General features: G+C 36.3%; 57 protein-coding genes (2 of these 57 running past the window's edge). 24 read left to right on the forward strand and 33 right to left on the reverse strand.

The window, feature by feature from the left end; translation table 11 throughout:
• A protein-coding gene (locus MP477_RS04830; protein ID WP_257189388.1) for a Crp/Fnr family transcriptional regulator crosses the window boundary here: on the forward strand, positions 1-482 show its 3' portion. 115 nt of this gene lie to the left of the window's left edge; the window shows 482 of its 597 coding nt (coding positions 116-597); its start codon lies beyond the left edge, outside the window; the stop codon is at positions 480-482.
• A gap of 43 nt (positions 483-525) precedes the next feature.
• On the opposite strand, the gene MP477_RS04835 is transcribed toward MP477_RS04830, so the two are convergent.
• Positions 526-1,122 carry a Crp/Fnr family transcriptional regulator gene (locus tag MP477_RS04835; RefSeq protein WP_257189389.1) on the reverse strand — a complete coding sequence of 199 codons (597 nt, stop codon included), beginning with the start codon at positions 1,120-1,122 and terminating at the stop codon, positions 526-528.
• Between the two features lie 635 nt (positions 1,123-1,757).
• On the opposite strand from MP477_RS04835, the gene MP477_RS04840 reads away from it, so the two are divergent.
• Complete coding sequence (locus tag MP477_RS04840; protein WP_257189390.1) at positions 1,758-2,351, forward strand: Crp/Fnr family transcriptional regulator; 594 nt, start codon at positions 1,758-1,760, stop codon at positions 2,349-2,351.
• Positions 2,352-2,353: 2 nt separating this feature from the next.
• Here MP477_RS04840 and MP477_RS04845 read toward each other — a convergent pair whose 3' ends face one another.
• Positions 2,354-2,635: a hypothetical protein gene (locus tag MP477_RS04845; RefSeq protein WP_257189391.1), complete on the reverse strand. Its 282-nt coding sequence runs from the start codon at positions 2,633-2,635 to the stop codon at positions 2,354-2,356.
• 43 nt (positions 2,636-2,678) lie between these two features.
• On the opposite strand from MP477_RS04845, the gene MP477_RS04850 reads away from it, so the two are divergent.
• Positions 2,679-3,173, forward strand: coding sequence for a DUF421 domain-containing protein (locus MP477_RS04850; RefSeq protein ID WP_257189392.1), 495 nt, complete (start codon positions 2,679-2,681; stop codon positions 3,171-3,173).
• Positions 3,174-3,234: 61 nt separating this feature from the next.
• Here MP477_RS04850 and MP477_RS04855 read toward each other — a convergent pair whose 3' ends face one another.
• Positions 3,235-3,723: a DinB family protein gene (locus MP477_RS04855; protein WP_257189393.1), complete on the reverse strand. Its 489-nt coding sequence runs from the start codon at positions 3,721-3,723 to the stop codon at positions 3,235-3,237.
• A 213-nt stretch (positions 3,724-3,936) separates the two neighbouring features.
• Complete coding sequence (locus MP477_RS04860) at positions 3,937-4,530, reverse strand: Crp/Fnr family transcriptional regulator (RefSeq protein ID WP_257189394.1); 594 nt, start codon at positions 4,528-4,530, stop codon at positions 3,937-3,939.
• Between the two features lie 674 nt (positions 4,531-5,204).
• Here MP477_RS04860 and MP477_RS04865 point away from each other — a divergent pair.
• The 4 genes from MP477_RS04865 (at position 5,205) to MP477_RS04880 (ending at position 10,527) form a co-directional block, all read left to right on the forward strand.
• Complete coding sequence (locus MP477_RS04865; RefSeq protein WP_257189395.1) at positions 5,205-6,287, forward strand: pentapeptide repeat-containing protein; 1,083 nt, start codon at positions 5,205-5,207, stop codon at positions 6,285-6,287.
• Positions 6,288-6,296: 9 nt separating this feature from the next.
• Positions 6,297-7,049, forward strand: a complete 753-nt coding sequence (locus MP477_RS04870) for an ABC transporter ATP-binding protein (protein ID WP_306552712.1) — start codon at positions 6,297-6,299, stop codon at positions 7,047-7,049.
• 53 nt (positions 7,050-7,102) lie between these two features.
• Positions 7,103-7,828, forward strand: coding sequence for an ABC transporter permease (locus tag MP477_RS04875; RefSeq protein ID WP_257189451.1), 726 nt, complete (start codon positions 7,103-7,105; stop codon positions 7,826-7,828).
• A 296-nt stretch (positions 7,829-8,124) separates the two neighbouring features.
• Positions 8,125-10,527 (forward strand): hypothetical protein, encoded by a 2,403-nt coding sequence (locus MP477_RS04880; protein WP_257189396.1) that lies wholly within the window; start codon positions 8,125-8,127, stop codon positions 10,525-10,527.
• A gap of 77 nt (positions 10,528-10,604) precedes the next feature.
• Here MP477_RS04880 and MP477_RS04885 read toward each other — a convergent pair whose 3' ends face one another.
• Entirely contained in the window at positions 10,605-10,829 is a 225-nt protein-coding gene (locus MP477_RS04885) for a hypothetical protein (RefSeq protein WP_257189397.1), read from the reverse strand.
• A gap of 371 nt (positions 10,830-11,200) precedes the next feature.
• Between MP477_RS04885 and MP477_RS04890 the strand changes: the two genes are divergently transcribed.
• Positions 11,201-11,878, forward strand: coding sequence for a type 1 glutamine amidotransferase domain-containing protein (locus MP477_RS04890; protein WP_257189398.1), 678 nt, complete (start codon positions 11,201-11,203; stop codon positions 11,876-11,878).
• 140 nt (positions 11,879-12,018) lie between these two features.
• Here the strand turns inward: MP477_RS04890 and MP477_RS04895 are convergent, their stop codons facing one another.
• From MP477_RS04895 to MP477_RS04905, 3 genes are all read right to left on the reverse strand, one after another.
• On the reverse strand, positions 12,019-12,429 hold the full coding sequence (locus MP477_RS04895; RefSeq protein ID WP_257189399.1) for a 5-fold beta-flower protein: 411 nt from the start codon (positions 12,427-12,429) through the stop codon (positions 12,019-12,021).
• A 153-nt stretch (positions 12,430-12,582) separates the two neighbouring features.
• Positions 12,583-16,065 carry a T9SS type A sorting domain-containing protein gene (locus MP477_RS04900; RefSeq protein ID WP_257189400.1) on the reverse strand — a complete coding sequence of 1,161 codons (3,483 nt, stop codon included), beginning with the start codon at positions 16,063-16,065 and terminating at the stop codon, positions 12,583-12,585.
• Positions 16,066-16,084: 19 nt separating this feature from the next.
• On the reverse strand, positions 16,085-17,263 hold the full coding sequence (locus MP477_RS04905; RefSeq protein ID WP_257189401.1) for a hypothetical protein: 1,179 nt from the start codon (positions 17,261-17,263) through the stop codon (positions 16,085-16,087).
• A gap of 748 nt (positions 17,264-18,011) precedes the next feature.
• Between MP477_RS04905 and MP477_RS04910 the strand changes: the two genes are divergently transcribed.
• A complete protein-coding gene (locus tag MP477_RS04910) occupies positions 18,012-18,476 on the forward strand; it encodes a hypothetical protein (RefSeq protein ID WP_257189402.1) in 465 nt (154 codons plus the stop codon).
• A gap of 139 nt (positions 18,477-18,615) precedes the next feature.
• Here the strand turns inward: MP477_RS04910 and MP477_RS04915 are convergent, their stop codons facing one another.
• Together MP477_RS04915 and MP477_RS04920 are read right to left on the reverse strand one after the other, a co-directional pair.
• A complete protein-coding gene (locus tag MP477_RS04915; RefSeq protein WP_257189403.1) occupies positions 18,616-19,335 on the reverse strand; it encodes a hypothetical protein in 720 nt (239 codons plus the stop codon).
• Between the two features lie 211 nt (positions 19,336-19,546).
• Positions 19,547-20,110, reverse strand: coding sequence for a transposase (locus tag MP477_RS04920; RefSeq protein WP_230035866.1), 564 nt, complete (start codon positions 20,108-20,110; stop codon positions 19,547-19,549).
• A 250-nt stretch (positions 20,111-20,360) separates the two neighbouring features.
• Here MP477_RS04920 and MP477_RS04925 point away from each other — a divergent pair, with 250 nt between their 5' ends.
• Positions 20,361-20,837 (forward strand): GNAT family N-acetyltransferase, encoded by a 477-nt coding sequence (locus MP477_RS04925; RefSeq protein WP_230035863.1) that lies wholly within the window; start codon positions 20,361-20,363, stop codon positions 20,835-20,837.
• Between the two features lie 212 nt (positions 20,838-21,049).
• Positions 21,050-21,538, forward strand: coding sequence for a hypothetical protein (locus MP477_RS04930; RefSeq protein ID WP_257189404.1), 489 nt, complete (start codon positions 21,050-21,052; stop codon positions 21,536-21,538).
• 233 nt (positions 21,539-21,771) lie between these two features.
• Here the strand turns inward: MP477_RS04930 and MP477_RS04935 are convergent, their stop codons facing one another.
• The 5 genes from MP477_RS04935 to MP477_RS04955 form a co-directional block, all read right to left on the reverse strand.
• On the reverse strand, positions 21,772-22,929 hold the full coding sequence (locus MP477_RS04935) for a serine hydrolase (protein WP_257189405.1): 1,158 nt from the start codon (positions 22,927-22,929) through the stop codon (positions 21,772-21,774).
• A 72-nt stretch (positions 22,930-23,001) separates the two neighbouring features.
• Positions 23,002-23,484 carry a hypothetical protein gene (locus MP477_RS04940; protein WP_257189406.1) on the reverse strand — a complete coding sequence of 161 codons (483 nt, stop codon included), beginning with the start codon at positions 23,482-23,484 and terminating at the stop codon, positions 23,002-23,004.
• A gap of 525 nt (positions 23,485-24,009) precedes the next feature.
• Complete coding sequence (locus MP477_RS04945; RefSeq protein ID WP_257189407.1) at positions 24,010-24,468, reverse strand: MaoC family dehydratase; 459 nt, start codon at positions 24,466-24,468, stop codon at positions 24,010-24,012.
• A gap of 333 nt (positions 24,469-24,801) precedes the next feature.
• Positions 24,802-24,996, reverse strand: a complete 195-nt coding sequence (locus MP477_RS04950; RefSeq protein WP_047486471.1) for a cold-shock protein — start codon at positions 24,994-24,996, stop codon at positions 24,802-24,804.
• 76 nt (positions 24,997-25,072) lie between these two features.
• A complete protein-coding gene (locus MP477_RS04955; protein ID WP_257189408.1) occupies positions 25,073-25,780 on the reverse strand; it encodes a DEAD/DEAH box helicase in 708 nt (235 codons plus the stop codon).
• 448 nt (positions 25,781-26,228) lie between these two features.
• Here MP477_RS04955 and MP477_RS04960 point away from each other — a divergent pair, with 448 nt between their 5' ends.
• Complete coding sequence (locus tag MP477_RS04960) at positions 26,229-27,176, forward strand: beta-1,6-N-acetylglucosaminyltransferase (protein WP_257189409.1); 948 nt, start codon at positions 26,229-26,231, stop codon at positions 27,174-27,176.
• Positions 27,177-27,270: 94 nt separating this feature from the next.
• Here the strand turns inward: MP477_RS04960 and MP477_RS04965 are convergent, their stop codons facing one another.
• Together MP477_RS04965 and MP477_RS04970 are read right to left on the reverse strand one after the other, a co-directional pair.
• A complete protein-coding gene (locus MP477_RS04965) occupies positions 27,271-28,791 on the reverse strand; it encodes an adenosine kinase (RefSeq protein WP_257189410.1) in 1,521 nt (506 codons plus the stop codon).
• Positions 28,792-29,172: 381 nt separating this feature from the next.
• Positions 29,173-30,510, reverse strand: coding sequence for a retropepsin-like aspartic protease (locus MP477_RS04970; RefSeq protein ID WP_257189411.1), 1,338 nt, complete (start codon positions 30,508-30,510; stop codon positions 29,173-29,175).
• Between the two features lie 198 nt (positions 30,511-30,708).
• Between MP477_RS04970 and MP477_RS04975 the strand changes: the two genes are divergently transcribed.
• A complete protein-coding gene (locus MP477_RS04975; RefSeq protein WP_257189412.1) occupies positions 30,709-31,704 on the forward strand; it encodes an SDR family NAD(P)-dependent oxidoreductase in 996 nt (331 codons plus the stop codon).
• Between the two features lie 58 nt (positions 31,705-31,762).
• Positions 31,763-32,578, forward strand: coding sequence for an AraC family transcriptional regulator (locus MP477_RS04980; protein ID WP_257189413.1), 816 nt, complete (start codon positions 31,763-31,765; stop codon positions 32,576-32,578).
• 109 nt (positions 32,579-32,687) lie between these two features.
• On the opposite strand, the gene MP477_RS04985 is transcribed toward MP477_RS04980, so the two are convergent.
• Positions 32,688-33,806 carry an acyltransferase gene (locus MP477_RS04985; protein ID WP_257189414.1) on the reverse strand — a complete coding sequence of 373 codons (1,119 nt, stop codon included), beginning with the start codon at positions 33,804-33,806 and terminating at the stop codon, positions 32,688-32,690.
• A 183-nt stretch (positions 33,807-33,989) separates the two neighbouring features.
• On the opposite strand from MP477_RS04985, the gene MP477_RS04990 reads away from it, so the two are divergent.
• The 5 genes from MP477_RS04990 to MP477_RS05010 all read left to right on the forward strand — a co-directional run bounded on the left by MP477_RS04990 (position 33,990) and on the right by MP477_RS05010 (position 38,789).
• Positions 33,990-35,048, forward strand: a complete 1,059-nt coding sequence (locus MP477_RS04990; protein WP_257189415.1) for a sensor histidine kinase — start codon at positions 33,990-33,992, stop codon at positions 35,046-35,048.
• Entirely contained in the window at positions 35,041-35,736 is a 696-nt protein-coding gene (locus MP477_RS04995) for a LytTR family DNA-binding domain-containing protein (RefSeq protein ID WP_230035826.1), read from the forward strand. Before MP477_RS04990 ends, MP477_RS04995 begins: the two co-directional genes overlap by 8 nt.
• 384 nt (positions 35,737-36,120) lie before the next feature.
• On the forward strand, positions 36,121-36,675 hold the full coding sequence (locus MP477_RS05000) for a hypothetical protein (protein ID WP_230035824.1): 555 nt from the start codon (positions 36,121-36,123) through the stop codon (positions 36,673-36,675).
• Positions 36,676-36,755: 80 nt separating this feature from the next.
• A complete protein-coding gene (locus tag MP477_RS05005; RefSeq protein WP_230035822.1) occupies positions 36,756-37,460 on the forward strand; it encodes an ABC transporter ATP-binding protein in 705 nt (234 codons plus the stop codon).
• An 888-nt stretch (positions 37,461-38,348) separates the two neighbouring features.
• Positions 38,349-38,789 carry a hypothetical protein gene (locus MP477_RS05010; RefSeq protein WP_257189416.1) on the forward strand — a complete coding sequence of 147 codons (441 nt, stop codon included), beginning with the start codon at positions 38,349-38,351 and terminating at the stop codon, positions 38,787-38,789.
• Between the two features lie 92 nt (positions 38,790-38,881).
• On the opposite strand, the gene MP477_RS05015 is transcribed toward MP477_RS05010, so the two are convergent.
• The 4 genes from MP477_RS05015 to MP477_RS05030 all read right to left on the reverse strand — a co-directional run bounded on the left by MP477_RS05015 (position 38,882) and on the right by MP477_RS05030 (position 43,827).
• Positions 38,882-39,682, reverse strand: coding sequence for a patatin-like phospholipase family protein (locus tag MP477_RS05015; RefSeq protein ID WP_230035818.1), 801 nt, complete (start codon positions 39,680-39,682; stop codon positions 38,882-38,884).
• A 226-nt stretch (positions 39,683-39,908) separates the two neighbouring features.
• The gene (locus MP477_RS05020; protein WP_257189417.1) at positions 39,909-41,852 is read right to left on the reverse strand and encodes an alpha/beta fold hydrolase; all 1,944 of its coding nucleotides are present in this window, start codon (positions 41,850-41,852) and stop codon (positions 39,909-39,911) included.
• 96 nt (positions 41,853-41,948) lie between these two features.
• A complete protein-coding gene (gene lpdA / locus MP477_RS05025; RefSeq protein ID WP_257189418.1) occupies positions 41,949-43,337 on the reverse strand; it encodes a dihydrolipoyl dehydrogenase in 1,389 nt (462 codons plus the stop codon).
• A 226-nt stretch (positions 43,338-43,563) separates the two neighbouring features.
• Positions 43,564-43,827 carry a hypothetical protein gene (locus MP477_RS05030; RefSeq protein WP_230035811.1) on the reverse strand — a complete coding sequence of 88 codons (264 nt, stop codon included), beginning with the start codon at positions 43,825-43,827 and terminating at the stop codon, positions 43,564-43,566.
• A gap of 484 nt (positions 43,828-44,311) precedes the next feature.
• Here MP477_RS05030 and MP477_RS05035 point away from each other — a divergent pair, with 484 nt between their 5' ends.
• The gene (locus tag MP477_RS05035) at positions 44,312-45,193 is read left to right on the forward strand and encodes a hypothetical protein (RefSeq protein ID WP_257189419.1); all 882 of its coding nucleotides are present in this window, start codon (positions 44,312-44,314) and stop codon (positions 45,191-45,193) included.
• A 58-nt stretch (positions 45,194-45,251) separates the two neighbouring features.
• Here MP477_RS05035 and MP477_RS05040 read toward each other — a convergent pair whose 3' ends face one another.
• From MP477_RS05040 to MP477_RS05080, 9 genes are all read right to left on the reverse strand, one after another.
• Entirely contained in the window at positions 45,252-46,700 is a 1,449-nt protein-coding gene (locus MP477_RS05040; protein ID WP_257189420.1) for an alpha-L-fucosidase, read from the reverse strand.
• A gap of 48 nt (positions 46,701-46,748) precedes the next feature.
• Positions 46,749-47,648, reverse strand: coding sequence for a TIGR01777 family oxidoreductase (locus MP477_RS05045; RefSeq protein ID WP_257189421.1), 900 nt, complete (start codon positions 47,646-47,648; stop codon positions 46,749-46,751).
• Positions 47,649-47,687: 39 nt separating this feature from the next.
• Entirely contained in the window at positions 47,688-48,392 is a 705-nt protein-coding gene (locus MP477_RS05050) for a YqjF family protein (protein WP_257189422.1), read from the reverse strand.
• A 44-nt stretch (positions 48,393-48,436) separates the two neighbouring features.
• Positions 48,437-48,922 (reverse strand): SRPBCC family protein, encoded by a 486-nt coding sequence (locus tag MP477_RS05055; RefSeq protein WP_257189423.1) that lies wholly within the window; start codon positions 48,920-48,922, stop codon positions 48,437-48,439.
• A 2-nt stretch (positions 48,923-48,924) separates the two neighbouring features.
• Positions 48,925-49,707 (reverse strand): fatty acid desaturase, encoded by a 783-nt coding sequence (locus tag MP477_RS05060; protein ID WP_257189424.1) that lies wholly within the window; start codon positions 49,705-49,707, stop codon positions 48,925-48,927.
• A gap of 10 nt (positions 49,708-49,717) precedes the next feature.
• Positions 49,718-50,527 carry a DUF393 domain-containing protein gene (locus MP477_RS05065; RefSeq protein ID WP_257189425.1) on the reverse strand — a complete coding sequence of 270 codons (810 nt, stop codon included), beginning with the start codon at positions 50,525-50,527 and terminating at the stop codon, positions 49,718-49,720.
• Between the two features lie 5 nt (positions 50,528-50,532).
• Positions 50,533-50,886 (reverse strand): hypothetical protein, encoded by a 354-nt coding sequence (locus MP477_RS05070; protein WP_257189426.1) that lies wholly within the window; start codon positions 50,884-50,886, stop codon positions 50,533-50,535.
• Positions 50,887-51,035: 149 nt separating this feature from the next.
• On the reverse strand, positions 51,036-51,539 hold the full coding sequence (locus MP477_RS05075; RefSeq protein ID WP_230035794.1) for a GbsR/MarR family transcriptional regulator: 504 nt from the start codon (positions 51,537-51,539) through the stop codon (positions 51,036-51,038).
• A gap of 216 nt (positions 51,540-51,755) precedes the next feature.
• The gene (locus MP477_RS05080) at positions 51,756-52,004 is read right to left on the reverse strand and encodes an RNA polymerase sigma factor (protein ID WP_257189427.1); all 249 of its coding nucleotides are present in this window, start codon (positions 52,002-52,004) and stop codon (positions 51,756-51,758) included.
• Between the two features lie 587 nt (positions 52,005-52,591).
• Between MP477_RS05080 and MP477_RS05085 the strand changes: the two genes are divergently transcribed.
• Complete coding sequence (locus MP477_RS05085) at positions 52,592-53,794, forward strand: aminopeptidase C (protein WP_230035790.1); 1,203 nt, start codon at positions 52,592-52,594, stop codon at positions 53,792-53,794.
• 416 nt (positions 53,795-54,210) lie between these two features.
• Here the strand turns inward: MP477_RS05085 and MP477_RS05090 are convergent, their stop codons facing one another.
• Positions 54,211-55,272 (reverse strand): NADH:flavin oxidoreductase, encoded by a 1,062-nt coding sequence (locus MP477_RS05090; protein WP_257189428.1) that lies wholly within the window; start codon positions 55,270-55,272, stop codon positions 54,211-54,213.
• A gap of 164 nt (positions 55,273-55,436) precedes the next feature.
• Between MP477_RS05090 and MP477_RS05095 the strand changes: the two genes are divergently transcribed.
• The 3 genes from MP477_RS05095 to MP477_RS05105 all read left to right on the forward strand — a co-directional run bounded on the left by MP477_RS05095 (position 55,437) and on the right by MP477_RS05105 (position 57,055).
• On the forward strand, positions 55,437-55,820 hold the full coding sequence (locus tag MP477_RS05095; protein WP_230035786.1) for a helix-turn-helix domain-containing protein: 384 nt from the start codon (positions 55,437-55,439) through the stop codon (positions 55,818-55,820).
• Positions 55,821-55,920: 100 nt separating this feature from the next.
• Positions 55,921-56,529, forward strand: coding sequence for a hypothetical protein (locus tag MP477_RS05100; protein ID WP_257189429.1), 609 nt, complete (start codon positions 55,921-55,923; stop codon positions 56,527-56,529).
• Between the two features lie 109 nt (positions 56,530-56,638).
• Complete coding sequence (locus MP477_RS05105) at positions 56,639-57,055, forward strand: carboxymuconolactone decarboxylase family protein (protein WP_230035782.1); 417 nt, start codon at positions 56,639-56,641, stop codon at positions 57,053-57,055.
• A gap of 83 nt (positions 57,056-57,138) precedes the next feature.
• Here the strand turns inward: MP477_RS05105 and MP477_RS05110 are convergent, their stop codons facing one another.
• On the reverse strand, positions 57,139-57,671 hold the 3' portion of the coding sequence (locus tag MP477_RS05110) for a thiamine pyrophosphate-dependent enzyme (protein WP_257189430.1). Its footprint extends 1,900 nt past the window's final position; only the last 533 of its 2,433 coding nucleotides appear in the window; its start codon lies beyond the right edge, outside the window; its stop codon occupies positions 57,139-57,141.

The following is a 57,671-nucleotide window of genomic DNA, read 5'->3' on the forward strand; positions in this document are numbered from 1 at the left end:
CCGGCTCCGTAAAGCTGAGCCATACTAACGAAGAAGGTAAAGAACTCATTCAAAGCATCTTATCTGATGGACAAAGTGTCTGCGAGCTGTTATCTTTCATTAAAGAAACATATCCGGTAAACGCCATAGCCATTTCGGAATGCAGCATTATAATGGTTCCTAAAACTGATTTTCTGCAGCTTTTAGATGATCATCATCAGGCTGCATTAGATGTCCGGCAGTTTATTGCGGAGCGGCTTTATCAAAAGTTTATTCTGATGCAGAACAATGCCTCTAAATATTCCAATGTAAGAATTAAGGGTATTCTAGCCTATTTTAAGAGTTTGAGTGAAAATCAGAGCCCCTATTCTTATGAGCTTCCTCTCACCAGAAAACAGTTAGCATCCATAACCGGGCTGCGAATTGAAACAGTGATAAGAACTGTAAAAAAAATGGAAGCAGACAAAGTGCTGAAAATTAAAAACCGCAAGATCTACTTTTAATTTCCAGTTGACATTATACAACAATCAGCTATATATCAATGTATTAATAGAATATTTTTCCATTCTTTATCACAAGGTTTTCATTTTTCTCCATTCTCTTTATTACCCTGATTGTGGTTTCCAGAGAAAGCCCTGTAAGTGAAGCCAGCTGCTGCCTGGTGTAGGGGATCTCAAACGAATATTTATCTTTATTTTCTTTGGCTTCTTTCATTTGGTTCATCAGCTCCACTAACCTCTCTTCAGCATTTTGACCTGAAATCTTCTGCATCAACACCAGTTTTTCAGAGGTTCTTTCCGATAGAGTCGTATACATATCCAGAAAAATAGCAGGATTATCCTGCAGCAGCCGAAAGAACTGATCTCTTCCTATTTTGAGGACACTGCACTTTGTAAGCGCAACCGCATTTACAGTATATGGCTTTCCCAGAATAAGCATTGATTCTCCGAAGCACGAATTATCTGAAAGAATTTCCTGTATAAATTCTTTTCCGTCTTCCTTATAGCTGTTAAGCTTCACTTCACCCGTCACAATTTGATAATAAAACTGCGGTATAGCCTCTTCACGAAATATATAATCACCAGCAGTATACTGCTCTTCAATTGCCTGTACTGAATGCAAAAGACTTTTTTGGATAGACATAATGTAATTTTTAATGTTTGCTTTGTTGTGCGTTATTGCAGTAGAAGACTGATAAGGTATTTAAAGTCCTGAATTTATTTTCCTCTTAGTTTTCAAACGTATTATAGTATGAACAAACGCTTGTTTTTTTGAGACTCAAAAACAAAAATCTTCCTTCAATCCGCCATTGCATATGGCTAAAGATCTACAAGATGCTTGCTTTATAAGGAAATTTCAAATTCAAAACTGTAGATTTCACAACTTGCCCAAGTATTGCATTCATATTTTTCTTAAATGATATATTTCAAAGGTAACCTATAAGCAAAGCATATATTATGACATAGGTCATATTTTAAAACCTTTTAAAAACATAGGATTCTTACAATGCTATTACAAGCTATCACCTGGCTTTCAACAATTTAAAGGTACATATAAAAAAACTAGTAATCATTAGCAGCTTATTACCCGAAAAACAGATGATCATTATACTGATCCGCTACCACTATTTCAGCAATTCTATAAAGCATAAAAAGCGTACATGAAAAGTAATTTAAAAGCCTTTTTTGATCTGAATCACATTCAGAGAAATATTAAATTAATATATTTGTGATAAGTATTCACAATTAAGCTATGTGAAAGCTGTTTAATTAGGAGTTATGGTCATACAAGAAGACTTGCTCATTACTTTTGGAGCAGACATTATTCAATTACAAAAATCTCAGCTGCTCTTTGAAGAGGATAATACTCCCGTATATTATTTTCAGATTAAAACAGGTAAAATAAAGCTTACCAATTTTCAGACTAAAAAAAAGGAGTTTATTCAGAGTATTCATGAGGAGGGAGATTCTATTGGTGAGATTTTTTTATTCTCTAAATATAAATATCCCGTTAATGCTGTCTTAATGGAAGACTGTACTGTATTTAGATTAGAGCACTCCAAACTTTTAGAATTGCTAGCCTCAGATTTTGAAATTCAAATGAAATTCCTTCATTACTTAGCAGAAAGATCATACTACAGCTGTATTTTTTTAAATAGCTTAACATCAGAAGATGCTACCCACCAATTACTTACAGTACTCAACAATCTAAAAGGCAGCCAAAATACAGAACGCTACTCCTATAAAATACCCTATACCAGAAAAGAACTTGCTTTTTTAACGGGTTTAAGAATTGAAACCGTCATCAGGACTTTTAAGAGAATGGAAAGTGAAAACCTGATTAAAATAATTAAGGGCAGAGTTTACTATTAATATTAACCAATACATGTAAGTTCATAAAAAGGCCTTCCGTAGTACGAAAGGCCCAATAGCATCGTAGATGGAATTATGCTTGCATTAATCATATACAAATCTAGGAGAACTTTCTGATGAGGATCATGATTGGAATCATAAAGATAAAACCGGCCTGTATTTTTACAGTTCTTATTGAATGATCCGGCTACTCTTAATACAATCCTTCCATGCCTGATCAAAGTTTTTGCTATGATATCAATCGTACAAGAGTCATTTTCATATTGAATTCTTCTTACAGCCATTCAGATTCTGACGGATTTTATATTTTTGTTTAAAATGAAACTTATGGATTCTTTAAGAGAACTCTGGGGAAACGGAACATCATTAAATACACTCCAAATGGCATGTCGAGGTGTCACGGTTTTTGTACTCGCTCTAATCCTGATCCGTATTTCAGGCAGGAGATCATTTGGCATCGGATCTCCTCTCGATAACATTATTGTAATGCTGTTGGGTGCCATTCTGAGCCGTGCAGTAGTGGGAGCCTCCCCTTTTATTCCAGTTACCATAACATGTACAGCAATTGTCCTTTTACACAGATTTTTCAGTTGGTATAAAGGGAAAAGCAGCCGTTTCATCCATCTGGTTGAGGGAGATAAAATTATGGTGTTTCAGGACGGTAAGTTTATACAGGCCAATATGGAAAGGGCACAGCTGCATAAAGAAGATATTATGCAGGAACTGAGGAAAAGAGCGATGACTGATGATCTAAATCAGGTCAAAGTCATCTATATTGAGCGAAACGGCGAGATCAGCATCATAATAAAACAAGCATATTAACCAGGCTCATTAACTATCCGGTATAAAAGATTAAACATGAAGCCTGAAAACTGATTGGAAATTACTTTTTTAAAAATTTAATGGTAATACCGATTTGTCCGAGATGGTAAAAATCGTGGTGGATAAGCCCTGTTACCAGATACTGGAAATTATGCGGAAAAGACGGTTTTGCAAATAGATAAGGACTATACAGATAGTCGTCATCTTTTTCTTCAAGAAATGATATAATCTGTTGTTGGCTGATATAAAATTCCTTTAACAGATTTTCCCAGCCTTTTACTTTGAGATCCTCATTACTTCGCCAATTAGAGGCATCCGTCATTTCAAGACCTCTTGGGTTCCCTTTAAGTCTGCTAAAAGCCTCTTTACGCCATTCTGTTAAATGTGAGATAATTTCCGCAACACTGTGCATATCCGGAATAGGGCGCTCAAAAGCCGTTTGTTCATCAACCTGTAAAAGTTTTTTTTCGAAGTTTTCGTCAATCCACAAGTCAGCATTTTCAACATCTTTCAATTGCTGAATTAAATCTTTAATCAAAATATTTGTCATTTTTTCAATGTTTAAAGAGTATGATTTATTATTCTGAATTTTCAATTTATAACAATTCACCATAAAATCGTCGTCTGCATTCTGGATAAGTTATTTCAAAAGTGAAAATTCTGACCTTACGATCTGTTCCAGCAGCTTTTGAAGCCATCTTTATTATTGCAACACAGCTCAAAATGAAAAAATTCATTGGTTACGGGTGAGCATTTGACTAATTTAATAATAGATCTGCCGGTCTTTAATAGTAACCAGTTTATCCTTTTCCATTTTTTTTACTGCACGAATTACTGTTTCTACCCGCAATCCTGTCAGGTTTGCAATCTGCTGTCTGGTCAGCGGGATCTGGTAGTGTTCTCTTTCCCTGCTAAAATATTCTTTATAATAATCCAGCAATGCTTTGATCTTGGACTGTGGGTCTATCGCTGAATTATTAAACAGCATGATATACTTATAATAAAGCCTATCTGAGAGGTGCCCGAATAGTCTAAACATAATTTCCTGATTGTTTGAGATCAGTTGAAGAAAGCTGGATTTTGCTAATTTCAGTACCTTGGTGTCGGTCTTTGCAATAGCATTCATCGGATACTTTTTATTTCCAAAAAGCAGAGATTCCCCTATGCTTTGTCCTTCAGAAAGAATGTTTAAGGTGAATTCCTTTCCATCTTCGTGGTAGTTATTCAATTCTACAGTTCCACTTATAATCTGGAAATAATAATGCGGTGTATCTCCATTCTGGTAGATAATTTCCTTTGCGGAATATTCCTCATATACTGCTCCATTGTCGAGCAAAAGATTTTCATCGATTATCATATCTTTAATAATATTTTGTTATGGTTACAATGTTGATCTTAGTAAAATTGGAGATAAACCGAATACAAATTTCAGACCATATTTATTTAATAATTTATCTTATAAAAAGTTGGAAATACACCCAGCTCTCAACGAAACCATATTATCTCAGGATCATGTTTTTATAAAATATAATAAAACAGAGATATGATTTATAATCCGTTAAAATAAGTGAACCAAGAATAATTGAATTGGAAATTGATTTTGAAGCAGATTTTTTCTTAAACGCAAGAAATGATCCAACCCTTTTATTGATAAGGAAGCTAAGAGGGCGACAATGTCGCTGATGAAGCTGTATGGGTTATGCGTGCGCTTAGAAAGAATCAAGGAAGTTGATTCTACTTTTGCCTCCTTAAAGATTACTATTATGCTATTAAGTCTTAGCATCCTCTATTCATAGTTGATCTATACTCAAAGAACTTTCTTTTAGTATATCTTCTGAAATGATCCAATAAAATCTCTTTCAGCCATAGCCAGGCATATCATTCTGTAGATTTCAATAAAAACAACTTTATGTTGTCAGTAACAACTATAAGTAGTGCAAATACAACTATATGTTTTGTGTATTTTGAGACTCTATTAACACATCTATTCTACCTTTGTAGTGTCGAAAAACTAAAATAAAAATACGATATATGTTAAATACTAAAATGATCGGCAGTAAAATTGTTGAGGCCCGAAAGAAAATAAATATTTCTCAAGCCAGGCTTGCCGAACAGCTGTTCATCAGCCCTCAGGCTGTAGGAAAGTGGGAACGCGGGGAATCAATGCCGGATATTATTACTTTAAACCGTCTGGCAGAAATTCTAAAAGTTGATCTCAACTATTTTTCGGAAAACCCAAGTCTTGAGAGTACAGAAATAGAGGCAGCTATACCTGATATGACACAGATGGGTGAAATGCCATCTATAAAAAAGGAGAAAAAACTAATCTGGGATATGTCAAATGGCAGCTGGGTGGATACTGACTTTTCGGGGTTGAAAAACCTGCATGAAAAATTCAGTTCCTCCAATATGCAGAAATGTCTGTTTATCGGTTCAGAAATGTCGGGGCTTCTTTTAAAAAACAATAATGTAGAGGGCTGTGATTTCTCAAATTCGGATATGGGCAGCAGTCATATTCAGAACTCCCATTTACTCAACAATACCTTTAGGAATACTTCGTTGGAAGAAGCTGAATTTTCAAAAAGCTATGTCAAAGGATGTGATTTTTCTGATGCCCATTTTAAGGGGGTAAATCTTCAAAAAAGCAGCTATATTGAAGGGTGCAACTTCTCCCATTCAGATTTTGGAAACAGCCGCATTTTCAATTCCTATTTATCCGACAATATCTTTACTGCCTGCTCGCTACAGGAAACTGAATTTTCTGAAAGCCATATAAGTGAATGTGATTTCACGGGTGCTGACTTTACCGGAGTGGTTATTAAATCCGGCGGACTGGAAAAAAGCATTCTCACAAAGGCGACTTGGAAGGCTACCTCTTTTTATGCCACACAACTTGCAGATCTGGTTTTTGAAGGTACATTAGAAGACTGCAGTTTTGAAAATTGCAGTTTTAAGAAAGTCATATTCCAGAATACAACTCTTATTAATACTTTCTTTAAAAACAACAATTTAAAACGTGTTCAGTTTATCAACTGCAAAGTGGATAAGATCACCTATGCTTTTTTAAAAAATGGAAAGGCAGATTTGACTGAAGTCACCATACTAACATTATAAAAAACACCTATGTCACAAAATAAAATGGCCATCTCGGTGAAGGGTTTGAGAAAATCTTATAAAAACGTTCCTGTATTGACAGGAGTAGATATTGACATCACAGCAGGCTGTATTTTTGCGCTGCTAGGCTCCAACGGTGCAGGCAAAACTACGGTTGTTAAAATCCTTACTACCCTATTGAAACCGGATAGCGGAAAGGTTACCGTAAACGGATTCGATGTAGAAATGAACCCTGAAATGGTGCGGCAGTCGATTAGCCTTACCGGGCAGTCAGCAGCTGTAGATGAGATCCTCACAGGAAGGGAAAATCTAATAATGATCGCCAAACTGAGACACCTCAGAAGCCCAACACTGGTTGCAGACAATCTGCTAAAACGTCTCGGATTAAATGATGCTGCCCACAGAAGGGCTTCTACTTATTCGGGAGGGATGCTTCGCAGACTCGATATTGCCATGAGCCTTGTAGGAAAATCACAGATTATTTTTCTTGACGAACCTACAACAGGGCTTGATCCGGAAGCCCGTATTGAAGTTTGGAAAATTATTAAAGAGCTTGCTGATAATGGTACCACAGTATTTCTTACCACCCAATACCTGGAGGAGGCTGAACAGCTTGCTGACAGAATTGCCATTCTCCATAAGGGGACAATTATTGTGAACGGCACACTTGCTGAACTGAAAAAACTGCTTCCTCAGACAAAAGTAGAATACATTGAAAAACAGCCAACCCTGGAGGATATATTTCTTTCAATTATCGCATAAAAAAGAAAATTATGGAAACAATTAAAACCTATTTTTTTACAGATATGAAGGTGATGCTTGGCCGATCTATGCGTCATGTAATGCGCAGCGCAGATACAATCATCACCGTCACTGTGATGCCAATTGCCCTAATGCTGCTATTTGTCTATGTGCTCGGGGGAGCAATAAAAACAGGATCAGACAATTATGTAAATTACTTATTGCCGGGCATACTGATCATTGCTATTGCCAATAGCATTGGTTATGTCTCCTATCGTTTGTTTAATGATGTGCAGCGGGGTATATTTGAAAGGTTCCATTCCATGCCGGTTGCACGTTCAGCCGCAATATGGGGACATATTATGACTTCACTGGTATCTAACCTTATTTCACTTATTATTATTGTTCTCATTGCATTAATAATGGGATTCCGTTCACCGGCAGGCATATTGTCATGGCTTGCCATAGCTGGTATACTTATACTTTTTATGCTGGCTCTGGCATGGATTGCCGCCATTGCCGGATTATCTGCAAAATCAGTGGATGGAGCAACCGCAATTGCTTATCCTATTCATTTCCTTCCTCTGATTAGTTCTGCATTTGTACCAACAGAGACGATGCCCGGACCGGTCCGTGCCTTTGCAGAAAACCAGCCTGTAACCTCAATTGTGGAGACCATCCGTGCTTTACTTTCAAATCAGCCGGCAGGCCATGAAATATGGATTGCCCTGGCATGGTGCACAGGAATTATATTGGTCGCTTACTTCTTTGCAATGCGGGCATATCAAAAACTGAACTGAAGACATGCTTAGAAACCCTTCCTGTTTTTTTTCAAGTATATCTGCTATGGCCCGCTTAAAAAAATTAATAAATTGGATTCTATTGTTACCACCTGGACCTGCATTTATAAACATTATTCTTTTGTATTAAAACAGGTTAATGATCTGAATTAATATAGAAACTGCTCCACAGCGTTTGAAGCAGATCAAGGGATAATCAATCTGATTTCTTTTTCTAAAAATAAAGAGATTAAATATCAATTTTTAAAGCTCTTAAATGATTAATTTAGCACAGAATTAAATGTACTCATATTTCTATGAAAAATATATTCTGTGTATTGCTTATTTCACTTGTATCGCCTATACTGGCACAAACTCAATTAGAAAAGGCAATTACAAATCTTGAGAATAATTACGAACAGGAAAAAGTATACGTACTGACTGACAAATCACAATATGCAGCCGGTGACAAAATCTGGTTTAAAAGTTTTGTATTTGAGGGCTATAACCGTTCTTCATTATCTACTACTTTATTTGTGGAATTGTACAGTTCTGATAAAAAATTAATAGATTGGAAAACTGTACTTCTGACTAACGGTGAAGGCAGCGGAGATTTTCAACTGAAAGAAAGCCTTCCCGAGCAAGTCTATTTTATAAGAGCTTATACGCCTTACATGACCAATTTTAGTGAAGATTTTCAGATTGTGAAAACGATTCCTGTTTACAATCCAGCCTCCACAGAATCATTAGTGATTGCTAAAGGTTCTGATTGGTCTGCTAAAGTCTTTCCGGAAGGGGGAACTTTCATTAACGGTATGCCTACAAAATTTGCCGTAAGATTATCAAGCGATACTTCTCTACCTGCAACCTGGACGGGAAAAGTAATAGATACGCAAAATCCCAATGCACCCATTACTACCTTTACCTCTTTTGATAAAAATGTTTCATCTTTTACCATGACTCCAACTTTAGGAAAAAAGTACCAGGCTATCATTCAGGATAACACAGGTAAAAGCAAAACCGTAGATCTGCCACAAGTTGCAGACAGTGGTGTTCATTTAGAAATTTCCAACTCTAAAGAAGGAATTAAATATAGCTTAAAAGGAGTTAACTTAAAACAAAAACTTCAGAACTATAAAATTGTAGGAACCATCAATAACCATCTTGCTTACAAAGCCAATATTAACCAATTGATCAATGAAGCTTCCAGTCTTATTCCTGCAAAAATCAACAATGAAGCCAACGGTATTTTACAGCTGGCCATTTTTGATGAGCAAGACCATCTGGTGGCCCAAAGACTTTGCTTCGTAAAACCTAATAGTTTACATATTGAGAAAGCAGAAATTATAGGTCAGAATATAAAACAGACACCAAGATCTTTCAACAGTATTGATCTTTCCCCGGAATCGTATTTTAAAAATTATACTGTTTTGGTAAGTGAGGATAGCGGTACCCAGAGTCCGGAAGAAGAAAATATACTGAGCAGCCTTTGGTTAACGGGAGATTTTACTTCAAAAATAGACAGTCCGGCCCAATATTTTTCTAAAAATGCCAATACTGAAGCGTTGGATGCACTGCTTATTTCTGAGAACTGGAAAAGATTTGACTGGAATTCCCTACTTAGTGGATCTGTACCAGCCATTAAAACGAATTCCCAACAATTTCTTTCTTACAGGATAAAACCTATTAAAAACAATGCCCTGCTAATTAACTCCAGTGTAATTTTAGCCTTGAAATTAGGCAAAAACGAACCCACGCTTACCCCATCCAAAACAGACCAAAACGGATATATCTATTTAGATAATCTTAACTATTCTGAACCTTTGAACGTTTCAGTTCTTGCAACTTCAGAAAAGAATCAGGAATCAAGCACTGATAATCTATTCGTCACCGTAGAGCCACTGGTTACGCCCACACCATTTAAAGGCAATTTTCCAGGTACAAAATATACCCTGGTAAAAACCAGCGGAAACAAAACCCTTCCTCCATCAATTTCCAGGGCCATCAACAGTCAGAAAAACAATCAAAAAAACGGGAGTACTGATGTAGAAATTGAAGAAGTAAAATTAACAGGAAAAAAGAAAGATCCAACAGCAGAATTAAACAGTCAACTATCTACCGGAATGTTTAATTCCCTGAATTCTACGATATTCGACTTTGTCAATGAAGACCAGCATGCTGCAGGATCAACCGATATATTAGCATGGCTACAAGGAAGGGCAGCCGGCTTAGTATTTCAAAGAAATAATTCAGGAGAGAATGTTCCCTACATTCGTGGCAGCAAGGCTCAGCTCTATTTAGATGAAATGGCTACTGAACCGGGCATGATTATGAATGTTCCTATAAGCAATATTGCTATGGTAAAAATCATAAAAGGATCCGGATTGGTGGGTAATGCAGTATTGATCTACACGATGAGAGGGAATATGAAGCCTAAGAGCAATCAAAAAGAAGCCCAAAAGAACAACTCATCTGTCATAAAAGGCTATGATAAACCTTCGGAATTTCTTATTGAAACCCTCGATACTGATGATCCTGCAAAGAAAATTGAAAACGATACCCGGGAAACACTCTACTGGAACCCTAATTTATTCGACAGCGAATACGTTCCACCAAGAATTAAATTTTTCAATAACGACACCGCCAAACAGTATAAGGTACTGATCATCAGTTTTGACGAAGACGACCGTATTCTTTATCAGAATGAAATTTTTAAATAATATATTTCTGACTACATTAAAAAAGCCTTTCAAGCATCTTGGAAGGCTTTTTTAGTATTTGTGCCCCGTACGAAAAACTAAACCGGATTTTGATCTACATAATTAATTTTCTGTCTAATCACCCCGTTGCTCCATAACTCAATAGGCTTATTATCGTGTCTCCAAAACTGATATTGAGTTACATTTGAAGTTTTTGAACCTTCTTTAAGGAAGAAATCTAATAAAAATTCTTTTCTGCTTTCTGCAGGATTTTCCTTGATTGCCGTAACAATGGCTTTGCTTGTAAATTTTTTTGTATTCATTTCTAATAAAAACATCCAGCCAACCTACGACAGCAAAACTTATGAAAAATAATCCTTCAGGATTGTGGAATTTGTAATTACGACTCATCAATTATGTTTTTATAAAGATAAAAACTTTATGAGGAAGTGGTTGAAATAAAAACCACACGAAAGAATTCGTGCGGTAGCGAGGGGTATATAATACCACCAATTACAAGACTGAAGGTCTAAGCGTCTTTCAAAATAATGGAAATCTATGACAGTGTAAGATAATTTCTATCTGTCTCTTTCTACTCTAAAGTGTGATATGGATCACATATAAATAGTGACTTGGATCCTTTTTTTAAAAGAATGATATTGCCAACTTTACAGTACTAATTAAATACATATAAATGAGTAAAAAAGTTTTATTCGTGCTTACGAGTCACGACGAATTAGGAGATACCGGTAGGAAGACCGGATTTTGGACAGAAGAATTGGCAGCTCCTTACTATGCATTATCTGATAAAGAAGTAGAAATAACATTGGCATCTCCAAAGGGAGGTCTTCCGCCAATTGATCCGAAAAGTGAAGATCCATCATCCCAGACCGATGCTACGCGCAGAATGGATAATGATGAGGTATTACAGGATAAATTAAAAAATACACACAAATTATCGGAAGTTAAAAGTGAAGATTTTGATGCCGTATTTTATCCTGGGGGTCACGGTCCATTGTGGGATCTCGCTGAAGATAAGGTTTCGCAACAACTTATCGTTGATTTTTATACCAATGAGAAACCTGTAGCATTTGTATGCCACGCACCTGGAGTTTTGAAGGATGTGAAAATAGATGGTGAGTATCTGGTAAAGGATAAAAATGTTACCGGATTCACAAATACTGAAGAGGACGCCGTACAATTAACTGACGTAGTGCCTTTTCTGGTTGAGGACATGCTCAAAAGGAATGGCGGTGTATACAGTAAAATTGAGGACTGGAATCCTTATGCGGTTGTTGACGGAAGATTGATTACCGGACAAAATCCTGCTTCTTCCGAAAAGGTGGCAGGAGAGTTACTAAAACTCATTTAAAAGATATTCAACATATCATTTATATTAGAAAAGCGGCAAAAGCCGTTTTTTTAATATAAGTACGTTCATTCTCCGTTACCTATTAATTAATGATCAGAAATTGTTGGCTAATTTCCTTATGTTTTCTGCGGTGCTAAGGATCAATCTAGCTTAAAAAAGAAATAGACTACTGCTGCCCAGTCTTTTTTAACGCCTTTGGCATAGCCAATAGTACTGTGACTGCTGCTTTCCACCGTTCCATCATCTTTGATGTAACCCACGGTGGAATGACTACTGTTTTCTACCGTGCCCTTTTTTTTAACGTACCCTACGGTAGAATGACTTTCGTTTTCTATGGTGCCGTCACTTTTGATATACCCGATGGTCGAATGGCTTTTATTCTCGATCATCCCGTCTGACCTGATGTATCCTACGGTGGAATGGCTGCTGTTTTCAATCGTGCCGTCCGGTTTGATGTAGCCCGTCGTGCTGTGGCTTCCCGACTCGATGGCTTGTGCACTTACCAGGAAAAGACTGAAGAGAAGGAAACCAGAGACTGCTGTTTTTGTCATGATTTTAAAGTTTTAACGGGGTTATTATTTTTGTTTTGATGATGTATTAAAGATAGCGATTAATTAAAAAAAACAGCGCCACTTAAAGATAAGTGGCGCTATTTGAAAGATTTAAGGTCTAAAGAAACCTTTTTGGTATTAAAGTTTTACTATTTACCGCTTGATAACTTTCACCATTCTTATCAGGTCATTAGCAGTGTTCACTTTAACCAGATAACCTCCTGATACAAGTCCGGAAACATCAATAGTTCCTTTAGTATCATTGATTGCCTTCGTAAGTACCTGCTGTCCGGCTGCATTGTAAACCGATACCGACAGCATCTTCTGATCAAATGAAATGGTCAGGATATCCTGTACAGGATTGGGATAAACTTTCAGCTGATCTGCCTTTGCTGAAACTTCATCAACAGTTAAACCGGCTTTAGCGAAAGTAGAAGCTTTATGAACAGTCACACTACCTGTACCACAGGCAACAGGTATAAAAATTTTCTTCTGAATATAAGTACCGTCTCCTAACTGTCCCTTGAGGTTATAGCCACTGATTGCCAGAAATCCTTTAGTATTTACAGCAAGCGTATTATTAGCTCCTGCTGCAATACTTTGCCAATCAGTTGCGGTTCCGATACGTATGGGTGTAGATCTGTCTATCTCTGTACCATCTCCCAATTGTCCCCAGCCATTATAGCCCCAGGTCCATAGTGTTCCATCTGTTTTTATGGCTAAAGTAGAACCATATGTGCCAGTCTTCACACTTCGCCAATTGGCTTCTGTTCCTACCTGTGTCGGAATATTCTTTGAAATTGTAGTACCATCACCTAATTGTCCTCTGTCATTATACCCCCAGGTCCATAGCGTTCCATCTGTTTTCAGTGCTATCGAATGATCGGTGCCTGCAGTAACAGTTTTCCAATCCGTTGCCGTTCCGATTTGAGTAGGGGAATTTACTGCTATGGCGGTACCATCACCTAACTGTCCTCTGTCATTATACCCCCAGGTCCATAGCGTTCCATCTGTTTTTACAGCAAGGGTATGAGCTTCTCCGGAGGCGATACTTAGCCAGTCTGTTGCGGTCCCGATTTGTACAGGTATGCTTTTGTTGATGATTGTACCATCACCTAACTGTCCCCTGTTATTATACCCCCAGGCCCAAAGTGTTCCATCTGATTTTATAGCAAATGTCTGTTTTCCCCCCGTTGCAATATCCACCCAGTCTGTTGCAGTTCCTACCTGCATTGGAATATTTCTCGTGGTTGTAGTTCCATCACCTAGCTGTCCTCTGCTATTCTCTCCCCAGGTCCATATGGATCCATTGGCTTTCATGCCTACTGAAAAATAAGCTCCAGCCTCAATTTTCATCCAATTATTTTCGGTCCCTATTTGTGTTGGGATATTTCTATTGATCATAGTTCCGTCTCCCAGCTCGCCATCATAATTATTTCCCCAGGCCCATAGCGTTCCGTCTTTTTTGATCCCCATTGAGTAATCAATACCTCCACTCACACTTTGCCAGCAGCCTGTTGCGGTGGTAGGAAGTGTAGTAAAGGAACCTCCCGGCATCCAGGCAAACGGGCTGAATCCACAATTGGATCCCACCCACCAATAGTACGTGGTATCAGGTAGTAAATTGGTCAGATTTGCTGTTGTAGAAGTAGGGGGAACACCTCCTTGAATACCTCCAAGTGTTGGGCTGGTACTGTAAAGATACACATACCCCTGGCCAGGAGCCACCGTTGCTGCTGTCCAGTTTAGACTAGCCGTTTCAGAAGTAATATTGGATGATGAAAATGGTGTTGGAGGAATACAGTATCCGGGACAAGCCATAGCAGTTAACGTATTTTTGTTAACTTTTGTACCGTCACCTAACTGTCCATTGTCATTGCGTCCACAAGCTTTTAGAAAACCATCAAATTTTTGTACAAGAATATGACTCTCTCCGGCAAAAACCTGCTTGTTATCTGAAGAAGAATCTACTTGTGCAGGTGTGGTACTATTTCCTGTACTTGTACCATTACCCAACTGTCCAAAGTTATTGCTGCCCCATGACCAAACCGTTCCGTCTGTCCTTGTTGCAAATGTAAAACTATTTCCAACCGCTGCAGTTTGCCAGTTGGTTGCTGTTCCTATTTGTATTTGGGTATATTTTGAAATGGTAGTTCCGTCTCCAAGCTGTCCGTTACCGTTATTTCCCCAGGCCCATAGCGTTCCGTCGGTTTTAAGTCCTACCGAATGTTGCACTCCTGTATCAATACTTTTCCAATTAGCAGCATTTCCAATTTGTGTTGGGATATTTTTTGAAGTTGTAGTTCCGTCTCCAAGTTGTCCATAGTTGTTAATTCCCCATCCCCACAGTGTTCCATCAGTTTTTATCGCTAACGTCTGATAATTGGCAGCACGAATACTTTTCCAATTGGTAGCAGTACCGATTTGTGTTGGGATATTTTTTGATATGGTAGTTCCATCTCCCAGCTGCCCATAGCCGTTACGTCCCCATGTCCAGAGCGTCCCATCGGTTTTGAGTCCTACCGAATGTTCAATTCCGCCACCAAGACTTTGCCAGTCCGTTGCTGTTCCTATCTGAGTAGGAACCTTTCTGTCAATTAAAGTTCCATCACCTAATTGCCCAAATGCATTATCTCCCCAGGCCCATAGTGTTCCATCTGTTTTAATGGCAAGAGTATGCTTATGGCCTACATAAATGCTTTTCCAGTCATTTGTGGTGCCTATTTTTACAGGAACAGATCTGGCAGTTGTGGTTCCGTCCCCTAATTGTCCATCGCCATTAACACCCCATGCCCACAATGTTCCGTCTGTTTTGAGTCCTACCGAATGGTCTCCTCTTGTAGTAAGGGTTTGCCAGCAGCCCGTAAAAGCTGTGGTCTGTACATCAATAACATTTCTAAAAACAGGACCCCAAACACCCGTATTATCTTTGATACGGACATTAAATACATGTAAGCCATTAGCAGGTAAAGCAATTCCTGCATCAGCCAGCTGCTCAAAAGAGCTGTCAAAGTTTGCATCAGCAGCCAATAAAGCGGTTCCATTTCCCACACCCGGATCAGTATCCCAAAAATACTCAGCCTGAGAAACAGTAATTACCGGAGATACCGAAGCTTGCTGGATATTAATGACATGGGTAAAAACCGGTCCCCAAATTCCCATATTGTCCTTAATGCGGACACTGAATGTATGCAAACCGCTACCCGGTGTAGCGACTCCTGTTGCACTGAGTTGTTCAATAACGCTGTCAAAAGTTCCATCAGCCGCCAATACTGGATTTCCATTTCCGGCTCCCGGATCAGTATCCCAAAAATATTCCGCCTGGGAAACAGCTATAATGGCAGAGCTCTGATTGGGCTGAACATCAATAATGTTGGTAAAAACCGGTCCCCAAACTCCCGTATTGTCTTTGACACGGATATTGAATTTATGTAATCCGCTGCCCGGTGTGGCAATGTCTATTTTGGAAAGCTCTTCAACAACGTTATCGAAAGTTCCGTCGGCAGCCCATACCGGAGTTCCGTTTCCTGTTCCCGGATCAATATCCCAAAAATATTCTGCCTGGCTGATCAGTACTTGTGCCGGACACAGCATGACCGTCAACAAAGCAATTATACTGTAGATATAATTTTTCATATTGTTATATCATTAGAAATTATTTAGAAAAACCAGACCCGCTGATGTTAAATGTTCCACTGGTAACAGATCTTGGAGTGGACAGATAGTTTACCTGAGGTTTATTGCCATTATTTGCCGGCCAGTAATTCATCCAGCTGTTAGAGCCTCCATAATGCCCGGCGTCGTTTCTTGTTAAGTCCAGATCAGTGTATTTTATACCAGGATTTCCGGCATTTACATTCATACCGGTTACCGTATAGGCTACATTGTTGAAGTTCAGGTTCAATGATCCTGAATTGTCATTTTGCGTCATGTTACCTTCTGTTACAAAAGCATTGGTGAACACATTATAGTTAGCTGTTATCGCAACACTATTGCTTTTGTTTTGAATGCAGGCATTGGTCCCTCCTACTTCAAAAGAAGCGGCATTGTTCATCATAGCAATATTTCCCGAATTGATATTATTACCTAAGTTAACGTACAACGGAGCCGTATCTGCGGGAATAGGATTATAGATGGTATTGTTAATGATTTCGTTAGAGCTTCCGTGTTTAATATTATAAATATAAATACCGGTACAAAAATTATTGCTGAATTTAAAATTATAATTGGATTGTGAATTGGATATAAATGAGTTGGATACATTCCCGTAAACCTCAATATCAGATCCAATAGGACTGTTATCCTGCGTAGCTACCACGGCAATACTTTCTGCTCTATTAGCCGTACATCTTCCGTGAGAAAACTTCAGGATTCCGCTAATCGTACAACCGGAGATGTTGGTAGTGAAATTCACTTTATCTGTTAAAACATTATGCAGATCACAGTTCACAATATTAACGAAGGTTCTTCCTGTACCTATTGGAAAATTTGCCTGTACATTATAACTGCCGTAATAGCCTGAGCTCATATTGCTGATCGTCACCGTTCTTCCTGTTGCCGGATTGATGCTTACATTTCCCTGAATGATATACTTGGCATAATTGGTTTCGGAAACAAAAGTCAGCGATTTGTTGATAGTCAGATTTTCTACATAAGCCTCTCCATTCGCTTTAGGCTGAATGATGATACGATCCCCGTCTGAAGCGGCTGTGATTGCTGTATTTACGGTAGGATAAGCACCGCCTGCTCCCCCATTCCGAACATATAGATCTGCTGCAAAAGCCATAGTACATGATAAGCCTGTGAAGGCAATGGTTAGTAGTTTCTTTGTCATAATAGTGTAAAAATTAATAAGTTTAAATTATATTGTTTGGTTTTAAATCATTCGTTAACTGCCATTTTCCAAATCACCCTTTTGCTGAGCACAGGATTATGGTATAAGGATTTAAATCAATGAATAAACATTGATTTTTAAAGGGTTGCATAGATCATATAGCATCATCACTGACACCCCATGAAACGTCCCCAACTTCAATAAAGATATTGCCGCCCCAGATCGAAAGCGAAGTACCGGTTATACTTCATACCAGATATTCTTTACTTCTGATTGGAAGAAATAATCAAATAAATCCTATGGGTTCTATATGTTTATGACCCTAAAGAAATTGTAATACTTAGTGTTGTTTTAATTTGCTGGAAACAATGAGTTTTGATGTATCCGTAAGAATGGGTACAGCGTAGTTTTGTTCATTTTTCATGATGTAATTAGTTTTCTGGTTAGTTTTTAGTTTTTAGTTTTTTAGAGGAAACAACATAATTTGTTATCATAACTTTATGTTGTTGATTACAAAAGTATATTTTTATTATGGATCATCAAAAATAAAAAGGATTTTTATCTCCACTCTCCTGTTCTCTGCAGTCTCCTGATTTTGAAGTATGTTCAAATATTTTTTTTATTTTGCAGGCTTAAAGTCAGGAGACTTTGTACAACGGTTTCATAAAAATAGAGTCTTTTGATATTTTTTTACAGGATCTTTCAAAAGAAACTCCTACATATTCCGTTTAATTCTTAAATTTAGCTCATGCAAAAGTATCTTTATCTCATCATTATATCATTCTCTCTTAGCAGTTGCTATACCTACCAGGTGAAAAAACAAGTGGATCCAGCGGCCGACAATAAGCAGGATTCTAAAAAGAATACAGCCCTTACTGGTACTACTGCTCCGCAAATGCAGAATACGGCAGCTGAAAGCCTGAACGCACCACAAGCCCCTGCTCCTGTGAATATTCAGGAGAAACTGGCAGCTGGTAAAAATGTTAAAATTGACGTTGAAGGCAGATCCTATAAAGTAATCGTTGACAAGTGGGAAAGCGACAGCCTGGTGGCACACCCGGTTCATAATCCTAAGAAAATTCTAAAATTTCATAAGAACCAGATCAATGCCGAGAAAATTGCCGAAAAACGATTTTCACAGCCTATAGCTGATATTCTTACGGTTACAGCTTATGCTGCAATTGGTCTTGGAATCTATCTTCTTGTCCGCTAGTTTTTTTAACGTTACTCGCTGAAATCGCCTGACTTTGGAGTATGTTTTACAGGGATGTTTTTATTTTATTGGCTCAAAGTCAGGAGACTTTGCGCAGCGGGAAATGCTTTGAATCAATGGTTGATATTCATTCAAAACTTTACAACCCCTCTGATACAATATTCTCTAACCATTGCTGAGCAAGAGCTTCTACATAATCAACAAATGTCGTTACACGATTAATTGTGTAAAATGTATATTCTGATTGCCCTTTTAAAACTTCAACATTTTCAAAACTATGGTCAGTAGCAAAAAGTAAAACCTGCTTTGTATTGGGGTCATAAAAGGTTTCATTTCCATTCGCTTCTTCGGCGAAACAAATCAGATCTTTTGTATCAATTTGTTTTACATTTTCATCTTTACAAACCTGGTCATATAGATCAATCCAGTCACCCAAGCCTTTTGTGAGTTCGGATTTAATAAAAATAAAATTCTGATTATCGGTAAGCATTTCAGTTTCTGTATCAAAATAGTAGTAAGTTTCCTTTATACCGCCCATTTCATCTAAGAGTAACTGATGTTCAGATAAAATATCAATTTCAGTATGAATTTGTTCAATCTTGCATAACCAGCCACATTTAAAGCCATTCTTGTCCGTCCAAGTATATAGGTAATAGTTTGCTTTTTTGTTTTTAGATGTTGTTATATCAACACTCAAAATTGAAGTCGATTGTAGTAATAGTTGATATAAAGTTGGAAATGTATTGATAAATTCCGGACTAAAAGTTTTACTGATGATATGTTTAATTTCAACGCTATCATTTTGTCCTGCAAACCAACTTACCTCTTGCTTGAAATTTTCAAAATCATTTTTGCCCATTGTTTCTTAATTTAATGTTTTTTTTAACAGATAGCGTAAAATGCTAGCTGACGATGGCTGAGCAAATTTTGCATAAACTTTAACCTGTATTAATAACTTTTTGTTTTTAACCGCCGAATATACACTTTTAAAAATTTCTTTATATTCATTTCTAATAAAAACATCCAGCCCCCGCTACCGCACGAATCCTTTCGTGTGGTATTTAATACTATTAATCAAACATTCTAAAAACAACAATATCATCTAAAAGTCCTTTTTCATCAGAATAATCCATTGCACTGCTGTATCTGTAATCTTCTGCAAGGAATACTAAACCTGCTTTTACAGGATTTTGATGGACGTAATTAATTTTCTGCCTAATCACTCTGTTGCTCCACAATTCAATAGGTTTATTATCATGCCTCCAAAATTGGTATTGGGATACATTTGAAGTTTTTGAGCCTTCTTTAAGGAAAAAATCTAATAAAAATTCTTTTCTACTTTCTATAGGGTTTTCTTTGATTGCTGCTACAATTGCCTTGCTTGTAAACCTTTTTAAATCGCCAATCAGAAGTTCTGGTTTCTGTCCGTTTATACTTTTGAAAACTAAGTGTACATGACTCGACATAATGCACCACGCATGTATTTCCATTCCTTTACTCTTTTGGCAAAATCTTAAACCTTCTAAAAAAATTTCTTTATATTCATTTCTAATAAAAACATCCAGCCAGCCTACAACAGCAAAACTTATGAAATACAAACCTTCAAGATTGTGGAATTTGTAATTACGACTCATCAATTATGTTTTTATAAAGATAAAAACTTTATGAAAAAGTGATTGGAATAAAAACCACACGAAAGGATTCGTGCAGCAGCGATGGGTTTGTCATTTGCTGCTTAAACTACAAAAATCAATAAAACCTTTATTCTTAAACACTTTATCACACTTAATTTAGTTCAAAATAAAGTCTTTTATGAAGATTATGATGGGCAAAAAATAGACTAATAAGTTCTATATTTGAAGATACTTTAACCCATCACTCAATATGAAAGACATAAAACTAAGACCCACTCTGGTTACTGATTTAGATCTTCTTTTTCAGATTCAGCTTGACCATGAAGCCAATTATCTGGCAGCATTTACTTCACAGGATTCCAAGAATAAAGAAGCCTATCTGGCCAAATATACCAGATTACTGAATGATCCGACCGTCAACAACCAAACTATTATGGCCGGTACTGTGATCGCAGGAAGTATTGCAAAGTTTGTCCTGGAAGGCCATGCAGAAATCACCTATTGGATCGATAAAAGTTTCTGGGGACAAGGTATCGCAACAACAGCATTGAAAGATTTTCTTACCATTGAAGCGGCCAGGCCTATTGTTGGACGTGTTGCCTTTGACAATATCGGCTCACAGAAGGTGCTGGAAAAATGTGGCTTTATCAAAATCGGTTCTGATAAAGGTTTTGCCAATGCCCGGCAAATGGAGATTGAGGAATTTATCTACAGGCTTGATATGTAATGCAAAGGAATGTAAAAAGCCTGGCAGCAGAGGTAAACTTATTTTCCTATTGAGCCTGTTTCCAAACTCTTTGACTATAGAGATTACATTTCAATCAAGCCCTAGCAAACCGGCATTTGAAAATTTATTTCTGCCTATCAGTTTGTTCTTTTTATAAAACACCGTTCTACTAGCCTTTTTTATCTATTTTTACAGTAAAATAGATATAACCTATGAAAAAGATCATATTGGCCGGAATGGTGGCTTTGGGAGGATTTTTAACTGTACAGGCACAGTGTAAAGCTGTATCCACAATCACAGAAAATTTTGATACATGGAAAGATATTAACAAATGCTGGACTGCCCAGGCAGGAGGAAAGACCATGTTGTATGCCAGTGATAAAAAAATTATATTTTACTCAATGTACAGCCCGGGAGAAAATATGTATTTGGTTACTCCAAAAATTAAACCCGGAAACTATAGTCTTAGTCTTGATATTTCTGACAACGGAGGAGAAACCACCCTGGAAATTTTCTCAGTAAGCAATACTTCCGATACCCAATCATATGTTTCAATAGCGAAACCTTCCAAAATAACAGGAGATAAGAAAACATTCAATATTTCTGTAAAAAAAGAAACTCATTTAGGGCTGAAAGTTTTACTGAATGGAGTCCATCAGGCAGCTTATATGGATAATTTTTCATTAAAACCAAAGAAATAAATTCCTGAATATTAATCTGTCACAGATAAATTAAGACTGGAGAAATAGAAATTCCATTAAAAAAGGATAAAAACCTGCACACAGCAGATCTCCAAAATCAGGAGGCTTTGGAGATTCTGAGAAATCAGGTTTTTGCTTTGTTCTTGAAAATCTACAGGTGGATTCTACTCTATTCAATACAGATTATTTAACAGCTTTAATATCATTCGATACTTAGGATAAATGAACTACTTTTAATTTTCTTTGATCCTTTTTGCCCAACTCTGGTAAATGGGATACCAGACGCGGTCTCCATTAGAACCATTGCAGACTATTACAATACCGCTCTTTGTGGGCAGGTGCATAAATACCCCGGCACTCCAGCCTTCATTCTCGCCGGTATGTCCAATTGTTTCAAGCCCTTCATAATTCATGAACCGGTAGCCCAGACCACTTTTTCCCTGATCAGAAAATGGTACAACCGATTTCTCCATTAATTGTATCGTTGTTGATTTCAAAACTTTATTCAATTGATCTGAATCAGCAGTTATGGATAGCTCAGCAAAATGAGCAAGGTCCAGAACTGTGGTTTGCAATCCTGCCGCCGCCTGTTCTGTAAATACCCTGTTCTTTATGGGTTTCCCTGAAGCATCATAGGCAGTTGCAGAACCTGCCATCATATCTTCAGTCCATTCATAGTGGGTATGATTCAGTCCTAAAGGTTTAAAAACATTCTTTTCCATATAAACCGCGAACTTCTCTTTTGTTCTTTCTTCCAGCAGTAATTGTGCAAGTGTATAGCCACCACCCGAATATTCCCATTTCGTTCCCGGCTCACTAATCAGGCGTACACTTTCTCCGTTTCTTTTTGTCTTGCCAGAAAGTGATTCTTCTAAACTTAACAGTGGAACTCCCTGCTCTGAACCTCCATACCCATGCACCGAAAGCCCTGCTGTATGGCTGAGAATACGTCGTAAAGTAACTTTTGAGATATCATATTGAGATACAGGTAATTTCCAGCGTACCAGTGACTGATCAACTGGATCATCCAGCTTTATGAGCCCTTTTTCAGTCATTTGCATCATTCCCCATGCAGATACCATTTTGGATACAGAACCCACATTAAAAATAGTTTCTGTAGTGATTGTTTTTTTACTTTCCATATCAGCAAACCCGATGCATTGTGTCCAGGCTATTTTTCCATGTTGGATAACTGCTATGGCTACTCCGGGCACATGATTATTTTTGGTGGCTTCCAGACCTACACGCTGGATTTCCATATAGAGTGAGTCTGTTTGGGAAGCCACATTTTCAGCATTTCCGATTTCAACCACCTGTTTTGTGGCTGAACAGGAAAAAAGAAGTACGGTAAAAGAAAAAGCAACGAGCCCCTGTATCCTGTTTTTAATCATTTTTCTATGTATTTGTAATACCTTCCGTTTCAGAATATGGCAAACCATAATGAAACGTAAAGCCAGTTTATATTATTTTTCCAAACCATAACCGTGACTAATCTGACTGCGGGTTTCCCAGTATCTCTTTGTAAATATTTCCGGATTAGTTTTAGCTTCCAGGAGTGATAAAATCCTTTTGAACTGGGGTTCAAGGTAAAAACCTTTGTTCAAATCCACTTTTCCACCGGAGTAATAAATCGTAGCAGTGGATGTCTTATATTTTCCAAGTCTCACCATATCAACCTTCGTCATATCATTCCAGGAAATAATATACTTCTTAAAACCGCCGACAAAACGTATCCCATCATTTGAAATAATAAGTTTTTGGCGGGTAAATAAAAACATGGAAAGAGCAATAAAGAAAATCAGGGGAGCTAAAAAAAGCAGCCATCCTGCATTTTTTATCAGGAGAACGCTAATCCCTAATACAAATACCAAAATACTTAGTATGCGATAGGTTATTTTCTGCCATCGTGGTGCTGAAAACACTTCTTCAGTTAATAGTTCTCCCATATTGTAAATATATGATTTTCTGCAACAAAACGACATAATTCTCACCTACCGACCGCCTGCTTTAATTTGAACTGTTTTCATGAATAATATTCCCATATCCTAAAAACAATGCCTATCGCGATCCATGTTTCTATAATCCTCTATGAAAATATGAGGTATACTGTCCGGATATAATTGGTTTTACTGCGGATTAAACCAATTCCATAATGAAATGAGAGTCTGGAATATTTTTCGACAATCTGTGTCATTGTAATACAAAGAGCTCATATGAGGCAATACCGCCTCACATTAGATTTTTATTTTGTGGAAAAAAGTAAAAGTGTTTTGGAAGCTTATGCAGAACTTGTTTAAACGTTTTTATTTCAACCACAAATCGAAGATTCGACGTAGTCAAAAGTCACAAAGATTCTTGAACACTTAAGTTTAATAAACTAAAGTGTTTATAGCGTTTCACTCAGCTTTTGCGATTAAATTTTTAATTAATGTAAACAGGCTTGTACATTGAGAAAGAAAACAATGGACCTATCACGAAAAATGATACAGGAAAATAACATCACCTGTATACGCCGGTTTTTGGTGATCTCTGATTAAGAGTTTTGCCTCAACCAGCACTTTTACAGTTCCTTTGAGATTGGTCACAGATTTCACTGTGGCTTGTAACTGGACGTCACTATTAACCGGAACTGCCTGTCCAAATTTAAAGTTCTCGATCCCATAATTGATTTCCATCGTTACATTTCTCACATCAGCAATTTGCTTCCAGAGATAAGGAATCAATGATAATGTTAAATAGCCATGAGCAATGGTAGATTTAAAGGGGCTTTTATTTTTTGCCTTTTCTTTATCGACATGAATCCATTGATAATCTAAGGTGGCCTCAGCAAATTTGTCGATCTGGTCCTGGTCTATTGTATGCCAGCCGGAGACTCCGATCATCTGACCTTCATAAGCCTTATATTCATTATAACTGTTGATAGTAATCATATTATTTGGTTGCCCCGATGGGGTCTGTATGTTGGATGAACATTTATTTTGCTATAGTCATTGGTACAACAACTTTTCTTCAAACCGATGTCAGTATTTTAGTATTCAAATATCAGTCCGAATTAATTAATTTCAAATCAATTAATTTTCTTTTCAGCAAATTTTTAAAAAACCTCTTGCTTTATGCAAGAGGTTAATGAACACAATGTAACTTACATTAATGTTCTTTCAAACAATATTCCAGATACTAAAAGTGTATGGATTTTGAGTCTGTAAAAAAATCTGACTGCAATTATGCAGTACATGATTTTTCACATCTGCAAACAGGTTTAATTATGCTAATTTTACGTTAACAGCGTTTAAACCTTTATCACTTTTTTGTACTTCAAAAACTACTTTATCATTTTCACGGATCATTTTTGTGTTTAATCCTGAAGAATGTACGAATATGTCTTTACTCCCGTCTGCTGGAGAAATAAACCCGAAGCCTTTTGCTTCATTGAAAAATTTTACGGTGCCTTCTTGCATTGTAATTAATATTAAAAATTGTGTATATTTTGATCTGTAAACTCTACAGATTTATTTATAAAATAGCTGTTATCAATCAGCAAATCATTTTTTTTTTGCTCTCTTTCTCTACAAAATAGACTGACTGATCAATAATAGTTTGTGATATTGGATAGGTAGGGTTTCCTGTAACTTCTACAGGGTTGATGAGGATAGTTTCTGCAAATTTCCGTACGTTTAGCGGCATGGTTGCCGAAAAGAACAGGGTCTGCTTTTTCTGCGGAACCAGCTTCAGAATTTTTTTCACATCATTTACCAACCCCATATCAAGCATTTTGTCTGCTTCATCCAACACAAGAATCTCAATTTTAGAGAGATCAATATGCCTTTGGTTCACTAAATCTAAAAGTCTTCCGGGAGTAGCTACCAGAATATCCACCCTTTTTCTGAGTGCAGCAAGCTGACTTCCGGCTAAAACACCTCCATAAATAGAAAGTTGTGATAATGGTAAATATTTACTGTACACGCCAAAGTTTTCTTCTATCTGCAGTGCCAGTTCCCGGGTTGGAGTAAGTATTAGAGCCCGTATTTCTTTATGTTCAGGGGTATACCTTTTAAGTAACTGCAGAATAGGCATAGCAAAGGCAGCCGTTTTTTCGGCTCCTGTCTGTGCACATCCTACGATGTCCTTTCCTGCTAAAATCTGTGGAATTGCAGTATACTGTATTTCGGTAGGTTTGGAATAACCAGCTTCTGTAACAGCACGGATAATGGGATTGATTAAGTTTAAATTTTTAAAATTCATTATAAATTCCGGGCTTCCGGCAGTTTGTAAGCAAATCTGTTTATCAGAATTTGTGTTGATGTATTTTAGGATAAACAAATAAGGAATACTCTTTCTCAGCTTATCATTTTGCTTGCTCTAGCTGTAACAATAATATTAAAAATATTACTGATTAACCTGCAATAACGTATCGCTCCTATGTACAATAGGACTTTTATAATCTCTACCTTCCGCAATTGAAATAAGATTATAAATGGCAGCTGAAAAAGCAAAACTGAAAGAAAAAATTGTGATTTTAAACTATTACAGAGTAGCAAAGGCAGTGACCTGTTTTATAAACATCTGCAAACATACAATAAAGAAAGCAAACAAACCCACTTTTAATGAATTGATTATCAAAAATTTATTCGTAATTTATGCACTTTAAACGAATTGTTTGCAGGCGCGGATGATTTTAATCTTCCTAACTATGCAAACACCTTCTCCCACAACAGACCCTTACCGAAAAACATTACCATTACAAGCTGTGCCGCATGTACGAATTGCTTATTTTATTATGGTACATCATAAGCCTGAAGTATTTAAAGCCATGTTTCAGAAGATTTATACCCGGGATCAGTTCTATCTTATTCATATCGACCGGAAATCTACATCACAGTTCACAGAAGAGATTCAACAGTATGCTGTTCAATTTCCCAATGTCTATATTTTAGATAGCCTGAATATTGTATCGGGAGGCTTCAGTATGATTCAGGCTGAACTCAACGCGATGGAGTTTCTCCTGAATGTGAGCCGGGAGTGGGATTATTTTATTAACCTTAGCGGTGAAGATTATCCGCTTAAATCTCAACAAATCATCCGTAAATTCCTTACGGTCAATAACGGCCGAAATTATCTTTTTTATTATGATCAAAAGTTTTACAGGCCGGATACCCTGCAGCGAATACAGAATCATTTTACGGAACTAGCCCATGTGATCTCCTCATTCATTTATAAAAGAGAGTTTATGAAAGGAGTGACACCTTATATTGGCGGAAAATGGTTTATGTTTACAAGAGAAACCTGCCTATTCCTTACCAACAATAAAAGAGTAATGGATTTTGAGGAGTATTACCTTTATACGTTCTTACCTGCGGAATCATTTTTTCAGACCGTTCTTATGAATACATCCTTCAGTGATATTATCGTCAATGATGATAAAAGAGCGGTAATCGGGAAATCAATTTTCAAAAACAAGCAGGACATCCTGAATTATATTAAGTCTCTGGAATCCAGCAACCAGCTTTTTATCAGAAAAATAAATAATAAAACGGATGAAAGCGTCCTGGCTTATATTGAAAACAGTTTCCATATTCCTTTACCGGAAATTGATGAAATTGAAAAAGAACTCAAAAGAGATGGCTATGAAAACAACTGATTTTTTACTATAGTTTACAATATATAAATCCCTAAATAATAATAGCACCATGTTCAATGATGCTATTTTATTTTATAGTACTAAAATTTAAAATTTATTGGGTAGACTGTGTTATTACTGAGTTGTTTTTTTGGACAAAATCATTCCACTGTTTATTCAGGTGGGTAATAGCAAGCTTTTTTTTATTGTCATTCATAGAAGAATAGGTAATGGAATTAAAAACCAGTTTTTTCAAGGCTTTTACATCCAACTCCCAATAGACAAAAGCAACCCAGAAATCGTAGCTAAGCCCTTCATATCCGTATACCGACGGATCATCACTGTTTATGGAGCACTGTACTCCATTACTTAATAACACTCTTGCCGGATGATTCCTCAAGTCACTTACATATCCTAAAATCTGGTTACTGATTGGGCTTACCTCAACCAGTTTATTCTGTTTTTTGATCAGCTCCATCGTTTTCGGAAAATAGATCAGGTTTAGGCCATGACCAATCCTTCGGTTATTCAACAATGAAGTATCAAAAACATTTTTATTAAAGACTGAATTACTTTCACCGGCATGGAGGAAAAGAGGCATTTCTACGCCATACTTTTTACTAAGTCCGTCCAATGCGTTCCAGTTTTTCTCAAAGAAATTAATAGGATGGCCTGCCGCTTCATCTGCCACAAGATCAAACCCGGAAATCATCTCCGGAAATTCTTTTTTGAGTTCAAAAGCTGTTTCAAGCTGCTTTTCAATATTTTCAGGATCTAAAAACTTAAAACTTGAATAAATGAGTTTCAGGCTGAACTGAGGGTCTGATTTCTGCACTTCTTTAACGATATCCTGCAGGTCGGTAATCGATTTCTTTAAAGGATATTTACCGTGTTGAAAATCATAAAGTTCTTCAAAAACATATCGGATTTCCAGATGCTGTACTTTATCTTTCGCCAAATCCTTGAAGCCTTTCAGATAATATTCTTTAAAAAAAGGACGATAAGGCAACAGCAGATTAATGCGTTGAAAACGTTTCTCAAACTCAATCCAATAGTTGGTATAGTTACATAATTTATCCCTCTTCAGAGTGAGAAGCTCCAATAATTCTTTTTCAAAATGAGGATCTGAAATAAGCTTTTTATCAAGACTTACAAATCCTTTTGGAACTTTCCCATTTTCAAAAAATGCCAGCTGACCTACAATAAATTGATCACTGTCTTTTTGGTCATACACATAACATTCTTTATATTTTCTTGCAGTTGCAACTACCCATTTCATATCGGTAACTCCTCCACTGTGGGTATGCAACAAGCCGCCTTTAGGCATTGTTTGAAAAACTTTATACAGCTTACTGCCTTCTATCAACGGTTTTAATTCATTAAAAGAGCTGTTATATAAAGGGATCTTTTGTTTCTCTGTTTCGCTAAGGAATTGCGTTCGTAGTTCAAATAATTTTTTATCTAATGTAAGTTCAGCATCAGATAAGTGTATATCAGCATCAAAAGCAACTGCTTTATTTTCCTTTTCTAACGACATCCAGTTCTGCTCATAGGTGGATTTTTCAACCACTTTAGTTTGTGCCCCGAACAAAGGAAATCCAAAAAGCAGGATATAAGTAGAATATTTTCTCATCATAAATAGTAAGGTTCGTTTTCCACAACAGTTTTTGGAACAACTCATTGTGTAAATGAAATTATTTTCAAAAATATAATTAATTTTCCTGTTAAAAGAACTTCAATCGAAGAAGATAACGGACAATATCACCTAATTCCGTCAAAATATGATACTTGAATATTTTTATTTTTTTTATTAAACCCTATCTTTTAGCAGGAGATATTAATTATTAGCTATTTACCTTTACATGGAAAAGCCAAAAACTACCCTGCCTATGTAATCACATTCATATCCATCATATTTTGTATAAGGAACAGGTTTTTCCTGTTCATTAAAACAAATAGCACCATTTGAGTAAAATGGTGCTATTCTATTATAATTGTTCTCAATTTCCGAATATGATCAGTCAAACTTAATAAACATCTGATCAAAATTCATGGTCATTTTGTTGAATTGGCGGATCACATCCTGGCCAATATTTCCGTAAACTGTTTCTTTATTAATTTTAGCTGTTAGCACACTTACATTCTCAAGAGGAACTTTCTTATCCAGGATATGAAAAGTGTGGTTGATCTTAAACCCTTCATATTCAATTTTCCCACCGGCTCCACCCATGCTGATTTTAGTCACCTGATACTGTTTTTCAATATTTTTTTTATTCTCCTGATAAAAAGGGGCATACAAAATGGTATGATCGGCTCCCGTATCGAATGAAAAATGCTTTCCATCAATAAAAATAAGGGGAGATAATCCGTCAATAGCCAGATTGGAGACTGTATTTATTTTCGTTTCTGTGTCGGGTACTATAAAATAATCGTCCTGCGTCAGCTGAACTTCTTTTAATGCTTCTATAACGGGAAACCCGAGGATACCATTGATCTGGTATTTGATTTGAGGAAAACTGAGTGCGCTATCTGCAAACACCAGAAAAACAGCGTTTTCCACGGTAATATTTCCGAGAACCAATTTTTTGCAGACCGCAAGATCGGCTTTAACGGAAATACCGGTAATAGCATCTACGTCAATAGCTGCCGGAATGATCTTCATATGTAAGCGCTGAGCAGCTGAAGTTGAAATCGTAGAAATATTAGCCCCCGTATCAAAAATAAAGTTCATGGTATCTTCTCCAATATTCACTTTCAGGTTTTTCAATCCTGCCCCGTCTTTTTCCATTTTCAAACGGGTTGCACCATTCAATACCACTTTCTGACGGGGCTCATTTTCCAGCGCGGTCCAGATTTTCAGATTATTCTTCAGGTCATTTTTTTCATCTTCTGTAAGCAAACTTTCATATTGTTGAAGAGTTTCCTGTACTGCTTTTTTAGCTCCGGCATAATCATACTGTTTCATACAGTTATCTTCTTTAATATGCCAGATTTTAAGCTTCAGCGAGTCTGGAAATGAAGTTTTTAAGGCTTCCAGTTCAGCTATTTTCCTGTTAGATTCTTCAGGTTTGTTAAATGCATTATCAAGCACCGCTTCTGTAAAATATTGATATTCCACAGGCAGTTTTTTCTTATGTACCGCAAAAGATGAATGCGCTTCAAAAAAATTCTTTTGCTTTATTTGAGCATATATCATATTAAATGCTGAAGCAGATGTTTGTCCAAAACCTCTAGGAGACATAAATAGCAAGATAAATAACACTGCTGTACGTATTGTATTTATTCTTCCGAATGATTCTGTTTTTAAAAACATTCTTACATAATTCTGAGTATTCCTCATTATAATAGCGTTCATTTATTGAGTTTTATCTGAATCTGCTAATTTATTAAAACTAATCATGTTTTAACGCAAAAATTATTTTAAAATGGTACCTCATCAGGCAATAGAAAATCAAATTCATGACAGTTACAACAAAGTAAATTGACTCTTACAACAAAATGAAAGGGAAAAATCCGGAATACCTTTGCTGTATACCATTAAAATACCAAAACAATGCAAAACAGTAATTATCAGGGTGCAATGCAAAAGCCTATTATTTCAGGGTTTAATGCACAGTCAACAGCAGAAGAAGTGATCAAAGAGATTGATCTTACAGGAAAGGTTGCCATTGTAACCGGAGGAAATACAGGTATCGGTCTGGAAACGACTAAAACTTTGGCTGCAGTGGGAGCAACCGTTATTGTACCTGCCCGGAACATAGAAAAAGCGATAGAAAACCTGAAGGGAATTGATAACATAGAAATAGAGCCGATGGATCTCATGGATCCTTTGTCTATTGATGATTTTGCGGAAAAATTTCTCGCATCCGGAAGGTCTCTTCACCTGTTGATCAACAATGCAGGTATTATGTGGGTGCCACTGCGCAGAGATGAACGGGGTATTGAATCGCAGCTGGCTACGAATTACCTGGCTCAGTTCCAGTTAACAGCAAAATTATGGCCGGCTCTTAAAAGTGCTCATGGAGCCAGAGTGGTCAATGTATCCTCACAAGGACATCAGTTTGCCCCTTTCAATTTCGAAGATCCCAATTTCCTGACCCGTGAATATGAAACCCTTCAAGGATATGGCCAATCTAAAACAGCGGTTAATCTTTTTTCTCTTGAGCTAGATAACCGGGCAAGATCAGCGGGAGTAAGAGTATATTCTGTACATCCGGGGTCAATTGCCGGTACAGAATTGGGAAGAGAAGCTCCCTTGGAACTTTTCCAAAAAATGGGATTGACAGACGCTCATGGAAATATCCCTGAGGAAATACGCTCTACCTTAAAAACAATTCCTCAGGGTGCTGCCACAACAGTATGGTGTGCCATCAGTCCACAACTTAATACCATAGGAGGAGTATACTGTGAAGATACGGATATTGCTCCATTAGCTCTTGAAAACACAGTAGCAAAAGGAGTAAAACCATACTCTTTAGATCAATCCAATGCCAACCGTTTATGGGACTGGAGTGAGAAAATAACAGGCATCAGATTTCTTGTGGAATAAGGCAAAACAGAACACTGCAAAATGTATTATATTTATTAATCTAAAAATATCATGAGCTATGGATCATATTTCAAAATACCTGACAAAGGAGATCAAATTATCCTGTTATGAGGATAAGCTATTCAAGTCAGATCTTATGTTTGATGATCATATGCTGGTGTGGTTTATTTCCGGCGAAACCAAAATCATACAGGCAGATAAAACGTATTATTTCCATGCCGGCGATACTTTTTTAATTCCCCGAAATCAGCTGGCTACAGTTGTCAACTATCCTAAGGATGGGCTGCCTCATAAAACCGTTGTACTGCATCTCTCTGTAGAGCGCCTGAAGCAATACTATGAAAAAATTGACCTTCCCAACCCCATACTCCCGGAACAGTGTATCTATAGTTTTAGTAACCATCCGTTACTGAAGAGCTATTTAAACTCTTTGCTGCCCTATTTTGAAATGGAGGAAACCTTTCCTGAGCATATTGCTTCTCTTAAAATGACTGAAGCTATTGCAATCCTCAGATCTGTAAATCCAGATGTAGATAAAGTTCTTACTCATTTTGATGCTCCGGGAAAAGTGGACCTTGTCAATTTTATGGAACGGAATTTTATGTTCAATATGCCTTTGGAGAAACTTGGGTATCTCACCGGTCGCAGTCTTTCTACCTTTAACCGGGATTTTAAAAGACATTTTAACAGTACTCCTCAGAAATGGCTGATTGCCAAAAGGCTTGAACTCGCCTACTACCAGTTGGCAGAAAAAAACAGGAAACCTAAAGACATTTTCCTTGAAGTAGGATTTGAAGATCTCTCCCACTTTTCTTTTGCTTTTAAAAAGAAATACGGAATATCGCCGGCCAAGCTTAAGCCTGGCTTACGGTAAAATGGACTTCTTCAGAATGGTAAGATCGCTTTTTTATTTAAAGTTTTAAATTTCTGCTGTTTTCAAATTAAATCCCCAAAAAGCACTCCTATTTGGGGATTCTTTAGTCTTATTTATGAGAGCTGTTCAACAGTCTGTATTTAAGCCTAGAAAATGGTTTCTCAATTAAATACCTGTACAGCAGCCCTCCTCCAATACAGGCAAAAAAGCAGATCATAAGGCTTATATTGTCTGAAGTTTGAACTTCCAAATAATCAAGACCGGTTTGTACCATATGAATAATTCCTTTATGAGAAAGGTAAACGGCATACGATAAAGCAGCCAGCTGCGTGGTAGCATAGCATCTAACCCGGGAAAAAAATGAAGATTCAGATACAGCAGACATTACCAGTATTCCGTAACTAACAGCCACCAAAGTAAATCCAAAGACAGAAGCTTCTTTTGAAGCCTGCTCATTACAAACCCAGAATGAAACTCCCAGCAGTACCAATCCCAGGAAAAAAAGCTTATTTCCATGACAGTGAACAAACCTCTTAAACACTGATGAATACTGCATTAAATAGCCAATCAACACCCCTATTCCCAAACCGTCTAACCGGGCATAGGTCGGATAATAGATGTTCATATACCACAAACGCCAGAACTCCGAAGAATTACTATCAGCGGAAACTAAAAACTGGTTCCACATGAAGAATCTGAGTACCAGAGAAAAAGGGATCAGCAGAATAATTAAAACAGCTATATATTGAAACAGCTTGATCCGCTTTACCATCAAAAGAAATAAAGGAAGGAGAAGATAAAACTGCTCTTCGATGCACAATGACCAGGCATGGGAAAATGTACCCTGATCAATTACATTCAATCCTAAATTCTGAGTAAAGGAAATGAACTTCCATAAAGGCGGCAATGCTTCCCTCTCCCTGAAAAAAGGAAAAGTAAAATACAGCAACAGGGTAACCCCATATGGTGGAATAATTCTGAAAAAACGTTTCGTATAAAATATGTTCAGACTGATCGTTTCCTTATTTTCTATTTCTTTAAACAGCTGGCTCGATATCAAAAAACCACTTAATACGAAAAAAAGATCAACGCCCGTCCAGCCGAATCTTCCTACACTGTCAATCCAGACCGGATGCCTGAACGCCCGATAATGATACATTAAAACCAATATAATGGCCAGGGATCTCAGATGATCCAACCCGTACAACCTTTCTGACTGTTCTTTCATTTCATTTTTTTGCAAATGTTGCCAGTTTCCGGAATACTTTTTACCGTGACATTTGGAAAACAGCTAAAATGATGTCAACAGTAGAATAAGCCGTCTGAATATCAAACCATGTTATTCATCCTCAATTGATAGTCTTCAGCAACATTTTTCACCTGCTCTGTTTTAGATTTTATATTTTTGAAGATGAAAAATGAGTCAGAGGTTCATATCAGACGTACCCTATATTTCCAGTTATTTTTTTGGTCAGCTTTATTTCTGTTTGGTATTGCAAGAAATTATGGCGAATATGATGGGTTGTCTGCAGAGATCATCATTTATAATTTCTGCCATTGGATTTTTCAGATTATTGCCGCTAATTTTATTTATTTCTTTCTCTTCAGATATTTATTTGACAGGAAAAAATATCTTGAGTTTTCTGTATCCTTGATTATAAGCCTTTATCTTCTCTCGGCCATCAACAGGTTCTTTATTGTTTACATTGCTGAACCTCTTTTTATCAATGAAACGAAAGACAGCATTTACAGCATTTTTACAGATCTGAAATATCTTCTGCTTTATTATACTTTTCCTATCATCAGCGGAGCATTTATCTTTATTTCAATGATGTTTTTCATGCGCTACAAAGATGAAAAAGAGAAAGCTGCAGACCTTCAAAAAGAAAAAGCCGAACTGGAGTTACAAGCCCTCAAATCCCAGCTAAATCCTCATTTCCTTTTTAATACCCTGAATAACATCTATTCGCTTTCACTCAGCCATTCTGAAAAGACTTCTCGATCTATCAGCCAGCTTTCGGATATTTTAGATTATATTTTATACAAAGGGCAAAAAAAGTGGGTATCTGTTTCTGATGAGCTGGATATTCTTGAAGATTATATTGCTTTGGAAAGCCTCCGGTACAGTACTGACCGGTTAAAGATAAGCAGGCAGACCGTATTAAACTCCTCCAATACTATCCCACCACTTCTCTATCTCAGTTTAGTAGAAAATGCCTTTAAACATGGGGCTGGCAAAAATATTAGGCAGACAGAAATAAAAATAGAGATGGAAACCAATGCCAAACATTCGGTCTTTATAATTGAAAATACTTTTCATGAGGAACAGGCTGCTAATGAGAAAGGAATTGGCCTTCAAAATATAAAAAAACAGCTCCGGCATTATTATGATGAAAATTTTACTTTCAGAATTTCCCGGGAAAACAATATTTTTAAAGTTGAAATAATCACGCCTTCACAATATGATTAACTGTATTATAGTAGATGATGAGCCTTTGGCAGCAAAATTACTGGAGAACCATATCTCCAGAATCGATCATTTGAAACTAATTGGGAAAGCTGAAAATGCGATGGAAGCCTATAAAATAATTCAGAATCAACCTGTAGATCTGATGTTTCTGGATATTCAGATGCCTCACTTAAACGGAATTGATTTTTTAAGGTCACTGTCTCAGAAGCCGGCAACTATTTTTACTACTGCCTATCGTGATTTTGCTATTGAAGGTTTTGAACTGGAAGCAATAGATTATCTCCTTAAGCCCATTACTTTTGAACGCTTTTTTAAGTCGGTAGAACGTATCCTAAGAAATACAGCGGCTCCCCAGGAAGATTTTATCATATTCAAGACTGAAGGAATGCAGCGGAAAATTTTTCTTTCAGAAATCATTTATTTTGAGAGCCAGGGAAATGACATTAAAGTAGTGTTGGCTACAAAGGAAAGTTTTATTTCAAAAAATAAAATAACAGATTTACAAGTAATCCTTATTTCCAAAGGTTTTGTAAGAATTCACAGGTCATTTTTGATCAATGCTGATCGGGTTACTGCTTTCAACACTACCGAAGTATTTCTTGGCAGTCATCATATTCCTGTCGGAAGAAGCTACCGGCAAGAGTTTGACTCTTTCATATTGGCAGTTTCAAAAAACAGATTATTGTAACCTTACTGATGAATCATGTATTATTTAAAAATGCTATCCGTTTCATAGCTTTCTTTTTCTGATCATAAAAATTAACACTTATTTTAAATAACTTTATCTCAGATAGTCTGAAAACTAATTTTCAGTCTGTTTTTCAACACCTTACACCTGATAATTTCCGATCTGTTTTTTTCAGAGATTTAAAAAGGAGGATATGCGTGAAAAATAAATAAGCATCTGATCTTCAAACCATTACTTACAACCACCATTTCATAGCTCCCACAGGCAATTCCTCATGAATATCAAAAAAAAGTATTACTTTTGTTTAAAGAATAAAAATTGTTATTTAACTTTTTTATTAGTAAGTTTATATACACCAATTTGTAAAACATTAAAATTCAATTCATGAGAAAAATAATTCTACTTATTACATGCATGTTCAGCATTTCAGTTTTCTCACAAATTAAAGTGTTGAAAAATGAGAGTTTAGTGGAAATTGGTAAAGATAATTCCGTAGGTTTATATAAAAAAGAAGATAAGTTTACCATCAATTACCAGGATCTGAACACCAGCAACCTGAATACCATCCGATCTTTCTCATTCCAAAATCTGAATGGGGATGTATCAGGGCTTTATAAACTTATCATGGAAGGTTTTGTAACAGCTATTCCCGATGAAAATATCATCCTGGAACTTCCTAATGATATTATCGAACTTCATTATGAAAAAAACTATGGTCAGCAGACACTCCAGTTTATCCAGATTATCAACAAGAACCGGAAGTATATCGGAAAATCTCAGTTTTTAACCCAAAAACAGGTTGAGAAAATTTTTGGTAAAACAAATGGTAAGTATGCATTGTATGAAAAATCGGCTGTTGTCAATTCAAAATCAGGTCCAAATACAGCCTCTACAGCAACACCAAGATCTACTGGCGGCAGTAAGAAATCAAAAAAATAAGTATAATTTAAAAATATTGTGAAACTCATTCCATCGAATGAGTTTTTTTATTTTATTTTTGCACAAAGACATTAATCATTATGCCGCTTCAGATAATCAATTTGACTAAAAAGTTTGGGGAACAAACTGCCCTTAACAATATCAACATTTCTATTGATAAAAATGAGATCATCGGCCTTCTCGGTCCTAATGGTGCCGGAAAATCCACTTTAATGAAATCCATCGTTGGTGCATTGAAAATTGACCAGGGCGAAATTATTTTTAATGGTCAAAATATTTCTGAATATGCCATTGAAAGTAAGAAAAAAATAGGATTCCTTCCTGAAAACAATCCACTTTATCTTGAAATGTATGTTAAGGAATATCTTCAGTTTGTAGCAAATATTCATAAAATTTCTGAAGCCAGAGTAGATGAAGTGATTCAGCTTGTAGGGATCACACCGGAAAAGTCAAAAAAAATAAGTCAATTATCTAAAGGATATAAGCAACGTGTCGGGTTGGCCCAGGCTATTATTCACCAACCCGATTTGTTAATTTTGGATGAACCCACTAATGGTCTGGATCCTAACCAGATTATTGAAATCAGAAATGTGGTAAAAGAAATTGGTCAGCAAAAGACGGTTTTACTTTCTACCCATATCATGCAGGAAGTGGAAGCTCTTTGCTCCCGCGTTATCCTTATTCATAAAGGGAATATCCTTCAGGACTGTCCTATTGATGAGTTTAAAGGCAAATTTAACAGCCTGGAAGAAGCTTTTGCAAGCTATACTGCTGTATCCAGCTAAGATTTACAACTTTAAATAAGAGAAATCTGCGGGAGAAATATCAACCACAAAAGCCACAAAAGATTTATACACTCAAGATTTTTAAAAGTGGCTATCACACTGCTGAAAAGTACACATAAGTTTATGAAAATCTCTGATTTTCTTCTAACCTATATGCAGTAATTTTTAAACTTGCTTAAGTGATCTAAAGTGTTAAAATAAGCCTTTCAAACAATGGCATTGTGTCATTCAGCTGAAATCTAAACATAATATAAATCTGCTCAATCTGAGGAGAATAATATCAACCACAAAAGCCACAAAAGATTGAAACACTTAAAATTTTTTAAGTGACTATCACACTGCTGAAAAGTACACATAAGTTTTATGAAAATCTCTGATTTTCTTCTAAAGTGAACTTACCTATATGCAGTAATTTTTAAACTTGCTTAAGTGATCTAAAGTGTTAAAATAAGCCTTTCAAACAATGCATTGTGTCATTCAGCTGAAATCTAAACATAATATAAATCTGCTCAATCTGAGGGAGAATAATATCAACCACAAAAGGCACAAAAGATTGAAACACTTAAAATTTTTTAAGTGGCTATCACACTGCTGAAAAGTACACATAAGTTTTATGAAAATCTCTGATTTTCTTGTATATATACATTTAGATTCCTGCGGAATGACAAGGTAAATGGAAAGCCCCATCATTATCTTTTAACTTCAAGGAATTTGAAATCAGATGCTCAAATATACCAATTGAAGACTGAACATTCCCCTCCACCGGAGGGGTGGCAAATCGAAGATTTGACGGGGTGGTAAATACTACTGCCACATAGTAAACTTATCTCTGTAAAAATGGCTCTATATTTGATGAAACTCTGATTAGTAACCAATAACCTTTAAAATATGATTAAAAGCTTCTTATTAGGAACTTTCTGTCTGGCTCAGTTTTCTTTTGTATATGCGAAAGAAGTTCCGAATGAATCAAAAGACCATCGTGTAACCTCTTATGCTACTTTTCAAAAAGTACCCAAAACGGTCATTATTAAAACAAAGAAATTTAAGATAAGAATTGACAAACAGCCCAACGGTAAGTATCTGTATCAATCATGGAATGCAAACGCTAAAATCACGGCAAAACCAAGCATGATCATCAGTGATGGGGAACTGGTTCCTGACGGTACGGGAGGCAATTACTATATCGTTTTTAACAATCAGGGATACACCTATCAGGTTTGGAGAAATTATCTTACTGATTCAGCCAAAAAAGCACCTTATACCCTTACTGTAAATGATGAAAATGATCAGGAAATTGTACGCGAGGACGGACAAGTAGTGAAGAAATAACTGGATCTAGTATGGATCTCAACCCATAAAGCACTGTAGTATTTCTTCATATTTTACCATATAAAATCCTGCATTGTGATGCAGGATTTATGTTATGTTCCTAATTTTTTCAGTTCCGTGTGATACTGGCTGATTTCAAAACTTTCTGAGGCCGCATTATATCCAATATCAAAAATTTCTTCCAGCCTGTCTTTTCTCCGTTCAAACATTCCGTATGTTGATAATTTCTGTGAAGTAATAAACCAGTCACAATATTCAAACTTTATTTTTTCAATCCTGTAGGAAAGCAGGTCGTAAGAACGTGAAACGATAGCTTTGATTGATTTTAGGTCATTAATATGGGTATCATGGGGTGGTGATACAAAAACTCCGATAAGCTTGTCACATTCGTCCCTGATAATGTCTGCCGGAAAATTATTGAGCACTCCCCCATCACAATACATTTCTTCATCAATGATGTAAGGCGTTGTGATTCCCGGTATAGAACAGGAGGCAATAATAGCATCTACAATTTCGAAATTTTCATCAAAAATTTTCTGTGTTCCTGAAACCAGCTCTGTGGCTACAATTTTCACTTCAATATCCAGATCCTTTAATTTCATATCATGAAAAATAGGCTTAAGATAATTCCTGAAAATGACCGAAGAAACCAATCCGGGTTGATTGAACGTAAAATGTTTCCAGTTGAAAAAATAAATTGAATTGAAGAACTCAAGAATTTCTTCCGGTGTTTTGCCTACAGCATGCAGGCATCCTACAATAGATCCTGCACTACAGCAAGAAAGGATATCTACCTCTATGTTTTTTTCCTTCAAGAATTTTAATACTCCTGCATGGGCGATTCCTTTCGTACCACCTCCTGATAAAACAAGTCCTACTCTTTCAAAATTCATAGAATAAATGTAAGAAATCGGCGTGAGAAAAACAGATTAATTTTTATAAATGTGTTGATTTTAAAATTATTTTAATAAAAAACTAGTATTTATGGTTTATAGGTTTATTTAATTTACTGGTATCATTTTTACCTTACTGTCTTCTCATTTTCTCTTGTCATAATAAAAACACTCCCATAAAAGTTTACGGGAGTGCACTGTTTTCTTATTCAGATAAAAAAATGTTTTATTTCAACAGATATTCCTGCATAAATCTAATCATGGCAAGACGCTGAAAATCGATATTTTCTTTTTTTCTAAAACCATGACCTTCATTTTTTGCTTCAAGGTACCAAACTGTTTTTCCCTGCCCCTTTAACTTATCCCTCATCTGAATAGCTTCTGATACAGGAACTCTGGGATCATTGGTTCCCTGAACGATAAACATAGGTTTTTTAATCTTATCGATATTATTCAAAGGCGCAATTTTCGTGAAAAATTCTGCCATTTTAGGAATTCTTTCATCTCCATATTCTACTCTTCTCAGGTCTCTCCTATACTCTTCAGTATTTTTAAGGAATGTATTGAAATCGGAAATCCCCACTACATCCATGGAACATCTGATTCTGTCGGCATATTCATACGCTGTAGCCAGGGTCATAAATCCTCCGTAGCTTCCTCCTGTGATCATAATCCTGTCTTTATCCAGATCCGGTTGCACTGCAATCCAATCCAGTAAAGCACCGATATCTTTCACAGAGTTCATTCTCAAATATCCGTTATCTGCGGCAATATAGGTCTTTCCAAAGCCTGAAGACCCTCTTACATTAGGTGCAATCACTGCGATACCCATTTCATTCGGAAAATAATTGGACTGCCCAAGTGATGTGGCCATAGACTGACCTTCAGGACCCCCATGAATTGAAATCAGCACCGGTCTTTTCCCTGTAAATTTTGCTGGTGCAGGATAGTAGAATCCTGTAATTTTCATACCGTCAAAACTTTTCCATTCTATCAGTTTTGGAACAGCCATGTCTGTAGGCTGCATTTCTCCCTGCTCACTTTCTGTCCATTTTTCAATACTTTGAGAGGCTATATCCATTTTATAGATATCAGATCCTGAATTAGCTGCAGATTGTGAGAAATAAAGAGATTTTCCATCTCCTGAAAATTTCCCTCCCCCAATAAGGCCAACCGGAATATTGCTTACCGGTGTATATTTCTGGTTATCCGTATTCAATAGATACAGTTTGTTGATCCCACTCTCATTGGTAATGAAAGATAGTCTGGATTTATCTCTAGAAAGATCATAACCTTCTACATTCCACGGAATAGCAGTGGTCAGATAACTGATCTTTTTTGTTTTCACATTCAGAACGGCCAATCTGCTGAATTCATTATCCCTGTCTGTAATATAATAGATTTCATCAGGTTTTTTTCCAAAAGAAGCATTGAGCTGAACAATTCCTTTTTCTTTTCTGCCTGTAACAGGTTCTAATTTCTTTGTTTCTGTGTCGTAGATATACAGATAAGAATCATTGGCAGAAACATATTCTGTGATCAGCAACTTCTTATGATCATCAGAAATATCGCTGATTCCCCATCCTCCACCTTTAAGTTCCAAAACAGGCTTGGTTTCTTCGGGTCTTAGGGGATTCATATAATAGATATCACGGTCACCTCCATTTCTTTTGGTAGAGGTAAAATAAAATCCTGAACCGTCTTTTTTCCAGGTAATACCACCATTTTGGGTTCTTCCTCCATCGGTAAGCAGCTTGGATTCCAATGTCTTCAGATCTAATGTATACAGCTGCCCAAATTCATTTCCTCCCGTATCTTTTGAGTAAACAAGGTATTCCCCTTTCGTAGGCTCGTAAGAAGCAATATTAACAGGTTCATCAAAGAAGGTAACCTGTCTTCTGGCGCCCATAGGCATAGAAATCTTATACAGCTGGTTAGTAGAGGCGAAACGGGTAACGGCAATGATTTCTTTTCCGTTAGGATGGATATCCGCCAAAGAAGCATTTCTGCTTTCAGAATATTTTTTAAGACTCTGGCCTAAACTTTTAGGGATTGGCAGAATATTTTGTGCAATAAGATTTTCATTGGGAGCTACAAATTCATTTTTTTCCTGTGCAGAGAAGAAGGCTCCTGCTAAAGCGAAAGCAGCTATGATAGATTTATTCCTCATGTTAATTTTTCACCGAAATTAGGTATTTTTAATAGAAAAACCACAGACAAAATCTGTGGTTTATAATATCAATAAAGAGTTTTGCTCTTTTGTATCTTAAATATGAATAACTTCACCGTAAGCTGCTGCTGCTGCTTCCATGATAGCCTCAGAAACAGTTGGGTGAGGGTGAATAGACTTAATGATCTCATGACCTGTAGTTTCAAGTTTTCTTGCTACAACAGCTTCAGCAACCATATCAGTTACTCCTTCACCAATCATATGACATCCTAACCACTCTCCGTATTTAGCATCAAAAATAACTTTGATGAAACCATCTGTATTTCCGTTTGCTGTAGCTTTACCACTTGCAGAGAGAGGGAATTTACCTACTTTAATTTCGTATCCTTTTTCCTTAGCCTGCTTTTCTGTAAGACCTACAGAAGCTACTTCAGGATGACAGTAAGTACATCCCGGGATATTACCATAGTCGATCTTTTCAACATGCATTCCTTTGATTTTCTCAACACAAGTGATTCCTTCTGCTGAAGCTACGTGAGCCAATGCCTGAGTTGGGATGATATCCCCAATCGCATAGTAACCCGGTACTGAAGTTTCGTACCATTCATTTACTAAAACTCTTCCTTTATCTGTTTGGATTCCTACTTCTTCTAAACCGATGTTTTCGATGTTGGCAGCAATACCTACAGCAGATAATAGGATATCGGCTTCTAATGTAATATTTCCGTTAGCCGTTTTTACGGTAGCTTTTACTCCTTCTCCACTTGTATCAACGCTTTCTACAGAAGCATTGGTCATAATTTCAATTCCTGTCTTCTTCAGAGATTTCTCTAAGTGTTTAGAGATTTCTTCGTCTTCTACAGGTACGATATTTGGCATAAATTCTACAACAGTTACTTTTGTTCCCATTGTATTATAGAAATCGGCAAATTCTACTCCAATCGCTCCAGAACCTACAACGATCATAGATTTTGGCTGCTCAGGAAGAGATAATGCCTGTCTGTATCCGATTATTTTTTTACCGTCTTGTGGTAAGTTTGGTAATTCTCTTGAACGAGCTCCTGTAGCAATGATAATATGGCTTCCTGAATATTCAGTTACTTTACCATCTTTATCTGTAACAGAAACTTTTTTACCTTTCTGTACAGTTGCTGTACCAAGAATTACATCAATCTTGTTCTTTTTCATTAAGAATTCGATTCCTTTGCTCATTTTGCTGGCTACCCCACGGCTTCTCTGAATAACATTCGGGAATTCAAAGCTAGCTTCCACTTTATTCAATCCGTAATCTTCAGCATGGTTAATATAATGAAAAACCTGAGCAGATTTCAATAAAGCTTTAGTAGGAATACATCCCCAGTTAAGGCAAATTCCCCCTAAGTTTTCTTTCTCGATAATTGCGGTTTTGAAACCCAACTGTGCTGCTCTGATCGCAGTAACATATCCACCAGGACCACTTCCAATGACAATAATATCGTAATTCATTACTTTAAAAATTTTTATGCGAATTTAAGGAAAAATATTGGATGTTTCATGTTTCTGAAAATAGATGTAAAAATGCACCAGCAAGCTTATTTTATTTAATTTTAAACAAAATAAAAGCACAAAAAATCGCTCTTTTTCAACAAACAGCATTCAGAATTGAAAATTTCATAAAATAAAATAAGTAAAAACAGACTTATCTCATTTTAATAAGTGTAAGAAATCTATATTATTTCATACTTCTAAGTAATCGTTTCTGGCTTTGATATTTTTTATTTAAAGCTTTTAACTGATCTCTTTTCATTTGTTTGGTGGCAAGCGGATGATTCAGAATTAATTTCTTTTCAGTATTGTATCTTTTATCGAGCTCACGCATTTTGGCATCTACCAATTCGGTTTTCGACGGATGCGGCGGAAGTGGAGGATGTTTTTGGGCTGAAACATGCATTGATAAACCTACGAACAACAGGGTGAAAATAAATAACTTATTCATGATGTTTATATTTTTAAAATGATTTTAATAAATTAATTATGTTTAATTAAATTCATTTTGGTTTATAATAAAAGTGCACATATCATACCATGATCAAAAATTACAACATAGAGTTTACAATCATTAAAAAACATCAACAATAGTTTATTTATAACTGATTATTTTCATCATATTATGATATTCTAAAAATATTTAATTATTTGGGGAAGAAAAATTATCAAATAACCCTCAAAAAAACAAAAAACGTCTTTCCATGTGATCTGTGAGAGAAAATAAAAATGCATCAATCATCGTCAATTACTATATTAATCAGTACTATAGCTATTATCTTACGATTTGGAATTTGCTGCAGACTTGTTTAAAAATAAGTCTAAAAAACATACATCACTTACATAGGAATTAAATTATTAAATTAGAAAATATGTAGCATAAAGTAAATTACGTATGTTTTTTTCATATTTTTGTAAAAAACAATTTTAAAAATATGAAAAAATACATTTCGATTCTCTTATTTGGGGCAGTAACCTTAAGTGCACAGGTTGGTATTAATACCACAACCCCCAACAGTACTTTAGCAATAAATGGTTCTCTGAGAGCAGGTTATAAAGAAGTAGCTACTACCACATATGCCATTACAGCTACTGACCACTATATTACCTACAACGGAACAGGTAATACCACTTTTACGCTTCCTGTTATTGGGAGTGGAACGGCCAGCTATACAGGTAGAATTTATAAAATTAAAAATATTTCTACCTCTAACCTTACCATCCAGCCTTCCGGAGGTAATACTTTGAGGATAGACAGTACTCCTGTTCCCTCTTTTGTAGTGCCGGTAGGAGCTTACGCAGAAGTGGTGAACAATGGGAATACCACTGGCGGAACCTGGGATCTCTCTTTCACGGTTCTTCCTAAGCCAAGTAATGTGGAAATTTATGGATCTCAATTGTCCATTCCTCCTCATGGAAACGGATCACCGGGAGTTGCAGACTGGTCAAACCATACCAATACTTCTTATGATACAGGATCCGGAACGGACCTATGGTGGCTTATCAGTAAATCATCCGTAACCAATGCCCATACAGCTTCTTATTCCAATACAAGCAGAATGACCATTGTTTATGAATATCAGGGAACTCCTTTCAATGTAACCAATATGTATCCTATTCTTACAGCGGGAAATAATTCAAGTTTTCCTGATGTATTTACGGCATCATTTGTAAGTCTTGCCAATAACGGAACCGGCGGAAAGACCAGACTTACGGTATCTGTTGCCCGTATAGACTTCATTGGAGCCAATGGTACCAACAACAGTAACTGGACTGGTACATTCTTACTGAACCTTCTGTTGGCAAGAAAATACTAAAAGATTCAAACATTATACCTTCAAAAGAGCAGCATAAATCTGCTCTTTTTATTTTGAATTACTGTTTGATCTGAATAACTGCAGCATATTTTAATGCGGCCCGGTCCTGCGGAAGCTTTACCTTAATTGTATTTCCATTTTTCTTCCATTGAACTGCAGAAGAAATCCCCAGAACTTTCAATGATTTTGGAGTGAATTGTTCCGGAATAGCAAAGATAAGCTCTGATGGAGCCTTGTATTCTGACTTTGACTGGGTATCCAAATGGAAAATATTTAATATATGGCCATCTTTGCTCCGGGTATAGTAAAACTCTCCTTCATGATAAGGGGACACGCTTCTTGTTGCAAAAACCGCTGATTCATTTTTCTCCATCCAACCGGAAATTTCTTTTAATCGTTCATACACTACAGCATCGTAGTCGCCCTCAGGGCCTGGTGCAATATTCATCAGGTAATTTCCTCCCCGGGAAATTATCTTTACCAGTGTTTCAATGATTTTTTGTGATGATTTATAATTGTCATTGGGAACATAGGAGAAAGAATCTCCCATAGTAATGCAGCTTTCCCAAGGGACAGAAAGTGCCTGTTCCGGAACCGCCTGCTCAGGAGTTATATAATTTTCCCATTTTCCGGAGACAGTACGGTCTACAATAATAATCCCGGGTTGATTTTTACGGGCCATTGCCCCTATTTTATCCATGTCAATATCCTGCTGCACCTTGATCGTCCTCTGCCACTCTACTTTCGGGTCTATGGTATTGAAAGGGCGAACCCAGCCCCCATCGAGCCAAAGAATATCGATTTTTCCGTAACCGGAAGTAATTTCATTCAGCTGGTTAAAAGTAAAGTTCTTAAAGCTTTTCCATTTTTCAGGATATTTCTTAGGGTCATAATTTACATTTCTGTCTTTTGGAGGAAAGTATGACCACCAATAGTCGTCGGAATGCCAATCAGGTTTTGAAAAATAAGCGCCAATTTTAAAATCTTCTTTTCTGAAAGAATTAAAAATCTCTTTTGTTATGTCTGCCTTCGGATTCTTCGAAAACGGGGTTTTTGTTGATGTTATTTTGTAATCGGACTGTTGGGTATCAAACATGGCAAAACCATCATGATGTTTTGTTGTAAAAACCACATATTTCATCCCTGCTTTTTTTGCTGCATCTGCCCATTTCTGTGGATTAAACCCTATGGGATTAAAGGTAGTCTGAAGATTTTCATAGTTTTTCACATATTCATTATATGATTTCCCATGTTCGGGCTTTCTCTGCGTCCATGACTCATCTTCAGGACATAAGGTCCAGCTTTCAACAATTCCCCATTGGCTGTAAGTTCCCCAATGCATAAACAAACCGAATTTCAGATCCTGCCATTGTTCTAAATTCTGTACAACAACAGGATCTATAGGCTTTTGGTATCCTTCAGAAACATTATGGGCCTGTGATAAAAGCTTTGTGGCAATCAAAAATGAAGAAAGGACAATGATTTTTGTTTTTTGTCTGGCTGGCATAGAGGAATCGTTTGTGCTAATTTAACTATCTTCCCATAATATACAATATCAGGTTTTCAAAAGATGATGTATGGCTTCATCCATTCCGGGATAAGAAAAATTAAATCCTGCCTTACTCAGTTTTTCAGGATAAACATTCCGGCTTTTGAGTAACAGCTCGGTTTCTGTTTTCAGCAGGATAGAAGCTATTTCCAGCTGCCAAACCGGCGCATTAAGGCCAAAAGGAATATTCAGCTGTTTTCTTAATTTCCTCATCATCTCTTCATTGGACACAGGATTTGGAGCTGTTATATTGACGGCCCCCGTCATGTTTTCATGATCTATAATCCATTCCACAGCTTTACAAAAGTCATCAATATGAATCCAGCTTACCATTTGCTGACCCCGTCCCTGCTTACCTCCTAGTCCCAGCTTTGTAATCAGTTTTAATTTTGGAAAAGCACCTCCGTTATCCCCCAGGACAATAGAGGTACGGAGTGCTACTTTTCTGGTTTCATTGTTTTTAATGGTAAAGAACTCTTCTTCCCAACTCTTACAGATATTCATTGAAAAATCATCGCCTATTACTCCATTTTCTTCAGTATTCAAATGCTTTTCTGAATGTACGTAGATGGTTGCAGAGCTTGCATTCAGCCAGATTTTCGGTTTATCCGAACAACTGTTTACGGCTTCCTGCAATACTTTAGTGCTTTCTATTCTTGAAGAATAAATCTCCTGCTTATTTTTCTCAGTATAGCGGCAGTCAACAGATTTCCCGGTAAGGTTGATCAGAACATCTGTTTTTTCAAGGCTATTTTTCCATTCACCCAGTGTTTTTGCATTCCAGTAGATTTCATTTTTACGCTTGGGATTTCTGGTTAAGATCAGCACCTGATTTCCTTTTTCTGTAAAATACTTTTCCAGGTTTTCGCCGAGAAATCCGGATCCACCTGCTATAATTATTTTCATTTTTTGAAGTTTAAAATGTTGTTTCTAAATACGGAATTCTTATCCTAAATATCTCTTTGTTTTTACTTTAATATCCGAGCCTTCCGCGAGCATTACTGAAACAGGCTTATGATGGTTAAGATATTCAAAATCCTGACCGTAGATTGTACCGAAATCAATTTCCAGCTCATGATCTTTTACCTGATAAAAATCCCATTTTGGGTGGCAGACTTCATATTCTGAGGTTTTATCATCTTTTTTTGTAAAGCCATAATAATGCTCTGTGATAAATTCAAATTCAGAATCTAGCTCCATGGGCTGCGCAATATTGTCTGCCGTAATCTGAATAGAATGCCAATTTTTATCTTTCCACGAATACTTGATCAGCAGCTCATTTCCATCTTCATAGATATTATTTTTCATACGCAATGTATGATAGTTTTCTTTATAAATAGAATTAGCTACAAAACTTAAAGCCGGTTTAGGAACTATTTCTTTGATAAAGACCACTCCTCTTTTCCAAATTCCATGTTCTTTTTTCTTTACATAAAACCGCAGATTTACTTCTTCAAAATTTCTGTGAAAAGGAATAGGAAGGCCTAATAACTTTGTGTTTAAAAACATAAAACCAACAAGACTTACATAACATTTCCCTTTATAAAAATCCAGTTCAGTACCTTCAGGTAAATAGCCCAACAATACTTCAGGATTGATTTCGTAATTAATGATGGCTAATTTCCGCCATTCGGCTTTTAAAAAATTCATAATTGTGTATTTTTTGATGATTATATTTTTGACATCATTTTATCCTATCCTGGAGTAGACTGCTGCCCGTGGCTCATTGCAGATTCTTCTGCGATGGTTTTTATCATCTTATTTCTTTCCAGAAGGAAGGCTTTAAGGTAACGGGTGAGGTAGATTGTATTAAACAGCTTTCCTATGATTCCTAGTGGAGATTCAAATTCAAAGATATCTGTCATCACGGTTTTCCCTTCTATGTCTCTGAACCTATGCTGATGACGCATAGATTTAAAAGCTCCTTTCAACATGATATCAGTGAATTGATGTGGTTTTTCCATACTGATGATCTTAGTGGTAAGCGTTTGATATATCCCCAGATGCTTTGCTCTCCAGGTTACGGTTTCATTTTCCTCAATTAAACCGGATGTACGTCCTGCAATTGCTTTTTCATGAGATATTGAAGTTGATTTCTGGTGCAGATCAATATCTCTGGCCAGATCAAAAACGCGGTGTATATCGGCATTGATCAGTGTTTCTAAATATATTCCAGACATGTTCAAAAAGTTTGTTTTTTATGTAATTCAGGTAAGGTTTTATCTATTCTTTCTGCCAATTCCGGGAGTTTAATGGTGGGAACTGCCGGAAAAAGATGATGTTCCATATGATAAAACATACTGAAGGTCAGTTTATTTTTCCAGAACCCTCGTTGCGTTCTTGCTACATTAGGGTTTTCATGAGTGTCGTGATGAACTGTCCACACTGCAAAAAAGGCCATCAAAAATTCACCAGAAAACATGATCAATATATGGTACATCAGAAAATGGATTTGAAGATAAAAGATAAAGAATGTAAAGACACCTATTGAGAGCAGCTCCAGCAACATATTTTTCACATATGTTTTATTTGCTTTTCTTAAAGTAATCCAGTGAATCAAAAAGATATGTTTGGGGCCATATAGTATTGCCTCATACCATTTCATTGAAGCCGGTTTTCCTTCATAATCTTCTTCAGAGAGACAAAATTTATGATGCCTGATATGATTGAACTTTACAGCATGAATGGAAGCCATCATTAACATACTGTTCAGATACAATGACAGCCATGTCAACAACTTTCCCGTTCCTAATGAATTGTGAAAGCTATTATGTACCTGCCTCAATGCTGTCAGAAAATAAAATCCTGAAAATGGCAACGCGATCCAATAATATCCATGATACGCTAAAATCAGTGAAATAAAAAGCCATGGAAGGCTGATATTATTTTCAATCAGCATTTCTTTAACAGAAAGTTTTTTAAGATCTTTCCATTCTACCTGTCTGATAAGTTCAAGGTGGTTCATTGTCTTTATTTTAAAGGATTGTTAAAATAATGATACCCAAAGCTATCGTTCTGAATAGAATCCAGGAAATGGTAGGAGTATAGTTGAGCTTTAGTATTTTACATCTTCTCAAATGTTCCAGAAACATAATGAAGACAACTATCCCGAAATATATCATGTAAAAAACAGAACTAAAATCCGTCCATAAAGTCGGGATCAGAAGTAATGTTCCGATTAAAGAAACAGTCATCATATTTCCCAGGTAGTCCCAGATTTTATCTTTTAAATAGATTCTTAGAAAAATAGTCTGCCAGACAATCTGTCCCAGGCAAACGGCAAACTCTCTTAAAAAATTACGGTTTAAGTTCAGATCCAGTTTTCCGGAAAACATGCTTAAAATCCAGGCAGAGAAAACCGCAACAAAAGCAATATACAATAATCTGTATTTCAAGTTAAAATCAGGAACACAAGGGTCTTCACTATCATTTTCTGCTGGAATAATTTGTTTTCTATTGTAAGAGACAAAAGAATAGAGTTTTTTGAAAAACCAATAAAGAGGTTTCAGTCTTGCTATTTTTTCCAACAAAGGGAAAGAATTCCCTATAATCAGAAGAAGGCTGTCTAATCCATAGATCACTTCATTGTTGTTATGGTTTACCAATGCAATTTCATTTTTTGCCCGATGTAAATCTATCAGATCTTTATTTCTTACTGAGATTTCCGTAAAAGCTTCTCTGCCGTTTTCATCAAGCATCCCAGATTTTGTGAAGCCCTGGGAATATAGATTACACATCGGACATTCGTTGTCGTAGATTAGTGTATGGTTTTTTAAGGTTTTCATGGTCATTATTTGTAAAATTTATATGTTTTGTAGCAGTCGTATACATAAAGTCCTGCCATTACAGGGCTGTATAAAAGAGCTGCAATTAAAATATATCCAAAAAAATCATTAAGAATTTTCTCTTTAAATAAGATCATTACAGTAATCCAGAAGGGTATCATTACTATTCCATAGGTGATATACCACACTGACTTTTTTATCCCAAGAAATAATTTTACCAGAAAACTAATCAATTGTGGAATTCCTACTATAAAATAAAATAATACCAGCCCGGATAAACCTCCCATTATAAAAGCCACAGGCCCAATTATTAAAAAAAACATCTGAGTATAGAAGTCAATTTTTGTAAACTCTTTCATGATAATTATTTTTAATGAGTTCCTCTTTTTCTGAAATACAAAATCAGAAATAAATGAATGATAAAGTTTTTCATAATTATTATCTATTTAAAACTTTCAGTAATTTTTGAAAATTAAAACGAAATAAAAAAGGATTTTTCATCCTCTTTCTATTTCAGCAAGTTAGTAATCTTCCCTACCAGCCAGTGATCATCACTTTTTATAGCCAGATCCATAATATTGTTGATCTTCCCGGTGACAGAGCTGAAATCTTCCATTAGTTTAATGAATTCTTTTGCTCCTTCTGTATCCTTATCTTCAATATTCTTTAGTTCTTCAAGGAAAGAAATTACAGGTTCTATTTCTCTTTTTCTACGCTCTTTGGTAATTTGCTTGAACAGATACCATACATCTTTTTCTGCAACGAAATATTCTTTCCGGTCTCCTTTAATAAATTCTTTTCTTACAATTCCCCAATCCATTAAGGCACGCAGATTCATATTGGCATTTCCTCTTGAAACTTCCAGCTGTTCCATTACTTCATCCGTAGACAAAGGTTTATCACTTGCCAACAGTAAGGCATGTACCTGTGCCATGGTACGGTTAATCCCCCAATTGGTAGCAAAGGTTCCCCAAGTCTGAATATATTTTTCTTTGGCTTCTGAAAGTTGCATCTGTTTAGCTTTTCAATTTATATTACAAATCTAATTATATTTTTTGAATTTTCAATAATTTTTGAAAATTAATTTTAAAATAAAACAGACATCCTTTGGGAATGCCTGTTTTTCATCGTTATTTAATTGTTTTGTAGCTTTCTACCAATCTGATAAATTCCGCTCTGTACCCTTCTTCAGCTTTATTTTTGTTCTTCCAAAGAAATGAACATGACTTTATTGGTTCTGCAGACATTCATTCACTGCAATTTTCCTTGCCCAGGCTTCGAAGGTTTCAGGATTCTGAAGCTGGCCAATCTTTGTAAATATCTTGTAGAAGCTATCTGCCAATACCTCTTCAATATCTTCATCATTTTTCAGATAGCGTCTGCAGACAGCGTACAGTCTGCCCGCCATTTTCTCGTAGATCTTCCGCTGGGCATTGCGGTCATTACGCTGGCATTCTAATAATAATTTTCGTTCCATAGTCAGGAGTTATATCAGGATAGATGCAGAAACTTTTGAGTAGGTTGGAAACATGATAAACTTTTTCCTAAAATAGAGTAAATATATGAATAGGCAAAGAACGCTGAGAAAGCAAAAAAACGGATCGGAGAACTCTAAAAAGAGATAAATGGAGTGTATGAAATAATCCTAGATTTATCTTTTATGTTGACTTCCCGCCTGTTTAAACTAATTAAAAATTTAGTCACAAAAGCTGAATGAAACGTTATAAACACTTTAGTTTATTTTAAGTTTAAACTGATTGAAAATAAAAAGTACACTTAAGTAAAAAATTTTTGATTTTTTTAAAACTTACGTGAGCTTTAGTGAGCTTATTTTCATAACATTATTAAGTGTTCAAGAAACTTTGTAACTTTTGACTACGTCGAAATAACATTCATCGACTGAAAGGAGATAATCTTCGATTTGTGGTTAAAATAAAAAGTTCATTATTAGCTTTTTTAATCATTTCTCTTTTTTATAAAAAATTTCATTTTAAATTTAACTTTTCCCTCTGTAACAAATCTCTATTATCAACGACTATTAATACAAATAATCTTTTTATAGTAATGAAAAATGCGAAAATCGCATCATTGCTTTTTGTTTTGTCTGCAGGAAGTATGATGTTTGCCCAAGATGACTTAATCAATAAGTTAAAAAACAACCACTCACAAAATGCTAATTTTCAGTTCACAACGCTAAAGGACGTTGGTGCTACTTCTGTAAAGAACCAGGGTTCATCAGGAACTTGCTGGAGCTACTCAGGAAATTCTTTCCTTGAATCTGAAATGCAGAGAATGGGCAAAAAGCCTGTAGATCTTGCTGAAATTTTCACGGCCAGAAACTCTTATCATGATAAAGCAAAGTTATATGTTTTAAATAACGGAGCTATCAGTTGGGGTGACGGTGGAGAACTTCACGATGTAATCAATATGTACAAAAAGTACGGAGCTGTTCCTCAAGATGTTTATTCTGGATTAAAATCCGGACAAACGGTAAACAACTTCAAAGAAATGCAGGGGAAAATAAAGCCGGTATTGGATAGCCTGGTTCAGGCTTCTTCAAAAGGAAAACTTTCTGATAACTGGATGGATTCTGTGGATGCTATTCTTGATGAATATTTAGGAAAGGTACCTGCTAATTTTACATATGAAGGGAAAAACTACACTCCTAAAACATTCGCGAAAGAAGTGGTGGGAATTAATCCTGAAGATTATGTAGAATTATCTTCTTACAAAGATTATCCTTATTACCAAAAATTCGTAGTTCCAATTCCTGATAACTGGAGCCATGATTCAGACTGGAATGTTCCGATGAAAGATTTTACTTCTATCATCGACAATGCCGTAAATAAAGGATATTCTATCGGCTGGGCAACTGATGTTTCCGAGCCTTATTTCTCTTACAAAAATGGAGTGGCTTATGTTCCTGATATGGACTTAGAGCAAATTACTGCTGAAAATAAGCAGACGTTGTTTACAGAGCCTAAAAAGGATAAAACAATTACTGAAGATATGCGTCAGAAAGCTCTAAACAACCTTTCTACTACCGATGACCACGGTATGCATATCGTAGGTTTGGCAAAAGACCAGACCGGTAAAGAATATTATATGGTGAAAAATTCCTGGGGAGTTACCAATGACTTTGCAGGATACCTTTATGTATCAAGACCTTATGTTGAATATAAATCAACCGCTATTTTGGTTCACAAAAATGCAATTCCAAAAAGTATTCTGAAGCAGTTGAAGCCAACAAAAAATATTGGTTTATAAGAAATCACTTCTGTCGTTATAAGGCAGTTTTAGATATTTAAATCTGTTAAAAACCCGCTCCCGGATTTTCCGGGAGCGGGTTTATTTTATTTTAACTGGCCCATACTAAGTGCTTTTTTGTGCAAAATTATAAGTGATATGTTAACTTATTCGCACATAGTGCTAAAGAGTTCGGAAACCAATGTACTGGATTTGTGAATCTGCCCTACAGCATGTGGATACAGGATTAAAAATAGAATCGGCTTTCAGAAATTCTGAAAGCCGGTTCTTTAATAAATAGGTGAAAAAATTAAATATAAAATAAAGTGAATTATGATGATTAAACCGAATGGTGAACCGTCAATTTTGCTTCGCAGTGAATAAAATATGCTGTTAAAAAATTGACAGCGAAACTCATTCCCTATTCACCACTCTATTTAAAATAATACGCCCATACTTTCTGCTGAGAAATCAAGAAGTTCTTCTGTGTTTCCTTCTTTGATTTTTTGGACCCATTGGTAATCCTGCAAGATTGCTCTTCCTACTGCCACAAGATCAAATTCTTCATGATCAAGTCTTCTGATCAGTTCTGTAAGGTCAGTTTTTTCTGTCCCTTTACCTGCAAAAGCATTAAGAAAATCTCCGTTTAATCCCACAGAACCTACCGTAATCGTTGGCTGCCCGGTAATTTTCTTAGCCCAACCTGCAAAATTTAAATCAGAACCCTCAAATTCAGGTTCCCAAAAACGGCGTTGTGAACAATGAAAAATATCTACTCCAGCTTCTTTTAAAGGTAATAACCAGTCTTCCATTTCATGGGGAGTAAATGCCAACCTCGTTTTATAATCCTGTTGTTTCCATTGTGAAAGACGGATGATAATGGTAAAGTCCTCTCCCACTGCTGCTCTGATGGCTTTTACTACCTCCACGGCAAATCGGCTTCTTTCTTTTAATGTTTTACCTCCATATTCGTCTGTTCTGGTATTGGTTACTTCCCAAAAAAACTGATCAATAAGGTAGCCATGTGCTCCGTGAATTTCAAGACAGTCGAATCCAAGGTCTTTTGCAGATTTCGCTGATGCCGCAAATTGGGCAATGGTATCCTGGATATCTTCAATCGTCATTGTAGAAGCTTTCTCCATAGCAACCAATGGATAATCTTCAGACATTCTTGTATCCCCTACATGCCAGATCTGTGGACCCATTTTGCCTCCATGCTGATGTACGGTATCAATGACGTTTTTCCATCCGTTTAAGGCTTCATTTCCATAAAAATCCGGGATATTCTGTAAATTTTTTGATCCGGGTCTGTTGATAACGGTTCCTTCGGAAAGGATCAATCCAACTTCTGAAGCTGCTCTTCTCCCATAGTAGTCTGCTATATTCTGTGTAGGAACTCCATTATCAGATTGTGCTCTGGTCATGGGAGCCATTACAATTCTATTTTTAAGCTGTAAATTCTTATATTGAAACGGTTTAAATAATGATGATGTACTCATTTTTTAATATTGTTTTATAATTGTTACACAAAGTAACTAATAATAGTTCGTTTTTGTATCTTTTATTAAAAAAATAGTGGTAACTTCGCAGTAACTTACATTAGTAACATCAAAGTAACATATGGAATCTCAATTCTATATGTGCTTAAAATAGATATCTCCCTATGAAAAAGAATGAATTAATGCAATACAGCTGCCCATTGGGTAAGGCAATGGCTGCATTGGGAAGCAAATGGAAACCCATTATTGTACTGGTGATCAAAGACCGGAGATTACGCTTTGGAGAGCTTGCTGTGCGCATTAATGTTATTTCAAGAAAGGTGCTGACCGATCAATTACGGGAAATGGAAAGTGATGGCCTGGTGATTCGTGAAGAATTTAAAGAACTTCCTCCAAGGGTAGAATATTCCCTGACAGAAAAAGGACTGGCTTTACTGCCTATTTTATACCTGCTGGAGGAGTGGGAAGCAAAATACCAGGTTAAAGAATTGCCTACAAAGGATTGTAGCATGCTGAATAAAGAAAGTAAAAAGGCTGTTAATGTTTGACAGCCTTTAGTTTCATTTCAACTTATATTATCACTACTATAAAATTAAAATAACGTCATATATAATTTAATCATAAGCTATAAAGACAGTATATTTAAAAATGGCAGACGGGATACAGATTTTGAAAGACTTTGTTGGAAATACAATTTCTGAAAAAGATTTTGAGCAACAGCTTTATACCAATCCGGATTTAGAAAAAATCCTTTCAGACCCTAGCATTACTTGGCAAGGAACCTATTTACAGGATACAAATCCATTTTTATTTTTGGCAGAACAAGATTATAAGAGTTCTGTCGGAAAATTAAACGCCCATGGAGCTGTAAAGCTATTTCTTTCAAAAATAGGAGTTGAATTTACTTCTTCAACCGAATACTCAGATGAGTATAATCTGATTCTAAGTACAAGCCCCAAATATATAGATGCCGACCCAGACTTTATTGAAAAATACATTTTACCGGAAGATAAAACCCTTTCAAAAGCTGATCAAAAGCTCTATATGAAACAACGGTATGCTCATCTTTTTAAATATCAGACGAAACCTCCTCAATGGATACAAAATCCTAATTGGCCGATTAAAAACGACAAACCTTTCTTCTTTTTAGGACAAATGGACATTAAAGACTGTGATCTGTTCCACGATAACGGATGTGTTTACCTGTTTGTTGATCCTGAAACAGAAGCTATTGAGACGGTGAAACAATTTTATTAATAATTAGAGCTTCATCCAAGGGTACTTTCAAAAAGGTAAGTATAGAACGGAAAAGTAAGTATATAGCTATTGATGAGTTTATAGTGCAAATTTGTATAAAATTTCCATTATGAATTATAAAGAAATAGCTAAAGAAACCATTGGTCATCTGTATAAAGCACATACAAGCATCCGAAAATCCGGGATTGAAGAAAAGCTTATTGCCCTGGTAGAACTACGGATCTCACAGATCAATGGATGTCCCTATTGCTGCAGCTACCATGCTAAAGAGCTCCTCAATTTTGGTTTTGAGCAGGATGTTATTAACAGGCTACCCGGCTGGAGGCATACCCATGCATTTGATGCTAAGCAAAAGCTTGTTTTAAGCTGGGCAGAGGCTGTCATTCACCATACTGATGATTGGCATGAGATCAAAGAAAAACTGGCTGAACATTTTTCAGAGCGGGAGATTGTAGAACTGACAGCAAGTATCACTTTAATGAATACGTTGAATAAGCTACGGATCACTCTGGCTGAAGCAGATTAAAATTTCAGATCTACTTTTTATGATGAAAAACGGCGAGCTTTCAGAAATCTGAAAGCTCGCCGTTTTTTTATTTTAAACCCCAATTAGAATATCGCAGGATATTTCTGAGGATTTGTTTCGTTGAACATAGCATAGATCTTTTCTACCATATCATCTGTAGAAGGCTTGCTGAAGTAATCTCCATCACTTGCATACGCTGGTCTGTGATCATTAGCAGAGATCGTTAACGGATCTGAATCCAGGTATCTGAATGCTTTCTGCTTTTCTAAGATCTGCTGTAAGATAAATCCTGTAGTTCCTCCTTCAACGTCTTCATCAATCACTACTAATCTGTTGGTTTTCTTTACACTTTCAGCAATTTCGTGAGATAAATCGAAAGGAATTAATGACTGGATATCAATAACTTCTGCAGAAATTCCTAATTTTTCCAGTTCAACAGCGGCTTCAGAAACTACTCTCCAGGTAGAACCATAAGTTACCAACGTAACGTCTTTCCCTTCTTTGGTCACTTCAATTTTACCTACAGGAACAGTGAATTCTCCTAAGTTATCAGGTTGTTTTTCTTTTAATCTGTATCCGTTCAGACATTCTACAATAATAGCAGGTTCGTCCGTCT

This window comes from Chryseobacterium sp. WG23, assembly GCF_024586575.1.
Taxonomy (GTDB): domain Bacteria; phylum Bacteroidota; class Bacteroidia; order Flavobacteriales; family Weeksellaceae; genus Chryseobacterium.

Bases quoted from the DNA above. Each gene is read 5' to 3' on its own strand.
- MP477_RS04835 (WP_257189389.1), bottom strand. From the start codon at position 1,122: ATGTCTATCCAAAAAAGTCTTTTGCATTCAGTACAGGCAATTGAAGAG.
- MP477_RS04840 (WP_257189390.1), top strand. From the start codon at position 1,758: ATGGTCATACAAGAAGACTTGCTCATTACTTTTGGAGCAGACATTATT.
- MP477_RS04845 (WP_257189391.1), bottom strand. From the start codon at position 2,635: ATGGCTGTAAGAAGAATTCAATATGAAAATGACTCTTGTACGATTGAT.
- MP477_RS04850 (WP_257189392.1), top strand. From the start codon at position 2,679: ATGGATTCTTTAAGAGAACTCTGGGGAAACGGAACATCATTAAATACA.
- MP477_RS04855 (WP_257189393.1), bottom strand. From the start codon at position 3,723: ATGACAAATATTTTGATTAAAGATTTAATTCAGCAATTGAAAGATGTT.
- MP477_RS04860 (WP_257189394.1), bottom strand. From the start codon at position 4,530: ATGATAATCGATGAAAATCTTTTGCTCGACAATGGAGCAGTATATGAG.
- MP477_RS04865 (WP_257189395.1), top strand. From the start codon at position 5,205: ATGTTAAATACTAAAATGATCGGCAGTAAAATTGTTGAGGCCCGAAAG.
- MP477_RS04870 (WP_306552712.1), top strand. From the start codon at position 6,297: ATGTCACAAAATAAAATGGCCATCTCGGTGAAGGGTTTGAGAAAATCT.
- MP477_RS04875 (WP_257189451.1), top strand. From the start codon at position 7,103: ATGCTTGGCCGATCTATGCGTCATGTAATGCGCAGCGCAGATACAATC.
- MP477_RS04880 (WP_257189396.1), top strand. From the start codon at position 8,125: ATGAAAAATATATTCTGTGTATTGCTTATTTCACTTGTATCGCCTATA.
- MP477_RS04885 (WP_257189397.1), bottom strand. From the start codon at position 10,829: ATGAATACAAAAAAATTTACAAGCAAAGCCATTGTTACGGCAATCAAG.
- MP477_RS04890 (WP_257189398.1), top strand. From the start codon at position 11,201: ATGAGTAAAAAAGTTTTATTCGTGCTTACGAGTCACGACGAATTAGGA.
- MP477_RS04895 (WP_257189399.1), bottom strand. From the start codon at position 12,429: ATGACAAAAACAGCAGTCTCTGGTTTCCTTCTCTTCAGTCTTTTCCTG.
- MP477_RS04900 (WP_257189400.1), bottom strand. From the start codon at position 16,065: ATGAAAAATTATATCTACAGTATAATTGCTTTGTTGACGGTCATGCTG.
- MP477_RS04905 (WP_257189401.1), bottom strand. From the start codon at position 17,263: ATGACAAAGAAACTACTAACCATTGCCTTCACAGGCTTATCATGTACT.
- MP477_RS04910 (WP_257189402.1), top strand. From the start codon at position 18,012: ATGCAAAAGTATCTTTATCTCATCATTATATCATTCTCTCTTAGCAGT.
- MP477_RS04915 (WP_257189403.1), bottom strand. From the start codon at position 19,335: ATGGGCAAAAATGATTTTGAAAATTTCAAGCAAGAGGTAAGTTGGTTT.
- MP477_RS04920 (WP_230035866.1), bottom strand. From the start codon at position 20,110: ATGAGTCGTAATTACAAATTCCACAATCTTGAAGGTTTGTATTTCATA.
- MP477_RS04925 (WP_230035863.1), top strand. From the start codon at position 20,361: ATGAAAGACATAAAACTAAGACCCACTCTGGTTACTGATTTAGATCTT.
- MP477_RS04930 (WP_257189404.1), top strand. From the start codon at position 21,050: ATGAAAAAGATCATATTGGCCGGAATGGTGGCTTTGGGAGGATTTTTA.
- MP477_RS04935 (WP_257189405.1), bottom strand. From the start codon at position 22,929: ATGATTAAAAACAGGATACAGGGGCTCGTTGCTTTTTCTTTTACCGTA.
- MP477_RS04940 (WP_257189406.1), bottom strand. From the start codon at position 23,484: ATGGGAGAACTATTAACTGAAGAAGTGTTTTCAGCACCACGATGGCAG.
- MP477_RS04945 (WP_257189407.1), bottom strand. From the start codon at position 24,468: ATGATTACTATCAACAGTTATAATGAATATAAGGCTTATGAAGGTCAG.
- MP477_RS04950 (WP_047486471.1), bottom strand. From the start codon at position 24,996: ATGCAAGAAGGCACCGTAAAATTTTTCAATGAAGCAAAAGGCTTCGGG.
- MP477_RS04955 (WP_257189408.1), bottom strand. From the start codon at position 25,780: ATGAATTTTAAAAATTTAAACTTAATCAATCCCATTATCCGTGCTGTT.
- MP477_RS04960 (WP_257189409.1), top strand. From the start codon at position 26,229: ATGCAAACACCTTCTCCCACAACAGACCCTTACCGAAAAACATTACCA.
- MP477_RS04965 (WP_257189410.1), bottom strand. From the start codon at position 28,791: ATGATGAGAAAATATTCTACTTATATCCTGCTTTTTGGATTTCCTTTG.
- MP477_RS04970 (WP_257189411.1), bottom strand. From the start codon at position 30,510: ATGAACGCTATTATAATGAGGAATACTCAGAATTATGTAAGAATGTTT.
- MP477_RS04975 (WP_257189412.1), top strand. From the start codon at position 30,709: ATGCAAAACAGTAATTATCAGGGTGCAATGCAAAAGCCTATTATTTCA.
- MP477_RS04980 (WP_257189413.1), top strand. From the start codon at position 31,763: ATGGATCATATTTCAAAATACCTGACAAAGGAGATCAAATTATCCTGT.
- MP477_RS04985 (WP_257189414.1), bottom strand. From the start codon at position 33,806: ATGAAAGAACAGTCAGAAAGGTTGTACGGGTTGGATCATCTGAGATCC.
- MP477_RS04990 (WP_257189415.1), top strand. From the start codon at position 33,990: ATGAAAAATGAGTCAGAGGTTCATATCAGACGTACCCTATATTTCCAG.
- MP477_RS04995 (WP_230035826.1), top strand. From the start codon at position 35,041: ATGATTAACTGTATTATAGTAGATGATGAGCCTTTGGCAGCAAAATTA.
- MP477_RS05000 (WP_230035824.1), top strand. From the start codon at position 36,121: ATGAGAAAAATAATTCTACTTATTACATGCATGTTCAGCATTTCAGTT.
- MP477_RS05005 (WP_230035822.1), top strand. From the start codon at position 36,756: ATGCCGCTTCAGATAATCAATTTGACTAAAAAGTTTGGGGAACAAACT.
- MP477_RS05010 (WP_257189416.1), top strand. From the start codon at position 38,349: ATGATTAAAAGCTTCTTATTAGGAACTTTCTGTCTGGCTCAGTTTTCT.
- MP477_RS05015 (WP_230035818.1), bottom strand. From the start codon at position 39,682: ATGAATTTTGAAAGAGTAGGACTTGTTTTATCAGGAGGTGGTACGAAA.
- MP477_RS05020 (WP_257189417.1), bottom strand. From the start codon at position 41,852: ATGAGGAATAAATCTATCATAGCTGCTTTCGCTTTAGCAGGAGCCTTC.
- lpdA (WP_257189418.1), bottom strand. From the start codon at position 43,337: ATGAATTACGATATTATTGTCATTGGAAGTGGTCCTGGTGGATATGTT.
- MP477_RS05030 (WP_230035811.1), bottom strand. From the start codon at position 43,827: ATGAATAAGTTATTTATTTTCACCCTGTTGTTCGTAGGTTTATCAATG.
- MP477_RS05035 (WP_257189419.1), top strand. From the start codon at position 44,312: ATGAAAAAATACATTTCGATTCTCTTATTTGGGGCAGTAACCTTAAGT.
- MP477_RS05040 (WP_257189420.1), bottom strand. From the start codon at position 46,700: ATGCCAGCCAGACAAAAAACAAAAATCATTGTCCTTTCTTCATTTTTG.
- MP477_RS05045 (WP_257189421.1), bottom strand. From the start codon at position 47,648: ATGAAAATAATTATAGCAGGTGGATCCGGATTTCTCGGCGAAAACCTG.
- MP477_RS05050 (WP_257189422.1), bottom strand. From the start codon at position 48,392: ATGAATTTTTTAAAAGCCGAATGGCGGAAATTAGCCATCATTAATTAC.
- MP477_RS05055 (WP_257189423.1), bottom strand. From the start codon at position 48,922: ATGTCTGGAATATATTTAGAAACACTGATCAATGCCGATATACACCGC.
- MP477_RS05060 (WP_257189424.1), bottom strand. From the start codon at position 49,707: ATGAACCACCTTGAACTTATCAGACAGGTAGAATGGAAAGATCTTAAA.
- MP477_RS05065 (WP_257189425.1), bottom strand. From the start codon at position 50,527: ATGAAAACCTTAAAAAACCATACACTAATCTACGACAACGAATGTCCG.
- MP477_RS05070 (WP_257189426.1), bottom strand. From the start codon at position 50,886: ATGAAAGAGTTTACAAAAATTGACTTCTATACTCAGATGTTTTTTTTA.
- MP477_RS05075 (WP_230035794.1), bottom strand. From the start codon at position 51,539: ATGCAACTTTCAGAAGCCAAAGAAAAATATATTCAGACTTGGGGAACC.
- MP477_RS05080 (WP_257189427.1), bottom strand. From the start codon at position 52,004: ATGGAACGAAAATTATTATTAGAATGCCAGCGTAATGACCGCAATGCC.
- MP477_RS05085 (WP_230035790.1), top strand. From the start codon at position 52,592: ATGAAAAATGCGAAAATCGCATCATTGCTTTTTGTTTTGTCTGCAGGA.
- MP477_RS05090 (WP_257189428.1), bottom strand. From the start codon at position 55,272: ATGAGTACATCATCATTATTTAAACCGTTTCAATATAAGAATTTACAG.
- MP477_RS05095 (WP_230035786.1), top strand. From the start codon at position 55,437: ATGAAAAAGAATGAATTAATGCAATACAGCTGCCCATTGGGTAAGGCA.
- MP477_RS05100 (WP_257189429.1), top strand. From the start codon at position 55,921: ATGGCAGACGGGATACAGATTTTGAAAGACTTTGTTGGAAATACAATT.
- MP477_RS05105 (WP_230035782.1), top strand. From the start codon at position 56,639: ATGAATTATAAAGAAATAGCTAAAGAAACCATTGGTCATCTGTATAAA.